The sequence below is a fragment of the Nocardia sp. NRRL WC-3656 genome, from assembly GCF_000720265.1.
Classification (GTDB): domain Bacteria; phylum Actinomycetota; class Actinomycetes; order Mycobacteriales; family Mycobacteriaceae; genus Nocardia; species Nocardia nova.
Genome location: NZ_JOJF01000018.1, coordinates 1 through 57671, shown reverse-complemented (window position 1 = coordinate 57671; position 57671 = coordinate 1). Strand labels below are relative to the sequence as shown.

Genomic DNA, 57671 nt, shown 5'->3' with positions numbered 1-57671 from the left:
ACCGGCCCCATCCGCGCCCACTCCCCCGCGCTCGCCGACCATCCGGCCGTGGTCATCGCCACCGAACGCATGGACAGCGATCCCGGCTGGCGTGATCTGCCGGTGGGCCGGTTGCTGCACGTGGGACCCGATCTGGTGACCACCCGCCACACCGTCGTCGACCACGCGCCGCGGCACCGGCTCACTCTCGCCGATCTCGGCGAGCACGCCGCGGCCTCACAACGGGCCACCACCTGAGACAAACGTCTGTAACAGGTTCTATTTCCCGTGTTACTGTCACTGCCATGAGACGGGCAGCCGGCACGACCGCACGCAGTGGTGGGGTCCGCTGATGGTGGATTCGCGTACGCCGGTCGTCGTGGGCGTCGGACAGGCCATCGACCGCATCGACAGTTCCGAGTACCGGCAGATGTCGTCGGTCGACCTCGCCGCCGCGGCCGCCCGCGCCGCCCTCGAGGACACCGAGGTCCGCTACGCCGACGCCGCCGCGAGCGTCGAACTCATCGCCGGGGTACGCCAATTCGAAATCTCGGCGCCGGTGCGCGCCCCGCTCGGCCGCTCCGACAACTACCCGCGCTCGGTGGCGCGGCGACTGGGCATCGACCCGGCTCGCGCCGTGCTCGAGGTGGTCGGCGGGCAGGGGCCGCAACATCTGCTCACCGAGTTCGCGGCCGACATCGCCGCCGGGCGACTGGAATCGGTGCTCATCACCGGATCGGACGCGATCTCGACCGAGCGCCACTACGCCGGCCGAGATGACAAACCCGACTTCACCGAAACCGCGACCGGCCAGCTCGAGGACCGCGGCTTCGGATACGAATCGTTCGTCGACGACAACCTGATCGCCCACGCCGTCATGGGCGCACCCACCCAGTACGGCCTGCTCGAGAACGCCCGCCGCGCGCGCGTGGGCGCGACACCGCAGCAGTATCGCCTGGAAATGGGAAAACTGCTGGCGCCGTTCACCTCTGTGGCCGCCAAGAACCCTCTCGCCGCCGCACCGGTCGAGCGCAGCGCCGAGGAACTGGCGACCGTCACCGACTCGAACCGGATGATCTGCGACCCGTTTCCACGCCTGATGGTGGCCCGCGATCTGGTCAACCTCGGCGCCGCGGCCGTGGTGATGTCGCTGGGCAAAGCCCGCCGGCTCGGCATCCCCGACGACAAACTGGTGTATCTGCGCGGCCACGCCGACCTCGAGGAGCAGACCCTGCTCGCCCGCCCCGACCTCGGCGCCGCGCCCACCGCGTGGACGGCGGCGCGAGAAGCGTTGCGGGTGGCCGGAATCGGGCTCGACGACCTCACCACCCTCGATCTCTACAGCTGCTTCCCCGTCGCGGTGTTCAACTTCTGCGACGGCACCGGACTGGCCACCGACGACCCGCGCGGGCTCACCGTGACCGGCGGGCTGCCGTTCTTCGGCGGCCCCGGAAACAACTACTCGATGCACGCGATCGCCGAGACCGTGGCCCGGATGCGTGACCAGCCGGGCGCTTTCGGCCTGGTGGGCGCCAACGGCGGCATCATGAGCAAATACTCGGTCGGGGTGTATTCGACCACGCCGGCGCCCTGGGAGCCCGACCGCAGCGCACACCTGCAGCGCGCCGTGGCGTCGGCTCCGCAGGTGCCCAGCCGGGCGCGCGCCGACGGGCCGGCCCGGATCGAAACCTACACCGTGCGCCACGCATTCGAGCCACGCACCGGACTGGTCGTCGGGCGCCTGCACGCCGACAACAGCCGGTTCCTGGCGATCATAGCGCCGGAAAGCCTTGCCGCGGTGGATGATCCGATCGGCCGCGACATCCTCGTCACGTCGAGCGAGAAGGGCAACACCGCGGTCATGGTGCCGTGACCGGCCGCGGACGCGGGAACGGAGAGATTGATGGGGTTCGTCCAGCCGGAACTGCCGGTCGTCGATCAACAGCAGTGGCAGAACAGCGGCCGCAGTGAGCGCATCCGGCTCATGGCGCGGCACTGGGCCGAGGTCGGCTTCGGCACACCGGTGGTGCTGCATCTGTTCTACGTCGTCAAGATCTGCCTCTACATCCTCGGTGGCTGGCTGTTCGCGCTGAGCACCAGCGGCATCGACGGATTCACCGATGTGGGCAGCTGGTGGTCGGAACCGATCGTGTTCGAAAAAGCCGTGCTCTATACGATGCTGTTCGAGGTGATCGGGCTCGGTTGCGGGTTCGGGCCGCTCAACAACCGCTACTTCCCGCCGATGGGATCGATCCTGTACTGGCTGCGGCCCGGAACGATCAGGCTCCCACCGTGGCCGCGCGTTGTCCCGCTGACCCGCGGCACCGCCCGCACCCCGGTCGACGCCGCGCTCTACGCACTGCTGCTGGTGGTGCTGCTGTGGGCGCTGCTGTCCGACGGCACCGGCCCGATCCCCGCCCTCGACACCACCGTCGGACTGTTGCCGGCCTGGCAGGTCGGCCTCGTCGTCGCCGTGCTGGCGGTGCTGGGACTGCGCGACAAGGTGATCTTCCTGGCCGCGCGCGGCGAGGTCTACGGCTCGCTGGCGGTGGCGTTCCTGTTCGGCGGCGCCGACGCGATCCTCGCCGCCAAACTCGTCTTCGTCGTCATCTGGATGGGTGCGGCGACCTCGAAACTGAACCGGCACTTCCCGTTCGTGGTCTCGACCATGATGTCCAACAGCCCGATCGTGCGCCCGCGATGGCTGAAGCGCCGCTTCTTCGCCGACTTCCCCGACGACCTGCGGCCCGGCTGGTTGTCGCGATTCGTCGCCCACAGCGGCACCGCGGTCGAGATGTGCGCGCCGATCGTGCTGTTCTTCTCCCACGGCGGCCTGCCCACCGCGGTGGCGGCGGTGATCCTGCTGTGCTTCCACCTGGCGATCCTGACCGCCATCCCGATGGGCGTACCGCTCGAGTGGAACGTGTTCATGATGTTCGGGCTCGGGGTGCTGTTCGTCGCCCACGCCGACATCGGCTTCGCCGACGCCACGCATCCCTGGCTGCCGGTGCTGCTGTTCGCGGTCCTCGTCGCGATCGTGATCACCGGCAACCTGCTGCCCTCCCGGATCTCGTTCCTGCCCGGGATGCGCTACTACGCCGGCAACTGGGACACCACGGTGTGGTGCGTCAAACCGTCGGCGGCGCAGAAGATCGACCGCAACATCGTCGCGATCGCGAGCATGCCGCAGGCGCAGATGGAGCGCTACTACGGCAAGGACCGGGCCCAGATCCCGCTGTATCTCGGCTACGCCTTCCGCGCCATGAACACCCACGGCCGCGCCCTGTTCACCCTCGTGCACCGCGCCATGCCCGCCGGCCGCGAGGACGAATACACCATCACCGACGGTGAACGCATCTGCAGCACCGCCATCGGCTGGAACTTCGGCGACGGGCACATGCACAACGAACAACTCATCGCCGCCCTGCAGCAACGCTGTCACTTCGAACCCGGCGAAGTGCGGGTCGTGCTGCTCGACGCCCAGCCCATCCACACCCAGGTCCAGGCCTACCGCCTCGTCGACGCCGCCACCGGCGAATTCGAAAGGGGCACCGTCCGAGTCGCCGACATGGTGGAAAGCCAGCCGTGGGCCGACAACCTCCCCGTCCACGTCACCAGCACCGACGGCCCGGCCGTGCCCGCCTGACACCAGCGCACACGTGGGTGGTCCTGGCGCCCGGTGGATAAGGTGAGTCATGTCTTTCCAGCCGACCCGGTGGACTCCTCCGCCGGCGCCCGCCCGGGCGCGCGCCCCGCACAGCGATCCGCCCATGCCCGACCTGCGGCTGCTCGAACTGCCCGGGGACGGTCCCGAGGATGTGGTGCTCGCACCCGACGGGCGGATCGTCACCGGCATCGCCGACGGCGCCGTCCTCGCGGTCGACCCGGCCACCGGGGCGGTCGAGCAGATCGCCCACACCGGCGGGCGGCCGCTGGGCCTGCACGCCGAGGCCGACGGATCGCTGCTGATCTGCGACGCCGAGCGCGGACTGCTGCGCCTGGACCGCCCGCACGGCACCCTGGAAACCCTGTGCGACCGGGTCGACGGCGTAGCGCTGAACTTCGCCAGCAACGTCGTCGCCGACACCGGCGGCACCGTGTACTTCTCCGAATCCAGCCGCCGCTACCCGCTCGACGACTACATGGGCGACATCCTCGAACACTCCGGCACCGGCCGGCTGTTCCGCCGCAGCCCCGACGGCCGGGTCGAAACCCTGGTCGACGGACTGCAATTCGCCAACGGGATCGTCCTGGCCCCCGACCGCTCCTGTGTGCTGGTCGCCGAAACGGGCGGCTACCGCATCGCCCGCCACCACCTCACCGGCCCCCGCGCCGGCGAGACCGACCATCTGGTGGAGAACCTGCCCGGCTGCCCCGACAATCTCGGGCTCGGCAGCGACGGCCTCGTCTGGGCCGCGCTCGTCACACCGCGAAACCCGGTGCTGGACACGCTGCTTCCGCTGCCCGGTGTGCTGCGCCGCCTCGTGCGCGCCATCCCGCCGGCCCTGCAGCCCAAACCCGCCCGCACTGTCTGGGTACAGGCCTACGACTTCGACGGCATCCTCGTCCACGACCTGCAGCGCGAACCCGACCGGTACGCGATGGTCACCGGCGTCGCCGAAACCGACGGGACCCTGTACCTGGGCAGCCTCAGCGAACCGGCGATCGCGGTGGTACGCCTGCCGTCATGAGGCGGCCGAGGCGACAACCGTTGTGCCGCAGCCGGTTTCACTGGCGCCGCAGTGTTCCCGTGATGGCCCCGATCGGGCCGGTCATCGAATAGGCGACGGTGTGGTCCGGGTTCAGAGTGAGGGTGGAGGACTGGCCGTCGTCCATGCAGGTCGCGCCCGAGACCAAGCGGGCCCGCAGCGTGATCGCGGAATCGCTCGCCGAGGTGAGGGTTTCGGCGCGCCGGCAGGTGAGACCACTGGTCCGGCCGGTATTGCTCGCCGTACCCAGTTCCGTGCCCACCGCGCCGGCGCGCAGGGTGACGACGATGTCGTAGGTGGCCAGCCCGTCGGTGGCGGTGCCCTTCCAGGTGCCCGCGTAATCGGCGGGCAGCGCCGCCAACTCGCTTCCCGCGGTTGTCGTCTCGGCGGCAGTGGCCTCCGGGGCCGACGTGTCCTCGGTCTCGACCGAGGTTTCGGTGCCGGGAGCAGACGCCGGCCGATCCGATGACGCGCTACGGAAGGCGAGCGTGGCACTGATCACCGCCGCCGCCACCAACACCACGGCCAGGCACCCGATCGTCACCATCCGGCGCCGCGACGAATTGCTTTGTGCGGGAGAGCTTTCGGCGTGTGCGCCGGCCTGGGTGTAGCTGTGGGGAGTCCATGGTGCGGACGGTTGCGACGGCGCGCCGGGCCACGGACCCGTCCGCTCGGGCATTCCGGTGTTCGGGAAGTGGCCGGGGGTGAAGGTCGATGACCGGCCCGCATCGCCTGGATGCGATCGTCGTACGGTCGGCGGTGACGCCTCGGTCGGCGGCACGGGCGTGTGCGGGTGCCCCGCGGCGCCGGAGCCGATCAGCGTCGAGGGAAGGTCGGGCGTGCTCTGCGGCGTGACCGGCGGATCGTTCGGCACCGGACCGGAATCCAGATCGAGCAGCATCACCGCCTGACGGCTGATCGCCTCCAGGATCGGTCCCGGCAACCACCCCGACCGGGCGTCACCCAATGCCACACACTGCCTTTCGACCTCGGCGGGCGTCGGGCGATTACCGGGCTGTTTGTCCAGGCATGCTCCCGCGAGGGGACGTAACGCCGCCGGCAGGCCCTCGAGGCGCGCCGGTTCCTGCATCACCCGCCACAGCATCGGGATCGAATCACCCGAACCGAACGGCCCACTGCCGCTGGCGGCATACACCAGCACCCCGCCGAGAGCGAACACATCGACCGCCGGCCCCACCGGCGCATCGCCCGAAATATGTTCCGGCGCCATATAACCCGGCGAACCGATCACCTTGCCGGTCGTGGTCAGCGTGCCGTCGTCGTCGGCGGCGCGCGCGATCCCGAAATCGATCAGCCGCGGCCCGTCGAGAGTCAGCAGCACATTGGACGGTTTCAGATCGCGGTGCACCACCCCGGCCGCGTGCACATCGGTCAGCGCCCGCGCCAGGCCCGCGGCCAGCGGAACCAGCGCCGATTCCGGTAACGGCCCGAACGAGTCCACGGCCTCGCGCAACGACAACCCCGCCACGTACCCGGTGGCCAGCCACGGCCGCTCCGCCTCCACATCGGCGTCCAGCACCGGCACCGCATGCGCGCCCGTCACCCGCCGCGCGGCGGCCACCTCCCGCCGGAACCGGGTGCGGAATTCGGGATCATCCGACAGATCCGGTCGCACCACCTTCACCGCGACGGTGCGGCCACCGGCGTTGCGGCCCAGATAGACTCGGCCCATTCCGCCGGAGCCGAGCACCCCGAGCAGCCGATAGGGGCCGATGGCCGCCGGATCACCGGACTCCAATGGGAGCATCTGGACTCGTCGTTCCTTCCGGGCCGTGCCCTGCCGCGTGCGGGCTCGCTCGATCACACACGAGCGCGGCATCCGCCGCAAGCGGTGGACCTAGGGAAGCTCCGGAGGCTCTAGCTGGGCTGCGGAACCGGTTCCTCGTCGGCCGCGTCGGGAACCTCGGTGCCGGCCAGCGAGACGCCCGCGGTCTCGCGCAGGAAGAACCATGCCACCAGGCCCACCAGGCACGCGCCCACCATGTAGTAGGCGGGGAACAGATGCCAGCCGGTGGCGTCGATGACCGACTCGTTGATCAGCGGTGCGGTACCGCCGAACGCGGCGGTGGAGATGTTGTAGCCCAACGCGAATCCCGCGTACCGCACCTGCGTCGGGAAGATCGCCGGGAAAGTCGCCGAGATCGTGGACAGCTGGGGAACGTAGAGCAGGCCCAGCACGACGAAGCCGACGACCGCCCACGCCGCGCCCTGAGCCATCAGCCAATACATGGGGATTGCCAGGATCGCCAGCCCCACCAGCGACACCAGCCACATCGGCCGCCGACCCACCCGGTCGGAGACCGCACCCGACACCGGCAGCACCAGCGCCATCACGATCTGGCCGACCAGCACCATCGCCGTGGTCTCGGAATCGCCCATGCCCAGGGTGTTGTGCAGATAGGTCGGCTGATACGCCAGCAGCGTGTAGTTGACGACGTTGAGCGCGACCACCAGTCCGGCGATGGTCAGCAGTTCGCGGCGGTAGTCGCGCAGCAGGACCCGCAGCCCGCCCTGGGCCTTCTGCTGCTCGGCGACCTCGGTGAACACCGGCGATTCGTCGAGTTTGCTGCGCAGATACCAGCCAATCAGGCCCAGCGGCACCGCCAGCAGGAACGGAATGCGCCAGCCCCACGATTGCATCGCGTCGTCGGAGAGCAGAACCTGCAGGATCAGTACCACCGTGGAGCCACCGACGAATCCGGACAGGGTGCCGAATTCGAGGAAGCTGCCGAGGAATCCGCGGCGGCGCTCATCGGTCGATTCCGCGATGTAGGTGGCCGCGCCACCGTATTCGCCGCCGGTCGAGAATCCCTGCACGACGCGCAGCAGGATCAGCAGGATCGGCGCGGCGATCCCCACCGCCGAATGGGTGGGCAGGATGCCGATGCAGCCCGTGGCCGCGGCCATCAGCAGGATCGTGGTGGCCAGCACCAGTTTGCGGCCGACCCGGTCGCCGAGCGGGCCCCACACCATGCCGCCGATCGGGCGCAGCACGAAGGAGATGGCGAAACCGAGCAGCGTGCCCAGCGTGCCCAGCGTGCCGGGGAAGAACGCGTCGGTCAGATAGGAGGCGGTCGCCGCGTAGACGCCGTAGTCGTACCACTCGGTGGCGTTGCCCATGGCCGCGGCGGCCACCGAACGTCGTTGCTGGGCGTGCGGCAGGCTGGTGCTCACGCGCGCTCCTCCTCACCTGTTTTCGGTTGCTGCGCGCCCGGCCGCGATGCCGCGACGTGGGACACGAAACACTCGGGTACCCGGTGGGTGGTCCGGCAAACCGGACGCCGGTAGCGCGGCCGGCTCGGTGGGTGGGATCCACCTGCGATGATATCGGGGTGGGTGACTCCGCTCACAGCGCGACGCGGCCGGTGAACGGGAGTCATCGGCCGGTCCTGCGCCGGATTTGCCGGATTGTGTGTCTGGTTTGCCGTTTTGTGCTGCCGCGCACGACATCCGGTATGCGTTGCTCCGGTGGCGGCCCACGTACATTGACGCGGATATCGCTGGACTCCGGGATGCCCGGACAGATGCTCCCGAGGGGGATCACGTGACCGCCACCGCCACCGGACGACCGCGTTCGGCTTTGACGGACTGTTGCTGCAGGGCGCCGACGAGGACCGCTACTCCCGCCATCCCGGCCCGATGGTGAAGCAGGCCGAAGAGCAGCATCAACGGTCGTGGTGGCAGGTGATGTGCCTGACCGGTGTCGACTACTTCTCCACCCTCGGCTATCAGCCCGGCATCGCCGCCCTGGCAGCCGGCGTGCTGTCCCCGCTGGCGACGCTGGTGCTGGTCGCGCTGACGTTGCTGGGCGCGCTGCCGGTGTATCGGCGAGTGGCCCGCGAATCCCCGCACGGCGGCGGATCGCTGGCCATGTTCGCCGATATCCTGCCCCGCTGGACCGGCAAACTGTTCATCCTCGTCCTGCTCGGATTCGCCGCCACCGACTTCGTGATCACCATGACGCTGTCGGCGGCCGACGGCGCCGCCCACATCGTCGAGAATCCGTTCGTGCCGCAGGCACTGCACGGGCACGGGCTCGCGATCACCCTCACCCTGCTGGCACTGCTGGCCGCGATCTTTCTCAAAGGATTCGCCGAAGCGATCCGGATCGCGATCGGGCTGGTCGGCGTCTATCTGGCGCTGAACCTGGTGGTCGCGGTCGTCGGGGTGTGGAAGGTCGCCACCGCCTCGCACCTGGTCGTCGACTGGGGCCACGCCATGACCGCCCAGCACGGCAGCGTCTTCGCGATGGTGGGCATCTCGCTGCTCGTCTTCCCCAAACTCGCGCTCGGACTCTCGGGTTTCGAAACGGGTGTGGCGGTGATGCCGCAGATCAAGGGCGGCCCCGGCGACACCGAGGAGCACCCGGAACGGCGGATCGTCGGCGCGCGCAAACTGCTGACCACGGCCGCGCTGATCATGAGCGCATTCCTCATCGTCACCAGCTTCATCACCGTGGTGCTGATCCCGGAACGCGAATTCGAATCCGGCGGATCCGCCAACGGCCGCGCGCTGGCCTATCTGGCCCACGAGTATCTGGGCAACGGATTCGGCACCGTCTACGACATCTCCACCATCGCCATCCTGTGGTTCGCCGGCGCCTCGGCCATGGCCGGACTGCTCAACCTGGTGCCGCGGTATCTGCCCCGCTACGGCATGGCGCCGGAATGGGCACGCGCCACCCGTCCGCTGGTGCTGGTGTTCGCGGTGATCGCTTTCGGCATCACCTGGTACTTCGACGCCGACGTCGACGCCCAGGGCGGCGCCTACGCCACCGGTGTGCTCGTGCTGATCACCTCCGCCGCCGTCGCCGTCACCCTGTCCGCGGCACGAAAACGCCAGCGCGGCAAGGTTTTCGGATTCGGCGCCGTGGCGGCCGTATTCGTCTACACCACCATCGCCAATATCGTGGAACGCCCCGAGGGCGTGCAACTGGCCTCGCTGTTCATCATCGCCATCATCGTGGTGTCGTTCGTCTCGCGGGCGCGGCGCGCGTTCGAACTGCGGGCCATCGAGGTCGACTTCGACGACAAGGCGGCCTGGCTCATCGACAAGATCGCCGCCTCGGGCACCATCCGCATCGTCACCCACGACCTCGACGACGCCGACGCCCGCCGGCCCGACGACTACCGGCAGAAGGAAGCCGAACAGCGGATCGAAAGCCACATCCCCGCCAAGGAGCCGATCCTGTTCCTCGAGGTGATCGTCAAGGACGCCTCGGAATTCTCCACCGACCTCAACGTCGGCGCGGTCGAGATCGACTGCTACAAAATCCTCTCCGTCGAAGCGGCCGCGGTGCCCAACTCGATCGCCGCGATCCTGCTCGCGATACGCGATCGCACCGGCATGAATCCGCACGTGTATTTCGAGTGGACCGAGGGCAATCCGCTGCTCAACCTGCTGAAATTCCTGTTCGTCGGTGAGGGCGAGGTGGCGCCGGTGACCCGGGAGATCCTGCGGCGCGCCGTCGCGGATCCGAATCAGCGCCCGCACGTGCACGTCGACAGCTGACCGGGCGCTCGCAGCGGGCAGTGCGTGGTCGGCGAGAGCCCGGCATATCGCGGGCGAACACGCCCGTCGCCCCCGCGAGAGCCCACGTGCGGTTGTGTTGGGACAATAGGGCGGGCCGACGGTGCGATCGCCGGGGGCTGTGGCGGCCCGGACGCGCGTGAACCGGACAGCTGGTGTTTGCGCAACGGTAACCCCAATGTGAGAGAACCGGACGTCCGATAGCCGGAACGGGAGAGGCAGGCAGCAACGTGATCGTCGGTTCGCAGTCGGGCGCGGGCGCTACCGACGCGCCACTCACCGCGCCCTCGGGCAGCGACACGAATGGTGAGCCCCCTGAACCCGCAGCCTCCGCGGACTCCCCAGTCTCGACGGACTCCGAGACCGCGACGGACCCCGACGCTCCGATGAGCTCCGAGACCGCGACGGACTCCCGAACCCGCGCAGATGCCGGCCCCTCCGCCTCGGCGGTGACCGGCGCCGACGGGAGATCGGCACCGGAGGTCGCCGACCCGGACTCCGGCCGGCGCACGGCGCAGGCTCCCTCCTCGCCGCTGCTGCGCGGGGCCGCCGCGGCGCAGCCTCGCACACTGGTCGACATCCTCGCCGAAACAGCTCACGCGCACCCCGACGCCGATGCCGTCGACGACGGCACCGAGGTACTGACCTATCGGGAGTTACTGGCGGCGATCGACGCGTCGGTAACCGAGTTGCGGGCGGCGGGAATCCGGCGCGGCGACCGGGTCGGAGTGCGGATCCCCTCGGGAACCGCGCGGCTGTACGTGACCATCCTCGCCGTCCTGCGCGCCGGGGCCGCCTACGTCCCCGTCGACGCCGACGACCCGGAGGAACGCGCCGAACTGGTCTTCGGCGAGGCCGCGGTCGCCGCCGTCGTCACCGCCGACGGCATCACCGCCGTGCGCCGAGACGACACCGCCATGCGCGCGGACGACACCGCCGTCGGCCCAGACGGCACCGCCCCGCGCGGAGACGGCAACTGCGCGCCGGCCGATCCCGACGCGCCCGGCCCCACGATCGACGACGACGCGTGGATCATCTTCACCTCCGGCTCCACCGGAACCCCCAAGGGTGTCGCGGTCACCCACCGCAACGCCGCCGCCTTCGTCGACGCCGAAGCGCGAATGTTTTTGCGGCAGGAGCCGATCGGGCCCGGCGACCGCGTGCTGGCCGGACTGTCGGTGGCCTTCGACGCGTCCTGCGAGGAGATGTGGCTGGCGTGGCGGCACGGCGCGTGCCTGGTGCCGGCGCCGCGTGCGCTGGTACGCAGCGGGATGGATCTGGGGCCGTGGCTGGTGCGCCGCGAGATCAGCATCGTGTCCACGGTGCCCACCCTGGCCGCCATGTGGCCGCCGGAAGCGCTCGACGCGGTGCGGCTGCTGATCTTCGGCGGCGAAGCGGTGCCCCCGGAACTGGCCGAGCGGCTCGCCGGCAGCGACGACCGCGAGGTGTGGAACACCTACGGCCCCACCGAGGCCACCGTGGTGGCGTGCGCGGCACAGCTCACCGGCACCCCGCCGGTGCGCATCGGATTACCGCTGGACGGCTGGGATCTGGCCGTCGTCGACGCCGACGGCACACCGGTCGCCGAAGGGGAAGCCGGTGAACTGGTGATCGGCGGCGTCGGGCTGGCCCGCTACCTCGACCCGGCCAAGGACGCCGAGAAGTACGCGCCGATGCCGACCCTCGGATGGCAGCGCGCCTACCGCTCCGGCGATATGGTGCGCAACGACCCCGCCGGGCTGATCTTCCTCGGCCGCGCCGACGACCAGGTCAAAGTCGGGGGACGGCGGATCGAACTCGGCGAACTCGACGCCGCGCTGCAACATCTGCCCGGCGTCACCGCCGCCGCGGCCGCTGTGCGTACCACTGCCACCGGCACCCCGATCCTCGTCGGCTACCTGTCCACCGGCGACGACGGCATCGACCTGTCGCACGCGCGGGAACTGCTCGCCGAACGACTGCCCGCGGCCCTCGTGCCGCGGCTGGCCGTGCTGGACGAATTGCGCACGCGCACATCGGGAAAGGTCGACCGTGACGCGCTGCCGTGGCCGCTGCCCGGCGCCGACGGCGAACCCGGCGCGGGTTTGGACGGCACCGCGTATTGGCTTGCGGGACTGTGGCATTCGGTGCTCGGCGCCGATGTCGACGACTTGGACTCGGACTTCTTCGACCTCGGCGGCGGTTCGCTGTCGGCGGCGCAACTGGTCACCGCGCTGCGCGAACGGCTGCCGCAGATCACCGTTGCCGATCTCTACGATCATCCGCGCCTGGGCGCGCTGGCCGAATTCATCGACGCCGCTGCCCCCACCGAACAGGCGCCCACCCGCCACGTCACCCCGACACCGTGGCGCGCGCAATGGTTCCAGGTGCTGGCCTCGGTGCCGTTGACCACCCTCACCGGCCTGCAATGGCTCACCTGGCTCGGCGTGGTCACCAATATCGCCTCCCGTTTCGGTGCGCTGCCGTGGATGCCGGGACTGTCGTGGTGGTGGGCGCTGGCCGGATTCGTGTTGTTCATCTCACCGCCCGGCCGGATGGCGATCTGCGTGGCCGGCGCCCGCATCCTGCTGCGCGGCGTGCGCGCCGGCAGCTACCCGCGCGGCGGCTCGGTCCATCTGCGCCTGTGGACGGCGGTGCGGATGGCTGAGGCCGCGGGCGCGGAAAACCTCTCCGGCGCACCGTGGATGGTGCCGTTCGCCCGCGCACTCGGGGCACGCATCGGGCGCGGCGTCGACCTGCACACGCTGCCGCCGGTCACCGGGATGTTCGAACTCGGCGACGGCTGCAGCGTCGAACCGGAAGTGGACCTGGCCGGATACTGGATCGACGGCGACCTCGTGCACATCGGGGAAATCCGCATCGGGCCCGGCGCGGTGGTCGGTTCCCGCTCCACGGTGATGCCCGGCGCGGTGATCGGCAAGAACGCCGTCGTGGAACCGGGCTCGGCGGTATTGGGGAAGGTGAAAGCGGGCCAGAGTTGGGCCGGATCGCCCGCGGTGAAAGTCGGTCCCGCCGAACATCGCTGGCCCGCCGGCACACCGCCGCGCGCACTGCACTGGGTGCTCGTCTTCGGCGTCACCTCGATGCTGCTGTCGGCGCTGCCGGTGATCGCCCTGGCCGCGGGCGGACTGCTGCTGGCCTGGTGGATCCGCGATGAAACAACGCTGACGGGGGCGCTGGCACACGCGATGCTGATGCTGCCGGTGGCCGCGTTGATGGTGCTCGCGGTCTTCGCCGCGGTGACCGTCGTCGCGGTCCGCGTGCTCGCGATCGGATTGACCGAGGGCTACCACCCGGTGCGCAGTCGCGTCGGCTGGCAGGCCTGGGCCACCGAACGGCTCACCGACTCCGCGCGGACCTTCCTGTTCCCGCTGTATGCCAGTCTGCTCACCCCGCTGTGGCTGCGGCTGCTCGGCGCCGACGTCGGCAAGGGCGTCGAGGCGTCGACCGTGCTGCTGCTGCCGAAATTCACCAAGGTCGCCGACGGGGCTTTCCTCGCCGACGACACCATGATCGCCGGCTACGAACTCGGCGGCGGCTGGATGCACATCGGCGGCGCGAAGGTGGGAAAGCGGGCCTTTCTGGGTAACTCCGGTATGACCGCGCCCGGACGGCGGGTGCCCAAGAACGGTTTGGTGGCGGTGTTGTCGGCGGCTCCGGAGAAGGCGAAGGCGGGTTCGTCGTGGCTGGGCAGCCCGCCGGTGCGGTTGCGCCGCACCGCCGGTGATTCCGACGCCGCGCGCACCTTCGATCCGCCGCTGCGGTTGAAACTGGCGCGCGCGCTGGTGGAGACCTGCCGGCTGATTCCGGTGATCCTCAGCTTCGGCATCGGGCTCGGTGTGTTGTTCGCCTTGGCCTGGCTGGCCTCGGGGCCCGGATACTGGCTGGCCGCACTCTGTTCCGGTGTGGTGCTGCTGATCGCCGGCGCCGTGGCCGGCGCGTGCGCGGTGGCGGCGAAATGGTTGATCGTCGGACGTATCCGGAAGGTGGAACATCCGCTCTGGAGTTCGTTCGTGTGGCGCAACGAGGTGTGCGACGCGTTCGTGGAAACCGTTGCCGCGCCGTGGTTCGCGCGCGCGGCTACCGGCACCGCGGTGATGAACATCTGGCTGCGCGGGCTCGGCGCGCGCATCGGGCGCGGAGTGTGGTGCGAATCGTACTGGCTGCCCGAGGCCGATCTGGTGAGCCTCGGCGACGGAGCGACGGTGGAACGCGGCTGTGTCGTGCAAACACATCTGTTCCATGATCGGATCATGTCCATGGACAGCGTGACCCTCGAGGCCGGAGCCACCCTCGGCCCGCACTGCGTGGCACTGCCCGCGGCCCGCATCGGCGCCGGTGCGACCGTGGGCCCGGCGTCGCTGGTGATGCGCGGGGACACCGTCCCGGCGTCGACCCGGTGGCAGGGCAATCCGATTGCGCCGTGGCCGGATACCCGGCGCGGCAAGTGAAGGCAGGTCGTCGGTGAAGCTGGGCAAAGGTGGCGCCGAGGCGCCGATCGACGACTATCTGCCGCAGAACGGCAACCACGGCTATCGGGTCTCGCGCTACGAACTGGACCTGGTGTACAAGGTCGCCGCCAACCGGCTGACCGGGCGGGCCACCATCACGGCGGTGACCACCGCGGTGCAGCCGCGGTTCGCGCTGGATCTGTCGCAAACACTGAGTGTGGCAAAGGTTTTCGTCAACGGCGCCAAACCCGTCAAATACACGCACACCCGCGGGAAGCTGACGATCACACCCGCGCGCCAGGTCCCGCCCGGCGCGGCCTTGTCGATCGTGGTGCACTACGGCGGCACCCCGAAACCCGTGCGCGGGCCGTGGGGTGAGGTCGGCTGGGAGGAACTCACCGACGGTGTGCTCGTGGCGAGCCAGCCCAACGGCGCGGCGTCCTGGTTCCCGTGCGACGATCATCCCAGCTCCAAGGCGAGCTACCGGATATCGATCACCACCGACTCCCCGTATCACGCGCTCGCCAACGGCGTGCTGACCGCTCGCACCACCAAATCCAGCCAGACCACCTGGGTGTACGAGCAGTCCGAGCCGATGGCCTCCTATCTGGCCACCATCCAGATCGGACCCTATCGCGCCCACCGCATCGACGCCGGACGCCTCACGAAGGTGCCGATGACCGCGGTGCTACCGCCGCGGCTGCGCACCGCCTTCGACCACGACTTCGCCCGGCAACCACAGATGATGGCCGAATTCGAGCGCCGGTTCGGGCCCTATCCGTTTCCCGGCTACACCGTCGTCGTCACCGACGACGAGCTCGAAATCCCCATCGAGGCACAGGGATTGTCGATCTTCGGCGCAAACCACTGCGACGGGCAGCGCGGCGCGGAACGGCTCATCGCGCACGAACTGGCCCACCAGTGGTTCGGCAACAGCCTCACCGTGCGGCAGTGGCGCGACATCTGGCTGCACGAGGGCTTCGCCTGCTACGCCGAATGGATCTGGTCCCAGGCCGGCGGCGGACCCAGCGCCGACCAGCTGGCCCGCGCCGCCCGCCAGAACCTCGCCCGGTCCGCGCAGGATCTCGTGATCGGCGATCCCGGGCCGGCATCGATGTTCGACGACCGGGTGTACAAACGCGGCGCCCTCACCCTGCACGCGCTGCGCCTGCGCCTCGGCGACGACGCCTTCTTCTCCCTGCTGCGCGACTGGACCGCCCGGCACCGCTACGGCACGGTCGCCGCCGAGGACTTCACCGACCTCGCCGGCCACTACAGCCCCGCCCCGCTGCGCGAGTTGTGGGACAGCTGGCTCTACCGCGCGGCGTTGCCCGAGCTACCGCAGCACGGGCTGGGCGCGGTCGGCAGCTGACTCAGGCGTCGAATCCGACGTCGGCCAATTGCCGTGCCGCGTCGGCGGATTGGCGCAATCCCGCTTCGTAGGCGGGGGTCAGCGCGGCCGGGTTGAACACGTCGATGCCGAATACGGCCACCGCCTCGGCATCAGGGGTGACGGAGATCTCGGTCTCCGCGCCGTGCGCGCGATCGGTGCGGGTGCGGGGGAACATGTGCGCCAGCGGTTCCATGATCACCACGATCTGCGCGCCGGCGGCCAGGTCGGCATTGAGGGCCGAGCGCACACCGCCGTCGAAATAGCGGGATTCACCGATCGGGATCGGCGGGAAGACGCCCGGGACCGAGGTGCTCGCGGCCAATGCCTGCGGCAACGTCGCCGCGGTGTCGCGAGTCCACACCTGCAGTTCGCCGGTGCCGATATCGACCGTGGTGACGCGCAGGTCGGCCGCCGGCCATTCGGTGACACCGGCCAGCCGGGCGATGCGTTCGACGTGGGCGTCGGGATCTCCGGCCTCGGCGGCCAGCGCCAATTCGCCCATGCGGCGGCGGATTTCGCGCGCGTCGCCGGGTGTGGTTCGCAATGAGAAGATCTCGGCGAGTCGGCGCGGATCCGGTGCGAACGATTCGCCGCCCGACGACCGGGTGGCCCCCAGGTGTTCCAGATCCCCGCCCGCCGCGAGCACCGCGCCGACCACCGACCCCGCCGACGTGCCCACGATCCGGTCCGCGCGCGCGGGATCGATCCCGGCGGCACGCAATCCGACCATCACCCCCGCCATCCACGCGATCCCGAGGGGACCGCCACCGCCCAGTACCAACGCGGTGCGGAATCGGTCGGGCGAGAGTGCGGCACACATGAGCGCGACACTACCGGCGCGCTCTCCGCCGCGCATGTGGCGCACACCATCGAGTAATAGAGCAACTGCTCTGTTATGGTGAGGTCGTGCCCCGCCCCCGCATCCACGACCTCGATGTCGTTCTCGACCATGCCGAAGCGCTCGCCGTGGCCGCGGGTGTGCCTGCCGTGACGATTCGCGCGGTCGCGGCTGCCAGCGGCATGTCGAACGGGGCGATCTACCACAGTTTCGGCTCGCGCGCGGAACTGGTGGCGCGCATGTGGATTCGCGCCGCGCGCCGGTTTCTGGACGTGCAGAACGAACTCGTCGGCGAGGCGCTGGCGGACGGGTCCGGCAGCGAGGCCGCCGTGCAGGCGGTGGTGCGCGCGGCCGAGGCGCCCGCGGAGTTCGCCGCACGGTATCCGGCCTCGTCCCGCTTGGTCACGATGCTGCGGCACGACGAGGTCCTCGCCGCGGAGCTGCCCGAGAGTGTGGCCGCCGAGGTGCGCGCGCAGCACCGCGGGCTCGTCGCGGTGATGCGGCGGTTGTCGGCGCACCTGTGGCAGCGGGAGGACCGGCGCGCGGTCGAGGTGATCACCGCCTGCATCGTCGATCTGCCCACCGCGCTGCTGCTGTCGCGCGACCGCCTCGCCGACCCCGACACTCGCATGCGGTTGCGGGCCGCCGTCCGTGCCGCCGTCAGCGCCGGACCACCACCGAAACACTGACCACGCCACAACTCCGGCTACACCGAAACACCGAAGGAGATCCGATGTTCCCCGCTCTCACCTACCGTGACACCGTCGCCGTCCTCGACCTCGGCGCCGGCGAGAACCGCTTCTCACCCGAGTTCCTCGCCGCCGTGAACGCTCACCTCGACACCGTGCTCGCCGATGGCGCCACCGGATTGATCACCACCGCGAGCGGCAAGTTCTACTCGAACGGACTCGACCTGGAGTGGCTGGGCGCCCACGGCGAGCGCGCCCCGTGGTACGTCGAACAGGTGCAGGGGCTGCTGGCGCAGGTGCTCACGCTGCCGGTGCCGAGTGTGGCGGCCCTGCCCGGTCATGCCTTCGGCGCCGGCGCGATGCTCGCCCTCGCGCACGACCAGCGGGTCATGCGCGCCGATCGTGGCTACTTCTGCTTCCCCGAGGTCGACATCCGCGTGCCGTTCACCCCGGCGCTGGCCGCGCTCGTGCAGGCCAAGCTGTCGGCCGAAGCCGTCACCGCCGCGGTGCTCACCGGACGACGATTCGGCGGGGCCGAAGCCCACGAATACGGCCTGGTCGACGCCACCGCCGCCGCGGGCACGGAGGTCGAGACCGCCACCGCGCTGCTGGCCCCGCTCGGCGCCAAGGACCAAGGCACGTTGGGATCGATCAAATCGGTGTTCTACGCCGGCGCCTACACCGCGTTGACCGCCTGATCGCGCTGCTCAGCGGCCCTTCCACTCGGGCGTGCGCTTCTGCGCGAACGCCAGCACACCCTCGGCCGCATCCTCCGACGACAGCGCACTGCCCGACACCTCGAGCTGGCGCGTGAACGCGATATCGGTAGACCAGTCCGGTGATTCGTCGATGATGCGTTTACTCGCCGCCAGACTCAGCGGCGCGTTCACCGCGATCCGCTGCGCCAGCTCCAGTGCGGCGTCGAGGGCCTTCCCCGATTCGGTCACCTGATTGACCAGTCCCAGTGCCGCCGCGCGTTCGGCGGAGATGGGATCACCGGTCAGCGCCAGCTCCATCGCCACCGCCCGCGGTAACCGCTGCGCCAGCCGCAAGACGCCACCGCCGACGGCCACCAGTCCGCGTTTGACCTCGGGGATCCCGAACGTCGAATCCTGTGCTGCCACTACGAGATCGGCGGCCAGCGCCAGTTCGCAGCCACCGGCCAGGGCCGGTCCCTCGACCGCCGCGATCAACGGCTTCACCGGTGGTTTCGCGGTGATACCGAGCGGGCCGCGCTTCTCGGTCATCGGCGTCTCGCCGCGCGAGGCGGCCTTGAGATCCATTCCGGCGCAGAAGTATCCACCCGCGCCGGTGATGATCGCGACCTGCGCCGACGGATCGGCCTCGTAGGCGTCCAGGGCCCGTTCCAGCCCGAGGGCGGTGGCCAGATTGACGGCATTGCGCACCTGCGGGCGGTTCAAGGTGATGATCGTGACCGGGCCGCGGCGCTCCACCAGCACCGGCGGGGCGGGCGGGGCCGGCAACTCCACCCGCTCGCGACCCTCGACGCTGATGTCGTGCCCGGACACCGTCACCGGCAGGCCGAGCAGATCGCCGTCGACCAATTGCGCGATCAGCTCGGAATCGGTGTTGCGCAGCAGAATCCGGCCGCCCGCGGGTTCGATCAAGCTCAGAATCGCCGCTTCCGGCTGCCCGTCGCGCGCGTAGGCGACGGTGTAGGCCTCCACCACCGCGGGCCCGTCGTGGGTGCTGCGGGCCGGGCGCGCCGGCGGATTCTCGATGATCGGTCGCAGATGCCGGTACAGCTGGGCGGGCGGCAGCGACGAGTACACGCCCAGAGCGTGTTTGGTTACGTACCAGCCCAGCGAACTCGCCAGGCCGAAGGTGCCCGGTTCCGCGCGCAACCGCGCCACCATCGTCGCCACCGCGTGGCCGCCGTAGTTGTTACCCGGACCGCCGCCGAAGGTCAGTCCGCCGGTCACCGACAGCGGACGGGCCGGATCGTCGATCGCCAGCCCCAATTCGCGCGCGGCGATCTGCACCGCCACCGGGAAGCAGGCGTAGAGGTCCACGTGGGTCAGCGCCTCGACGCCGATGCCGCTGTGCTCGAGCACCGCCCGGCCCAGCGTCGCGATCGCCGGTGAGGCCGCCAGTTCGGCGCGTTCACTGGTGAACCACTCGTCGTGCCCGGACGCGCCGGCGTGGATGAAAACCCACTTGTCCTGCGCGATCCCGGCCTCCTGCGCGGCCGCGGCACTGCACACCACGATGCCGCTGGCCATATCGACGGTCAGATTCGCGCATTCCAGTTTGGTGTAGGGCGTGGACACCATGCGATTGTCCGGACCGGGGGTGGCGATCCGGTCGGCGTCGAATTCCTCGGGCTGCCAGGCGTATTCGTTGCGCGCCGCCACCGCCGAAAGCCGCGACCAGAGTTCGGCCACGGCCTCGGCGTGATCGCCGGGGCTGCGGCCCAGCCGATGCCGGTTCGCCGACTCCAGCAGGGCGTACATGTTGATCGGCGCGATCAGGCCCGCCGCGGTCTCGGCCGGATTGTTGGCCGGTTTGTCGATGCCGATCGAGCGGGTCGGCGCGACCTCGGAACCCTGCTGCGGCCACGACAGCTCCACACCGGCGCGCTGCGCGGCGGCCTGCGTGGCTCCGGCCTCCGCGCCGGTGACCAGCACCATGTCGTACTCACCGGCCGCGATCGCCGCCGCGGCCTCGTTGATCATCAGCTGACCGCCGTCGCCGCCGAAGGGACTCGACTGCGCGGTGTCGACACCGCCCACGCCCAGGCGCTGCGCGATCACCGCCCCCATATCCCGGTACTGCCACGACGTGCACGCCACCGCGAACACCGCGTCCGCGCGGCGCAACAGCTCCTCTCCGGCGCCGGTATCGGCCGCGGCGCGCCGCAACGCGGTCACCGCGAGCGCGGCCGGATCGCCGTAACCGGAATCCGGTGTGCGCTGGGTGATCTGCCCGACGCCCACCAGAACGGGGGTCCGGGGATCGATCTCGGTGCCCGAGGCGCGATGCCGAATGGGCTGTGCCGCACGCTTTTTCACCGGTCCGGCCGCGGCGATCGCGTCGGGTAGCCGGGCCAGGGACTGCTCCATCGCCTCACCGAGGCTGCGGGCCACCGACGCGCCCAGCGGGCCCTCGACGGGCGGGCCGCCCAGCCCGGCATCGAAATACACCGTCGCCTCGTCGCCGGAACCGGCGACGGTCAGCCAGTACCCCAGCCGCACTCCCTGCGGACCCTCGCCGCGCAGCGCGAAACCGCGCTCGCCGGCCTCGACGACCGTCCAGCGCAACTCGGCGGGGATGCCCATCACCAGCGCCTGCTGCGTGAACGTCAGGCCCTCGCGCACCGCGCCCGGTGCCTCACCCCGCCAGCCGGCGTGCAGGGTGAACCAGTCGGCCAGCCGGTTCAGATCCGAGAGATAGGCCGCCACGGCATCGGGTGCCACCCGAATGCCGCGGCGGGCATGTGCGGACCGGGCGTAGTCGCTCACACCGGCGGGCGTGAGATAACCGTCTGCCTCTTCGGCCGGTGTGGCCGCCGGGGCGGAGTGCGATCGAGCGGCGCCGATCAGGCCGGTGATCAGGTCACGCGCGATGCGCGGATCCTTGCGCACCGCCGCGAACAGGGCATTACCCGCCTCGAGCTTGGTGCGTGCGGCGCGGATTCGATCCGATCCCGACAATGGCGACACCGACAACCTCCTTGTTGCGTCCCGAGACAATTAATCACCCGCTCTTTCGGGGCGTCAAAGACTTGTGACCTGCGTTACGTAAGTCTAGACTTACGGTTCGTGGGGACTTACCAAGATGGTGCGCTCGACGCTCTCGGGGATCCGACCCGGCGAGCGATCTTCGAACGACTCGGGCGCGGACCCTGCGCCGTCGGTGAGCTGGCCGCCGAACTCCCGGTCAGCCGTCCAGCGGTCTCTCAGCACCTGAAAGTGCTCAAACAAGCGGGGCTGGTGGTCGACGAGGCGATCGGCACCCGCCGGATCTACCGGCTCGATCCGAACGGCATCGACGCCCTGCGCGGCTACTTCACCCGGTTCTGGACGACGGCGATGTCGTCGTTTCGCGACCGGGCCGAGGCCGCCGCACGCGCTCAATCGATCGAAACAAGCAGCGGGACAACCATATTCGAGGAGCAGTCATGACACAGCAAACCAGCGAGACCCAGGTCCGCGTCGAACTCACCGTCGAGGCGCCCATCGACACCGCCTTCGACGTCTTCACCACCGGCATCGACAGCTGGTGGCCCCGCGAACACCACATCGGCGCGGGACCGCTGGCCGAAGTGGTGGTCGAACCCCGCGTCGGCGGACGGTTGTTCGGCCGCGAGGCCGACGGCACCGAATGCCCGTGGGGTCGCGTCCTCGTATGGGACCGTCCCGGCCACTTCGCGTTCTCCTGGGACATCTCCCTGGACTGGAAATACCAGCCCGACCCGGCCCTGACCAGCCGCGTCGATGTCACCTTCACCCCTGTCGATTCCACCCACACCGCCGTCACTCTCGTGCACGGCGACTTCGCCAACCACGGCGAGGGGTGGGAATCCATGCGCGACGCGGTCGGCTCGCCGGGCGGCTGGCCCGGCCTGGCGGACACCTACGCACGCGCCGCCGCGGCCGCTGCCTGAGCTGCTGCGCGCACTTCCGCGCCCCCATCGCGAGGCGACGGCAGTGGTGAATCGGTTCAGCGCTGAGGTAGACGGAGACCCGGCCGTGAGGCACAAGCGGGCGCGGCGCGGAAACACCGTGCGGAGGCATGGCTTCGGTGCAGTCCGTGCCGGCGCGCATCGGCTGCCTCCGGCCGGTCTGGGGCGCGGTGAACAATGGGGCGTGGCCGGATTCGCGCCCTGTGGTGCATTCGTCCGGTCGCTGTCCCGATTCGGTTGATGTGTGGTGGAGGTTTGTGAGTATGGCCGGAATTTCTTCGGTGCCGACGTCGGCGCTCGCCGCCGGTGGGTTGCTCGGCGGGTTCGCGCTCGCGCAGGCGACCAAGCAGCGGCAGCTCGGTGGTGTGGTCTTCGCCGCGGCTACCGCGGCCGCGGTCCCGCGCTGGCGTGCGGCCCTGGGCATTCCCGGGGCGGCCGCGCTGACCGGGCTCTCGGTGGGCGCGATGGGCGCCTCGCATCCGCTGGCCAAGAAGATCGGCGCGTGGCCGTCGGTGGCGGTGGTCTCCGGCGCGGTGGCGCTCACCTCGTGGGCGCTCGCCGACCGCCGCGCCTGAACGATCACAGCTGATCTGCGGGTGCGACACCCGCGGATCAGCTGTCCGGCCTCCACCCGCGGCGGCCTACCGCGTGCAGTCGTTGCGCATGTGCAGCCAGTGCACCGCGCACACTGTGTTCAGAGAGTAACGCCCAGCAGGGCATCGACGGCCGTGCGAACCAGGCCCGGCGCCGCGGTGTCCGGCCCGCCGTAAGTCAGGGCCTGCTGCACCCAGCTGTCCACGGCGGCAAGGGCTTTCGGGGTGTCCAGATCATCGGCCAGATGCTGACGCAACCGCGCGACCGTCTCCTCGGCCCCCGGACCCGACTCCAGCGCCGCCGCCTGCCGCCAGCGCGCGAGCCGCTGCTGCGCCTGCTCGAGCACCGCATCCGACCACTGCCGATCGGTGCGGTAGTGGTCGGCGAACAGGCCCAGCCGGATCGCCGACGGATCCACGCCCGCGCCCCGCAACTTCGACACGAACACCAGATTGCCCCGCGACTTGGACATCTTCTCGCCGTCCAAGCCGATCAACCCGGCATGCACGTAGTGCCGGGCGAAGCGCCGATGCGACACCAGCGCCTCGGCGTGCGCGGCCGAATACTCGTGATGCGGATAGATCAGATCGCTGCCGCCACCCTGAATGTCGAATTCGGGGCCGAGCCGGTTCAACGCGATCGCCGCACACTCGATATGCCAGCCCGGGCGGCCCTCGCCGAACGGCGCCGGCCACGACGGCTCACCCGGCCGCGCCGCCCGCCACAGCAGCGCGTCGATCGGGTCGCGCTTACCCGGGCGCTCCGGATCGCCACCACGTTCGGCGAACAGCCGATCCATCGTGGCCCGGTCGTAGCCGGATTCGTAGCCGAACTGCTCGGTGGCGTCGTGGCGGAAGTAGATGTCGCGGTATTCGGCGTCGTCGACGACATACGCCGCCCCGGCGGCCAGCAGTTTGTCCACCAGTTCGACGACCTCGCCGACCGATTCGATCGCACCGATGTAGTCGCGCGGCGGCAGCACCCGCAGCTGCGCCATATCCTCGCGGAACAACTCGATCTCGCCGGTGCCGAGTTCGCGCCAGTCCACCCCGTCGCGTTCGGCCCGCTCGAACAGCGGATCGTCGACGTCGGTGATGTTCTGCACGTAGTGCACCTCGTGGCCGCCGTCGCGCAGGATCCGATTGACCAGATCGAAGGCCAGATAGGTCGCCGCGTGCCCCAGATGCGTGGCGTCGTAGGGTGTGATGCCGCAGACGTACATGGTGGCGGTCGCGCCGGGCGACACCGGGCGCACCTGCCGGTCGGCGGTATCGAACAACCGCAACGGCGGTCCGGATCCGGGGACGGCGGGAACGGAGATTTCGGACCAGGACTGCATGATTCGAGGGTAAGGGTCCGGGCGGGCACCTCGCCCGCCGCCCCCGGCTACCGGGCCCGTCGCGGGGTGTTCGCCACCACATCCGACCTCGGCCGGGGTCAGCGGTGTGGCGAAGTCAACCGTTGTACGCCGCGCGCACCGAATGCGGCGCGCACGTCGGCGGATCGGCGCGCCCGGATTCGCGCCGGCTCAGAACGCGGGCCAGGGAATAGGGCGAGAGCTGATCGGTTGCGGCAGCACCGGATCGTTCAGCAGCTCGCGGGCCCGCGCCTCCAGGGCCTCGATCTCGTCGTCGGTGATGTGCTCGGCCAGCGCCGAACCGATCGGACCCGAAATCCGGTCGGCGAACGCGGCGATGTCACCGAGCAGTTCCTCCCCCACCGGCTCACCCGCCCAGCCCCACAGCACCGTGCGCAATTTCCGTTCGCTGTGCAGGCAGATCCCGTGGTCGACCCCATAGACACCGCCGTCGACGCCTTCGAGGGCGTGCCCGCCCTTGCGGTCGGCGTTGTTGAGCAATACGTCCAGCACCGCCATCCGGCGCAGTCGCGGATCGTCGGCATGGACCAGTGACACGCGCGCACCCGTGCCGTCCACCGCCCGCAGTACCTCCCGGAACCCGGCGGGCACCGCACCGGCGGGCACCAGATCCACCAGATCCAGGCGCTCCGGCGCCGCCTCACCCGGGTCGACGGTCTCGATCCAGCGCTGCACCATGCCAGGGCCCAGCGGACCCTCCCGCAGAATCGTCTCCGGAATCACCGACCACCCCAGCGCCGCCGACACCAGATACGAGGCCACCTCGCGCCCGGCCAGCGTGCCGTCGGGGAAATCCCACAGCGGGCGCTCCCCGCGCACCGGCTTGTACACCACCCGCAGCGCCTGCGCGCCCCCGCCGACCGGCGGGCCGATCTCACAGACCAGGGTGAGGTTGCTGGCGGTGGTCACCCGCCCGATGATCGACAACTCACCGCTGTAAAGGCCGTCGCGGGCCGCGCCCTCGTCTGCGGTCGCCGCGCGCGTGGTCACCGGTCCTCAGTCCTCCAGATCGGTCGCGCCGAAGATGTCGCCGCGCTTGTAACCATTGGTGCGCACACACATGTGCCCCTTGGGCGAGAGCGGTTCCCCGCACAGCGGGCACGGCGGCCGCCCGGCCGCGATCACCTTCGCCGACCGCAACGCGAATTCGCGGGCCTGCTCCGGGGTCAAGAACACCCGCACCGCGTCGGGGCCCTCCTCGGTGTCGTCGAGGACCACCGATTCGTCGACCTCGGTCTCGGTGATGGCCAGCAGTTCCACCACCACCGCGCCGGCATCGGCGTCCCAGCCCAAACCCATTGTCCCGACCCGGAATTCGGTGTCGATCGGCATCTGGAGCGGAGCCGTGTCGGAGACGTCCTCGGCCTGCGGCGGCACCGTGGCGCCGAACCGCCGCGCCACCTCGTCCAGCAGCAGACCCATCCGGTCGGCGAGCACCTTCACCTGCTGCTTCTCCAGCAGCACGCTCACCACGCGGGGTTCCTGCACGGCCTGTAGATAGAAGGAGCGATCCCCTGGCTCACCGACGGTTCCGGCGACGAAACGGTCGGGGGTGCGAAACACATGGATTGCTCGGGCCATCTGCACCTCCTGAAACCGACTGCATCACTGATTACGCTCGTTCCCCGGATCGGGGGGATCCGCAATATTCCCATTATCCGCCCGCGGCGCGGCGCCCACCTCACCGCCGGGGACGGGCCCGGCCCGCTGCTCGGACGGTTGTGCGACCGCGGCCAGCGCCGACAGGTCGGAGCCGGTGTCGTTGACCCGCCACACGTAGGGGGCGGCCGGGGTGTAGCGGACGACGCTGATGGAGGCCGGTTCCACCACGATGCGCTGGAACCCGTCGAGATGGATGCCGAACGCGTCGGCCAGCAGCGACTTGATCACGTCACCGTGTGTGCAGGCCACCCACAGCACATCGCGGCCGTGGCGTTCGGCGAGTTCGGTGTCGATCGCGCGCACCGCGGCCACCGCCCGGTACTGCACCTGGGCCAGGCCCTCACCACCGGGAAACACCGCACCCGAGGCGTGCTGCTGCACGACCTTCCACAGCGGTTCCTTGACCAGCTCCGAGAGCAGCCGGCCGGTCCATTCGCCGTAATCCACCTCGAGCAGGCGCTCGTCGGGTTCGGGTTCGAGGCCGAGTTTGTCGGCCAGTGGCGATACCGTGCGCGTGCAGCGCAGCAGCGGGGAATGCGCGATGTGCTCGATCGGTAACGGTGCCAGGCGTTCTGCCACCGCCAGCGCCTGCTCGGTGCCGCGCTCGGTGAGCTCGACCCCGGGACTGCGGCCGGCCAGCGTGCGCGCGGTGTTGGAGGTCGACACCCCGTGCCGCAGCAGGATCACCGTCATGGGACCAGACTAGGCGATCACCACCGCCGGGCTCGCGCCGTCACCGGCCCGCGACCTCGGCCGCACGCCCCGGCGATGCGGAACCCGTTGGTATGCAACCTGTTTCGCTGTCGGAGGAATCGGCGACCGGGCCGGTGACCCGGCCTCCCCGCACCGGCGGGCGCTGTGGTGCTCCTCGCATCTTCCGGCGGTTCGCGAGTGGTATCCGTTTCCGGGACCGGTTGTGGCCCTAGGCTCGGACACTGTGACGAGAGCTGGGGCGGTGTGGTGATGGAACAGCGGGCGGTGGGCCGCAGTGGCCTGCGGGTATCGCGGATGGGGCTGGCCACCCACACCTGGGGCCGGGAAACCGATGCCGAGGACGCGGCGGCGCAGCTGGTCGCCTTCGTGGAGGCCGGCGGAACGCTGGTCGACACCTCGCCGGTGTATCAGGGCGGCGCCGCGCAACGCATGCTCGGCGAGCTCGTGGGTGAGCTGGTGCCGCGCGACGATCTGGTGATCAGCGGGTGTGCGGGCCTGGTGCCGGTGCCCGGGGTCACCGATCCCGACGGCGGACCCACGGCCGGCATCCACTGGAGTGTGGACGCGTCGCGGCGCACCCTGATGCGTCAACTCGACCGCACCCTCGCCGAACTGGGCACCGACTATCTCGACATCTGGAGTGTGGCCGCCTGGGACCGGCACACCCCGCTCGACGAGATCGCGGCCACCCTCGACCACGCCGTGCGCTCGGGCAAGGTGCGCTACGCGGGGGCGCGCGGCCTGAACGCCTGGCAGCTGGCCACCCTGGCCTCGGCGGCCCCGATCGTGGCCGCGCAGTCGCCCTATTCGCTGCTGGCACGCGGTGCCGAAACCGAACTGCTACCGGCGGCCGGGCACCACGGGGTCGGGTTGATCGCGGCCTCACCGCTGGCCGGTGGCATCCTCACCGGCAAATATCGCGACGGCGTGCCCGCCGACTCCCGTGGCGCCGACGAGGCGACCGCCGCCGAAATCCGCGAACGTCTCGACGAACACGCCACCCGGGTGGTGGACGCGGTGGTCACCGCGGCCGACGGGCTGGGCACCTCGCCCCTGGCGGTGGCGGCGGCCTGGCTGCGCGACCGGCCGGGCGTCGCGTCGATGATCGTCGGCGCCCGCGATATCGGTCAGCTCACCGGCGTCCTCGCCGCGGAAACGCTGGAACTTCCGCGGGCGATCGCGGCCGCTCTCGACGACGTCAGCGGTATCTGAGCGGCCGGGCCGGCGGGACGTGCGCGCACAGGGCGGTGACAACCGGTCCGCGCGACCACTTAGGCTTGCCTACATGAGGTGTCTCGACGTCCGATCGGCCCGCATCGCCTCCGCCGCACCGGCGGCGCCCACCGAGCCGGGCGCTGCGGCAACGTCGGCGCTCAGGTTCGCGACGACCGCACGAAACCGTTCGGCATCGACCGAGCCGGGTGGGCGGCAGCGGGCGGCCCGGGGCGGCACCCGGTGGCTGCTCGCGGTGCTCGGGGTCGTGCTGCTCGCCGGAGTCACCACCGCGTGCGGGGGCAGCGGCGCCTCGGGCGAGCAACAGGGCGCGACCACCGCGACGCTGGCGAATCCGGATCCGACGCCGATCGGCCCCGAGCCGGTACCCGCGCTACCGGTCACCGTGCACTCGTTCGACGGCGCCGAGGTCACCGTCACCTCCGCGGACCGGATCGTGGCCGTGGACCGCTACGGCACCCTGGCCCAGACCGTATGGGCGCTGGGCCTGGGTTCCAAACTGGTGGGCCGCTCGACCTCGGCGGCCTTCCCCGCGGTGCGCGACGTGCCCAACGTGGCGGGCGGCAACGGCAGCATCAACATCGAAGCCGTTGCCGCGCAACGGCCCACGGTATTCCTCACCGACACCACCAGCGCCACCCCCACCATGCGTGATCAGCTGCGCGCGCTCGGTATCACGGTCGTGTACTTCGACCCGCAGCGCACCATCGACGGTGTCGGCCCGCAGATCCGGTCGGTCGCCGACGCCCTGGGCGTCCACGACCAAGGGGTGAAGCTGGCCGACCGCACGCACGCCGAGATCGCCGCGGCCACCGCCGCGATGCCGAAACGCCAGCCGCCGTTGAAGATCGGATTCGTCTACCTGCGCAGCACCGCGATCACCATGCTCGCCGGGCCCGGCTCGGGCGCCGATTCGCTGGTGACCGCACTGGGCGGCGTCGACGCCGGAACCGCGGCGGGACTGACCGAACCGTTCACCACCATCACCAGCGAGGCGATGATCAGCGCCGCACCGGATGTGCTGCTGGTGATGTCGGACGGGCTGAAATCGGTCGGCGGCGTCGACGGCCTGGAGAAGGTGCCCGGGGTCGCCCAGACGCCGGCCGGGCGCGATCACCGCGTCGTCGACATGTCCGATGCGGTGCTGCTCAGCTTCGGACCCGAGACCGGGCATGTGCTCGAAGCGCTGTCGAAGGCCGTCTACGGCACCCAGCCCGCATGAGCCCCGGCGATTCGCCCGGTGAGGACTCGGCCGCCGATCCCGGTCTGCGACCGTCCGGACCGAATGTGGCACCTTCTGCGGGATCCGTTGCGGCGCAACATATCTCGGGCCAGTCAGGTGCCGAGTCGAGCGCGAACGGCGCATCCGAACCGGAGAACGGTGCGGGCGCAGGCACTTCCGGGCCCGATGCGCTCAGCGGCCGGAGTGCCGAACGGTCGACGGTCGCACCTTCGGCCGGGACCGGCGGCGGTGCGGCTTCCGGCACGCAGCGGGCAGAACCGCATCCGAGGTCGAACTCGGACCCTTCCGGTCCGGGCGACGCCGTCGTCGGTCCGCGCACACCGCGCCGCTGGTCCCGCATCACCGTCGTCTTTGCGGTGTCGATCGCACTGCTGGTGATCCTGGCGCTGATCTCGGCCGCTGTCGGGCAGGTCCCCACGACCCCGCTCGAGGTGGCCGGCAGTGTGCTGCACCGGATCGGGCTCGACTGGGGGCCGATGCCACACCACCCCGCCGGTGAGGTCACGCTGTGGGAGGTCCGGTTCCCGCGGGTGGTGCTGGCGATGCTGGTCGGGGCGGCGCTGGCGACCGCCGGTGCGCTGCTGCAGGGTGTGTTCGCCAATCCTCTGGCCGAACCCGGCGTGATCGGTGTGTCCGCGGGCGCGGCCGTCGGGGCGGGTGTGGTGATCGTGGTCGGTGGCGCGTTCGTGGCGGCCTGGTCGGTCGCTGGAGGCGCGTTCGTCGCCGGACTCGGAACCACACTCGCGGTGTATCTGCTGTCGCGTTCGGGCGGGCGCACCGAAACCGTCACGCTGGTGCTGACCGGTGTCGCGGTCAACGCCTTCGCCGGCGGTCTGATGTCGTTTCTGCTGTTCACCGCCTCCCCCGCGGCGCGCGATCAGATCGTGTTCTGGCAGATGGGCAGCCTGAACGGCGCCACCTGGCAGGCGGTGGCCGTGGTGGCGCCGCTGGCCGCGCTGGGCGTGGCGGCGGCGGTCGCGATGGCGCCGCGCCTGGATCTGCTCGCCCTCGGCGAATCGGCGGCGCGGCACCTCGGCGTCGACGTGGAACGCTTGCGGCGCAACGTGATCGTCGTCGTCGCGATCCTCGCCACCGCCGGGGTGGCCTTCACCGGCATCATCCTGTTCGTCGGATTGATCGTCCCGCACGTGGTGCGCATGCTCGTCGGTCCCGCGCACCGGGTGCTGATCCCGCTGTCGGCGATCCTCGGCGCGGTGGTGCTGCTGGCCGCCGACATCGGGGCCCGGACCCTGGTCCACAACGCCGATCTCCCCCTGGGCATGCTGACCTCGCTGGTCGGCGGGCCGTTCTTCTTCTGGCTGCTGCGGCGCACTCGCGCCCGATCGGGAGGCTGGGCATGAGCGGCGCCGGAACGGCACGCGTGCGCGCACTGATCCGCACACTTCGCCCTGCCCACGGTCTTCCGCAACCGACACCGCGCGGTGCGGTGACCCTGCGAGCGCGCGGCATCGATATCGCGCGCGGCGGGCGGCCGGTGCTCGAATCGGTCGACATCGACGTCGTCGCCGGGCAGATCCTGGCACTGGTGGGTCCCAACGGGGCGGGCAAATCGACGCTGCTGGCCGCGCTGTCCGGCGAACTCGAACCGGCAAGCGGCACAGTCGAACTCGACGGCCGGCCGGTCACGGATTGGACTCCCACCGATATGGCGCGCCGCCGCGCGGTGCTGCCGCAGAACCACACCGTCGGATTCCCGTTCACGGTGCGCGAGGTCGTCGCCATGGGCCGCTCTCCCTGGGCGCGAACACCGCGCCAGGAATTCGACGACCGGGTGATCGCCGCCGCGCTGGCCGCCACCGATATGGAACATCTCGCCGCACGGCCGTTCCCGGCGCTCTCCGGTGGTGAGCGTGCCCGCGCGGCACTGGCGCGGGTGCTGGCTCAGGACACCGAGACGTTGCTGCTCGACGAGCCCACCGCCGCATTGGATCTCGGCCATCAGGAACAGGTGCTGCGTCTGGCCGCGGCACGCGCCGCCGAGGGCGCGGCGGTCGTGGTCGTGCTGCACGATCTGGGCCTGGCCGCCGCCTACGCCGACCGCGTGGCCGTGCTCGACGCGGGCCGCCTCGCCGCTGTCGGCCACCCCCGCGAGATCCTCACCACCGACCTGCTGACCCGCGTCTACCGTCACCCCGTCGAGGTCATCGACCACCCCGTCACCGGCGCCCAGCTGGTCCTGCCCGTGCGACGCTGAACCCCCGTTCAGCCCGCGAGCACGTTCGGATGCCCGAACAGTGCGACCAGCGCCGGATCGTGGAACTTCACCACCCGCGATACTCCGGTGGCGGTCGCCGCCAGCACCACGATCCCGTCCGCGCGCAGCAGGCCGTCCGCGGCCCGGTGATAGACGACGGCGGCGGGCTGTCCGTTGGCGGTGGTGGCGACCATCCGCCACTGGCCGGGCACACCCAGCACGTAGGTGTCGAGCATGCGGAGGCAGTGCGCCCGACCGGCCTGCCAGTCGCGGAACGGGGTCGCCTCCAGTGTGGCATCGGTGCGCAACACCTGTTCCAGCAGCGCGGCGTCGGACCGCTCGAAGGCCGCGATGTAGCCGTCGAGCAGCGCCCGCGCGCGCCGGTCGGTGGGTTCCAGTAGTTTCTCGGGTGCCGGGTCGAGTTCGTCGAGGCGGGCGCGGGCGCGTTGCAGGCCGCTTTTCACCGCCGCTGTCGTGGTTCCGAGAATCTCTGCGGTCTCGGCCGCGGAAAAGGCCAGCACCTCGCGCAGCAGGAGGATGGCGCGCTGGCGTGCGGGCAGGTGCTGCAGACTCGCGACCAGCGCCAGCCGCAGCGATTCGCGCGCGACTACCACAGCCTCCGGGTCGCCGGCAGTCGCGATCCAGCCGTCCGGAAGCGGTTCCAGCCATGAAACCTCTCCTGCCGCAACATATCTCGGTGGGCTGCCCGACTCGTTGTCCGGACCGCCGAGTCCCGAGGGCAGTACCCGCGTGTGACGCGAAGTCCTCGCGGTGAGGCAGACATTCGTGGCGATCGTGTACAGCCACGACCGCACGGACGCCCGGCCCTCGAACCCGGCGTAGGAACGCCAGGCCCGAAGGTACGTCTCCTGCACCAGATCCTCGGCATCCTGTGCCGAACCGGCCATGCGATAGCAGTGCGCCAGCAACTCCCGGCGGTAGCGCTCGGAGTCGGCGGCGAACCGGTCCCGGTCGGCCGTGCGCGCATGCGCGGTCATATCGCCGAGTGTAGGAGCCGTGATCACGGCCGCAGCGCCAGTTTGCCGACGGTCGCGCGAGCCTCCAGTTCGGCCAGCACCTTCGGGCCCTCGGCCAAGTCGTAGACCGTGGGCCGGGCCGGTTCGACCACGTCGGCGGCGACGAGGGCGAACAACTCCGCCATGACCGCGCCGAAGATTTCGGGTGCCGCCTGGATCAGTACGCCGATGTTGAGGCCGATGAGCTGAATCTGGTGTTCGTAGATCAGCTGCCGATTGCTGATCGTGGCGTCGCCACCCGCCGCGCCGAAGACGACCACCCGGCCGGTGACCCGTTTGGTCGCGGCCAGGGTGTCCGCGAAACCCGCACCGCCCGTCGATTCGAGCACGAGATCGGCGCCGGCGCCGCCGGTCAGCTCCCGCACCTCGGCGGCAAGCCTCTCGCCGCGCGAGTCCAGAACGTGGTCGGCGCCCAGCTCGCGCACGAGGTGGTGTTTGCCGGGTGCCGCGGCGGCGATGACCGTCGCCCCGAAGTGTTTGGCGAGAGTCACCGCGGCCTGTCCGGTCGCGCCCGCCGAGGCCTGGATCAGCACGGTCTCACCGGCCACGAGGCGGCCCAGTGGTTTCAGCGCGGCGAGCGCGGTAGGGAGGTTGACGGTCAGGCCCAGGGCTTGTTCGGCGGTCCAGCCCTCCGGCACCGGCACGGCCGCCGCGGCCGGGAGGACCAGGTATTCGGCGAACGCGCCTTCCCCCACGCCGGCCACGCGTGCTCCCGGCCGCGGTTCGGTCACGCCCTCGCCCGTTGCCACCACCTCGCCGGCGGCTTCGAAACCGGCCGGGTACGGCGGCTGCGGGCCGCCGAGGAACGTCCCCCGGCTTTTCGAGATGTCGGCGAAGTTGACCCCGGCCGCGGTCACCCGGATCAGGATCTCGCCGCGGCCCGGGTGCGGCACCGGCGCGTCGGTGATCAGGCACGTGTCCTGCGGGCCCCGCAGGGACGTCTGGTGCAGGGCTCGCATGGTCGCGGGAACGCTCACGGCACTCAACTCTCTTTCTCGGCTCGTCGCGGCCCACCGGTTCGGCGCCGCCGACCATGTAGACCTCGGGTGCCGTGAAAAGGAATCGGTGGGCCGGCGCGAGTTCGCGGAGCGAACGACCTTGGCGAAGCGGGCCGGTCTCTGGTTCTCGCCGCGGTGACCGCACCCGCCTGACCGTCCCGGCGACACCGTTCTGCTGAAATCGGTTGGTGCCGAGCGATTTCGGCTTAGAGTGGTCGACGGAGGCGGGGGGTCGTAGGCCGACTTCGGGAGTCGCCTCCGCGAGGGGAGATGTGCGATGACGACGCCGAAGACGCCTCAGAAGTCCTCCGGTTCGAGATCCTGGCTGCGGCGGCATTGGCCCGGGTGGACGAAGGTGGCGGCCATGGCAACAGCTGCCGGGACGCTCGGCGCCACGCTCACCGCTGCCGTCGCCCTGTGGTTCACCGCCCAATCGCTGCGCGCGACGAACAATCAGTACGCGCTGTCCGAGCAGGTCGCGGTGACCGACCGTTTCCGGCTGGCCGCAGAACAATTGGCATCCGACAAGATCAACGTCCGGATCTCCGGTATCTATCTACTGGAACGGCTCGCGAAGGACTCGACGGCAGATCACGCGACCGTGTTCTCCGTGCTCGAGGCGTTCGTGCGGACCCAGACGGGCGCAGCCGGGTGTGACGACTCCGAGGCGCGGCCGGACCCCGCTGTCGAGCCGCCCTCCGACATCCAAACCGCGCTCACGGTCATCGGCCGCCGTGACGCCGCTCGGGACGGCGACCATCGAGTCGATCTCAGCCGCACCTGCCTGAACGGCGCGACCCTCACCGGTGCACGACTGGCGGGCGCGGATCTGACCGGCGTGCGCCTGATCGGCGCGACCCTCGGCCATGTGGACCTCACCGGCGCGAAGCTCAGCGGCACACGTTTCGCCTTCGCCGACCTCACCGAGGCGAATCTCGGCAACGACGACCTCACCGGCACCGACCTGCACCGAGCGAACCTCACCCGCGCGCGCCTCGGCGGCGCGAATTTGACCGACGTCCACCTGACCAGCACGAAGCTCAACGACGCCGACCTCGTCGGCGCGAAACTGACCGGCGCACTGCTCACCGGCGCCGACCTGACGGATGTGAAATACGACGACGGCACCGAATGGCCGGACGGGTTCGCTCCCCCGCCCCGGTGACCCGCCGCTACCGGGTCAGCGCCGCCCGCGGAAGGTGCGGCGCAGGTCGTCGATCCACAGATCCGGGATCTCCCATGGGATGAAGTGGCCGCCGCGGTCGTGGACGGTGAGATCGACGTGGTTGTACCACTGGGCGCGGTCGCCGGTGCGGAAGTTCTCGACGCGGCCCTCGGTGTCGACGCCGGGCGGGTTCTCGTAGCCGACGAAGGTGATGCCGGTGGGTGCCTGCACGACCGGGAGGCGGTCGTGTGAAGGCGTCCAGGGATAGCGATTGTTGTTGGCGTAGAGGCGGATCGAGGTGCCGATGGTGTTGGTGGCCCAATAGATCGTGGCGTGGGTGAGCAGATCGTCTCTGCTGAACACGGTTTCGACGTCACCGCCGTTGTCGCTCCACTTGCTCCACCGCTCCAGGATCCACGCCAGCATGCCCGCCGGAGAATCCGACAGGGCGTGGGCGAGGGTGCTGGGGGCGAGCAGGTGCGCGGCCAGGTGGACGGCGAAACGTCTGTCCAGCTCCACGAATCGTGCGTGCACCGCCGCGGGCAGGTCGTCGGGAATCGGCCGCCCACCGCTGAAGTCCCAGGCTCGATCGCCGTTGAACAGGGTCAGTTTCAGCCCGGATCCGATGTGGATGGCATACAACTCCTCGGCGTACTTGTGGCCGAGCTGCGCGGTGACCAGCGCGCCGACGTCGCAACCCGCGGCGGCGTATTTCTCGTACCCCAGCACCTCGGTCATCAGTGTGTGCCAGAGGTCGGCGACCTTCCAGAAGTTCAGATCGGGGCGGTCGAGCAGCGGACTGGAGAATCCGAAGCCCGGAAACGACGGCACGATCACGTCGAACGCCTCGGCCGGATCGCCGCCGTGCGCACCCGGATCGGACAAGGGCCCGGCGACCTTGGACCAATGCCAGAACGTCCAGGGCCACCCGTGCGTCAGGATCAGCGGCGTCGGATTCGGGCCGACTCCGGGCTTGCGCATGATATGGATCGGCACCCCGTCGATGTCCACCTTGTAATGCTGAAAGGTGTTGATCTCGGCTTCGGCTGCGCGCCAGTCGTATCCGCTGCGCCAGTAGTCGACGAGCTCCCGCAGATAACCGGCGGGCACGCCGTAATACCCGTCGTCGTTGCCGACGTCGTCGGGCAGGCGGGTCCGTTCCAGGCGCTGCCGCAGGTCGGCGAGCACACTGTCGGGGACGTGAATCGTCGTGGGAGTCAAGGGGAACGGTCGGGCATCGTCGGTGGTGTCGTTCATATGGCCTCCTGCGCCGTGTGGACGCCACAATTACATAAGCAACTTATTTAAGCAACTTGTATAAGTTTCGGATATAATTGCCCGTGTGGACGACATCGATGATTTCGACGTGGACGGGTTCGCCGCGGTGATCGAGGACTTCAACCGCGTCTACATCCGCATTCCGGTCCGGGAGAAGCTGCCGTTCACCACGCTGTCGGTGCTCGATACCCTGGCGCAGCGGGGCCCGATGCGACTGACGGAGCTGACCGATACCGAACAGATGACCCAGCCGGGAATCACGCAACTCGTCGCGCGCCTGGAGCGCGACGGCCTGGTACTGCGCCGCCGCGATCCCGGTGACGGGCGGGCCGTGCTCGTGCACCTCACCGAGGCCGGCCGGCAGATCCGGCGCAGCCGCCACGACGACCGGGTGCGCTATCTGGTTCCGCTGATCGGCGAACTGAGCCTCGCGCAGCGCCGGGCCTTGGCGGCCGCCCTACCCGCGCTCACCCGGCTGGCGCAGCTGGAACGGGAGCGCTGACACCGCGCATCCGTCCCGCCCCGCTGTTGCCTGCGGAAGACTCACCGCCACACCAATTTCAGCACCGCAGGGGTCAGCAGCATGCGGATCACCGTGGCATCCAGGATCAGGGCCGCGATCATGCCGTAGGCGATGTATTTCATCAGCACCAGATCGGAGAAGCCGAACGCACCGGTCACGACGATGAGAATCGCCGCCGCCGAGGTGATCACCCCGCCGGTGTGGGCGATGCCGTAGCGAATCGCCTCCGCCGGCGGCGCCCCACCCGCCCGCGCCTCGGCCATGCGCGATTGCAGGAACACTTCGTAATCGGTGGACAATCCGAACAGCACCGTCACGATCAGCACCAGCACCGCGAACATCAGCGGCCCCGGGGTGAAGCCGAGCAGGCCAGCGCCGTGCCCTTCGACGAACAACCACGTCAGAATGCCCAGTGCGGCACCGAGACTCAGCGCGCTCATCAGCACGGCCTTCAACGCCAGCACGATCGAGCGGAAGGCGATGTACATCAGCACCAGGGCCGCGGTCGCCAGAATCGTTGCCAGCAAGGGTAATCCGTCGATGAGGCCGTGAATGGCGTCGCGTTCCAGGGCCGGCACCCCGGCCACCATCACCTGCACCCCGGACGGATGCGGAATCGCACGCAGCGCCGCGATGGCGGCGTCCGCGTCGGTCTTGTGCACCAGACCGGTGGACAGCACATTGATCCCGTTGGTCGTCGGCGCCGCCGCCTCGAACGGTCCCGTCAGCCCCGGTGCGAAATTGGCTTGGAACCGGATATCGGACAACTGCTGCGGATCCGCCCCCACGACCACCAATTTCAATGGCTCCGTGCGGAATTCGGGAAACAGCGTGTCGAATTTCTCCTGTGCCACGCGGGCCGGGTTGTCGGCCGCCAGGTATCGCTCCGACAGGCCGCCGAATTCGATGTTGCGGAACGGGATCAGCAGGAAGAGCAGTCCGGCCACCACCGGCACGATCACCCGCGCGGGATGGCGCATCGCGAACAGGGCCAGCTTGGAGAAGAACCCGTGGTCGATCTCCTGGGCGCTGCGGATTCCGGCGAACCGGTGCCAGCCCCACAGATCGATGCGCCGCCCGACGATACTCAGCGCCGCCGGCAGCGCGGTCACCGACAGCAGCGCCGCCAGCAGTACCGAACTGATGCCGCCGTAGGGCACCGAGCGCAGCACCCCATTCGGGTAGATGAACAGCGCCGCCAGGCTCACCGCGATGATCGCGGCGGAGAACAGCACCGTGCGCCCGGCCGTGGCGACCGTGCGCGCGGTCGCCTCCTCCACACTGCGCCCGGCCGCCAGCTCCTCCCGGAACCGGGTCACCGCGAACAGGCCGTAGTCGATCGCCAGCCCCAGGCTCACCAGGGTGACCACGGCGCTGGCGAAGACGTTGACGTCGATGTGGTCGGTGAGCAGGCGCATCATGCCCTGACTGCCCAGGATCGTCATCCCGCCGACGAGCACCGGCAGCAGCGCGCCGACCACGCCGCCGAACACGAAATACAGCAGCACGGCCACCACCGGCAGCGCGATCAGCTCGGCGCGGTGGATATCGTCCTGCATCCCGATGTTGATCCCCTCGACCACCGGTTGCAGACCCGCCAGCTGTACCGTCGTGCCGCCCGGTCCGCGCCCGGAACCGCCTGCGCCCAAATCCTTTTGGATGGCGAGGTAGTTGTCGACGGTGGCGGTGTCGGAGCCGTGCAGGCCGATGCTGGCGAAGGCGTGGGTGCGGGAGGCGTCGGCGAACTGCCCCATCATCGAGCCGTCGAAATAGCTGTCGATCTTCTTGATCCGGTCCGGATACCGGTCGTGCAGATCCTTCAGCGCCGAGGCGATCGCCGTGCGGATCGGCGGATCGTCGACGGTGTGGCCGGGTGGTGCGGTGTAGAGCACGATCACGTCGGCATCGGTGTCGCGGCCGAAGGTCTGGTCGGCGAGTTTGGAGGCGACCACCGATTCGCTGTGTTCGTCGAACCATCCGCCCTGGGTCAGCCGGGAGCCCAGATCACGGCCGTAGAACCCCGAGACGGCCACGATCAGCACGAAGATCGCGAACACCAGGTAGCGATGGCGATGAACGAATCGACCCCAGCGCAGGAGAAACCCCTCGAGCATGCCGGGGGTCAGCCGCAGGCCGCGGTGCGATAGTCGGCCGAACGCAGGATCCCGCACAGATCGTTGCGCGAGATCTTCCACTTCCCATCGATATCGACGAAATGCACGATGGTGGTGCGCACGTTCTCGCCGCTGCCGTCCTTGTCCAGCCGCATCGTGGCGGTGAGGGTGCCGTCGTGGTTGTCGAATACCGGATCGACGACGCCGTAGACGGCGCGCGGGTTGTCGTGCAGCGCCTTGTACATGTCGGGAATGGCGTCCTTGAACGCGGCGCCGTCCTCGATCAGGTCGGTGCGTTCACTGTCGGGCAGCGAGGGATCCAGTGCGCGTTTGATCTGTGAATCCAGCTGTGCGGCGGTCGGCAACGGCGGCCGGTTGGCGCTGCTGACGGCGGCCGCCTCCGAGGAGGAGGTGAGCGCGGCGTAGGCCGACGAGCGCGCCGCCGCCACCGAAGCCTCGTCGGGACCGCTGTCGCAGGCGGCGATCACCAGCGCGAGCATCGTGATTCCGAATGCGCCGTGGACCGTGCGTCGCAATGCCATTACGTCCTCGAATGTGTCGAAAGTAACCGGTGGTTCCTACAGTCTGGCACGTGTGATCAGCGGCCCTCGATGACCGCGCTCAACCGGTTCAGCAACGCGCGCACCGTCGTGGTCGCCCCGCGCTGCGCCGGGACCGGCACGGCGGTCGGCACCAGATCACGCACCAGGGCACGCACGCTGCGGGCGTCGTCGAGGTCGATATCGGTGACGGCGGCCTCGACCACGGCCACCACATCCTCGGGGCCGGGCACGTCGGTGGGGGTGTCGGCGCGGTAGATCTCGAGGGTGAGGGTGGAACGCACCGTGCGGAAGGCGAACGGCTGCCCCTCGGCCGTTCGGCCGAACCCGTGCGCGAACGGACCAACGGTTAAATCTTCAAGTGTGAATTCAGACGTGCGGTCTGTTTCCAACCGAGACTCCCCTGGTTCGACGTCCGACATGAGGTATCCACGGTAACGGGTGAGGCGCGTGCCACGCCGGAACCACCCCGGTGACCGGGCCGCGTGTCCGATCATGGTCAGATGAAACAGTACGCATGAGTCACACGAAGGAGTTCGGAGCATGCGGGGTTATCGGTCGGCACTGGGTGCCGTCCTCGCGGCCGCCGGCGCCGTCGTGCTCGTCGCGGGCTGTTCCTCCCATAGCGACGACACCACTGCCCCCGCGGCCGGTGCTCCCGGACGCGCCGCCGCCGCGCCGGCGGCGACCGCCACGCCCGCCGGAGCCGTCACCGCCTTCGGGCCGGTCGGGGCACTGCTCGCCGAACCCGCCACCGGCCGGGTGGTCGCCCTGGACCCCAACGGCCTCGGGTTACGCCTGGTCGACCCCGTGAATCCGTCGGCCGCGCGGGCGATCACCCTGCCCGCGCACGCCACCGGCCTCGCCCTCGGCGCCCCGGGCGAGGTGCTCGTCGCGGCCGGGCGGGAGGTTTTGCGCGTCGATATCGCCACCGCCGCGATCCGCCCGGTGCCCGTCGACGGCGACGTGCGCGCGATCGCGCGGCGCGGGGACGGCAGTCTGGTGGCCGGGCTCGACGGTGGCCGCGTGCAGATCCTCGACGCGGACGGACATCCGAACAAGACCGTCAGCGGCCTGGGCACCGTCGACGCGGTGGCCGCCACGGCCAACGCCGTCGCCACGCTGGATCTGGACCAGACCACTCTCACCGAACTCGACCTCGATCGCGACCGCCCGGGTCTGGCCCTGCGCGCGGGCCTGGGCGCCACCCATGTCATCAGCGACCACTACGGCCGCCTGCTGGCCACCGACACCTCCGGCGGCGCCCTGCTGGTCTACACGACCGATCCGCTGCTGCTGCGCCAGCGCTTCCCGGTCGGGCCCTCCCCCTACACACTGGCCTACGATGAACGGTCCGACACCGTGTGGCTCACGCTCAGCGGAAGCAACGAAGTGGTCGGTTTCGATCTGTCGACCGGTATACCGGAAGAAGTGGGTCGCTTCGCGACAGTGCGCCAGCCCAATTCGCTGACGATCGACAGCCGCACCGGCGACATGTTCATCGGGTCGGCAACCGGAGACGGTCTGCAACGCATCGGCGCGGACCAGAGGAAGAGAGGTCAGTGATGGCTCGAGCGCCTCGATACGAGTCGGCGTCCGGCGCCGCACACCACGACCGGCGCAGACGGTCGATTCCCGCGGGATGGGAGGAGACCAGCGAAGAAGGAGAATACGAGTACGTGCCGCTACGACTACCCCCGGACGTGAATCGGGTCACCGCGTCCATGCGCCTGGCCATCCAGGCCGAATTCGGCGGCTGGGAGCTCTCGCGAGTGCGCGCCTACACCGACGGCAGCCGGCGAGTGTTGTTGCGGCGGCGCAAAACCAGCTTCCCCGTGACCGAAACGGGGATGTGAGGGATGTATTCCTTATTCCTGCGGTTGCTGTTCCTGGTGCCGCCCGAGCGTATCCATCACCTCGTGTTCACCGTCATCCGGCTCACGACCGCTTTCCCGCCCACGCGATGGCTGGCCCGTAAACTCACCGCGGCCGGCGATCCGATCCTCTCCACCACGGTCTTCGGCGTCCACTTCCCGGCGCCGCTCGGGTTGGCGGCCGGGTTCGACAAGAACGCCGCCGGTGTGAACGCTTGGGGCGCACTGGGTTTCGGGTTCGCCGAGATCGGCACCGTCACCGCGCAGGCGCAGCCGGGTAATCCGGCGCCGCGACTGTTCCGGTTGCCGGCCGACCACGCGCTGATCAACCGGATGGGCTTCAACAACCACGGGGCGGCCGCGGCCGCCGGACGGCTGGCCGCACGCCGGAGCGGTGGCGTGCCGATCGGCGCCAACATCGGCAAGACCAAGGTCGTGGAGCCCGAACACGCCGCCGAGGACTACGCGCTCAGCGCGCGGCTGCTGGGCCCGCTCGCGGACTTCGTCGTGGTCAACGTCAGCTCACCCAACACCCCCGGGCTGCGCGATCTGCAGGCCGTGGAATCGCTGCGCCCGCTGTTGCGCGCGGTGCTCGACAGCGTCGCGTCCGGCGCCGAACCCAAACCGGTCCTGGTGAAGATCGCCCCCGACCTGTCCGACGAGGACATCGACGCGGTCGCCGACCTGGCCGTCGAACTCGGGCTCGCCGGAATCGTGGCCACCAACACCACCATTCGCCGCGACGGACTGGCCACTCCGGCCGCCGAGGTCGCCGCGATGGGCGCGGGCGGGCTGTCCGGACCGCCGGTCGCCGACCGCTCGCTCGAGGTGCTGCGCCGCCTCTACGCCCGCGTCGGAGACCGGCTGGTGCTGATCTCGGTCGGCGGCATCGAGAACGCCGATCAGGCCTACGAGCGCATTCTCGCGGGAGCCTCGCTGCTGCAGGGCTACACCGGGTTCATCTACGGCGGGCCGTTCTGGACGCGCTCGGTGCACCGCGGCATCGCCGCCCGCCTGCGCGCGGACGGATACCGCAGCCTCGCCGAGGCCGTGGGCGCCGCCCACACCGCCCGCGCCTGAGCGCGGCCGGCCCCACCCGCTCGCCGATCCCCTGCTGCGGCCGGTTTCCGGTGCGCGGAGCCGGTTGCTACCGGCCGGAACAGCCCCCCGAATGTCCGATTTCACGTTTAGGATGGGTGATCCGCATCACGTCCCCGACGTGATGTTCGTGCACCGACCGGGAACAAGGGATATGACCACAGCAGAGATCGGCTACACCCACCACACCGGCGCCACGGTCCGCACCGTGCCCGAGGCCTTCCAGCAGACGGCGACGCTACGCCCGAACCAGGTCGCGTTGCGGACCGTCGGCGGTACCCAGCAGATCACCTGGGCCGACTACGCGCGCCGCGTGCGCGCGATCGCGGCCGGGCTGGCGAAACTCGGTGTCGCGCACGGTGACACGGTCGGGATCATGCTCACCAACCGGCCGGAGTTCAATCTGGTCGACACCGCGATCCTGCATCTGGGCGCCACCCCGTTCTCGGTGTACAACACCAGCTCTCCCGAACAGATCGCGCACGTGTTCGGCAACGCCGAGAACGGCGTGGTCGTCACCGAACAGGCGTTCCTGACGCCGATCACCGCCTCCGGGGTGAAACTCGAGCATGTGATCGTCGTCGACGGCGCCGCACCCGAGGGCGAGCTGACCCTCGATCAGGTCGAGAACGATCCGGCCGAGGATTTCGATTTCGACGCCGCCTGGCAGGCGGTGCGGCCCGACGATCTGGCCACCCTGATCTACACCTCCGGCACCACCGGGCCGTCGAAGGGCGTGGAGATCACCCACGCCAATGTAGTCGCCCAGATCGTCGCGCTCACCAACGGCGCCCTCGTCGCCGATATCGAAGCTCGGGCGGTGTCGTACCTGCCTGCCGCCCATGTCGCCGACCGTATCTCCGGGCACTGCCTGAATCTGTTCACCGGCGTCACCATCACCTGCGTGCCGGATCCGCGCGAGATCGCCGCCGCCCTGCCCGATGCCCGGCCGACCTTCTTCTTCGGCGTGCCGCGGGTGTGGCAGAAGATCAAGGCCGGTGTCGACGCGGCGATCGCCACCGAATCCAGCGCGGTCAAGAAGGCGCTGGCGCAGTGGGCGATCGGCGTCGGCGTGGCCACCGCCCGGGCGCGACTGGCCGGCGGCAACGGCGGCCCGCTGCTGGCCGTCCAGCACAAACTCGCCGATGCGCTGGTGTTGTCGAAGCTGCGCGCCACCCTCGGCCTGGACGAGTTGAAGGTCGCCTCCTCGGGCGCTGCCGCGATCCCGCCCGAGACGCTGGAATTCCTGCTCGGGCTGGGCTTCACGGTCAGCGAGGTGTGGGGCATGTCGGAGACCACCGGCGTCGGCACCTTCACCGAACTCGAGAAGCCGCGCCCCGGATCGGTGGGCCGGGCCGTCGACGGGGTGGAGATCCGCCTCGACAGCGACGGCGAACTGCTCATCCGCGGCGGCATCGTCAGCCACGGCTACCGCAAGATGCCCGAGAAGACCAGTGAGGCCATCGATTCCGACGGCTGGCTGCACACCGGCGATATCGCGACCATCGACGGCGACGGCTACGTCACCATCGTGGACCGCAAGAAGGAATTGATCATCACCGAGGCGGGCAAGAACATCTCCCCCACCAACATCGAGAATTCGGTGAAGGCCGCCTCGTCGCTGATCGGCCAGATCGTCGCCATCGGCGACTCCCGCCCGTACATCGCCGCGCTGGTCGTGCTCGACCCCGACACCGCCGCCGTGCGCGCGAAGGCGCTGGGCATCCCCGACGCCGATCTCGACGCCCTCGCCGCCCATCCGCAGATCCTCGAGGAGGTGCGCGCCGCGATCGTCGCCGGTAACGCCAAACTGTCGCGGGTGGAGCAGATCAAGCGTTTCCGCATCCTGGCGCGGGCCTGGGAACCCGGCGGCGTGGAACTCACTCCCACGCTGAAGTTGAAGCGCTCGCCGATCGCCGCCGAATACGCGGCCGACATCGCCGAGCTCTACACCGATCCGGTCCCCGAGGGAGTGCACAACCTCTAGTCGAATCGGTTCGGACACAGTCTGTTCGCGTCGGCGGGGTCTTCGGCAGCTACCGGCGACCCCGCCGACACGTCGGGACTACTTCTGTTCGTAGGTGCCGACGAGCGTCGCACGCGCGATGGCGTGGGAGAACAGGTTGAAACCCAGATAGGCCGGGGTCGCGTCCGCGCCGACGCCCAGCGATTCGACGTCCACGGCGTGCACCACGATGAAGTAGCGGTGGTAGCCGTGTCCGGGCGGCGGACCGGCGCCGACGAATCCGGCGAAGCCGCCGTCGTTGCGCAACTGGATCGCCCCGCTCGGCAGGGCGCCGCCTTCGCTGCCCTCTCCGGCACTGCCCGCACCCGATTCCAGCGAGGTCACCGACGCCGGGATGTCGGCGACGGCCCAGTGCCAGAAGCCGGAGCCGGTCGGTGCGTCCGGGTCGTACACGGTGACCGCGAAACTCTTGGTCTCTGCAGGGAACCCGCTCCACGACAACTGCGGGGAGATATCTCTGCCGCCCGCCCCGAACACCCCGCTGACCTGTTCGTTACCCAGCGGCTGTCCGTCGGTGACATCGGTGGAGGTGAGGGTGAACTCGGGCAGCTGCGGCAACGCCGCATAGGGATTGTAGGAATAGTCGGGCACGAGGACCGTCCTTTCTGCTAGTCGAGCGGATCGTCAGCTGTGCAACAGGAAATGCTCCATGACGCGAGCGCCGAATTCCAGCGCCGACTCCGGCACCCGTTCGTCCACGCCGTGGAACAGTGCGGAGAAATCCAGTTCCGGCGGCAATTGCAGCGGCGCGAAGCCGAAACACCGAATTCCCAAGCGCGCGAACGCTTTCGCGTCCGTGCCGCCGGACAGCATGTAGGGCACGGTGCGGCCGTTCGGGTCGTGGGCCAGGATCGCGTCGTTCATCGCGTCGACCAGATGCCCGTCGAACGTTGTCTCATAGGAGTCGAGTCTGGTGATCCACTCGCGCTCCACGTCCGGGCCGATCAGCTCGTCGACCTCTCGTTCGAAGGCCGCCTGCCGGCCCGGTACCACCCGGCAGTCCACCGTCGCCTCGGCGGTCTGCGGAATCACATTCGCCTTGTACCCGGCGCGCAGCATGGTCGGGTTGGCGGTATCGCGCAAGGTCGCGCCGATGATGCGCGAGATGGTGCCCAGTTTTGCGAGCTGACCTTCGATATCCGGGCTGTCCGGATCGAAGTCGATGCCGGTCTCCTCGCTGACCGCGGCCAGGAATTCGGCCACCGAATCCGACAGCACCAGCGGGAACGTGTGCTTACCCAGCCGCGCCACCGCCTCGGCCAGAATCGTGACGGCGTTGTCGTCGTGCAGGAACGAACCGTGGCCCGCGCGGGCCTTGGCGCGCAATCGCATCCAGCCCAGGCCCTTTTCGGCGGTCTCCACCAGATACAGCCGCCGCTCGGTGCCGTCGCGGCGCGGCACGGTCAGTGAGAAGCCGCCGACCTCGCCGACCGCCTCGGTGACCCCCTCGAACAGATCCGGCCGGTTGTCGGCCAGCCACTGCGAACCCCACTTGCCGCCGTTCTCCTCGTCGGCGAGGAAGGCGAACACCAGATCGCGCGGCGGCACCGTGCCTTCGATCTTGAACTGGCGGGCCACCGCCAGCATCATGCCGACCATATCCTTCATATCGATCGCGCCGCGGCCCCACACGTAGCCGTCGCGGATCGCGCCCGAGAACGGATGCACACTCCAGTCCGCGGCCTCGGCCGGCACCACGTCCAGATGGCCGTGGATCATCAGCGCGCCACGACCGGGATCTGCTCCGGGCAAGCGCGCGAACACATTTCCGCGTCCCGGTGCTCCCGACTCCACGTATTCGGTGGTGTATCCGGCCTGCTGCAACTGGTCGGCCACCCACTGCGCACATTCGCGTTCACCCTTGGTGGTTTCCAGCACCCCGGTATTGGAGGTGTCGAAGCGAATCAGCGTGCTGACCAATTCGACCACTTCGGCTTCCGCCCGGGAGCGGGACTCGCGCTGTACACCTGTCACGCCCCTTTCCTACCACGCGCCGCGCCGGGGCGAATGACGCCCGACTCGGCCGGGCCCGCGGAACCCCGCATCGACGTGCGCCTCGGCACCCTCACATCGCAGCGGCCTCCCCGCGCCTGCTCGGGCAACGTCGACCGCGTTGTGATCTCCCTGATCGAATTGTCCGGCCGGGGCGTCGCCGGAGATCGGCGGCGTGCCCCGACGGTGCCGTCGGCTCGGCGAGATTCTTCACATATCGGGCGCACGGATTCCGGTAGTGACACTTATCATTCCGGCATGCGCCGTCGTAGGTGGCTTCGGGCCGCGGTGTGCCCGATCGTGTTGATCGCCTGTGGCTGCGTCGGCGCGGTGGAACGCGACGCCTTCGAGCAGCAGATCCGCGCTCGCGGGGGTGGCCTGGTGAACGGCCTGCCCGCCGCGGCATTCGAGGCGGTGCGAAACCGGCTGGGCACCGGCGACATTCAGGCCGGCGTCGTGATGTTCGTCGCTCCCGAGTCGACGCAGTTCCGCCTGGTCCTGGCCGATCAGCCCGAGCAGGTGACCCGATTCCTGGCCGACCACGACGATCTGAGCACCCGCGAACCGGCGGTCCACCTGCGCGTCCGAAGTCCGCAGCGCCCACGCGAACTCGACGACTACTCCTATCGCCTCGGCGCCGTGAGCGCCCCGCGGCCGGTGCGCGTCTCGGCCTTCGACGACCTGGACGGCGAATGCTTCTCCCTCGGCGACGTACCCGGCCTCACCCGGCTCGAGTCGATCGTCGAGACCGCCCGCGCCCGCAGTGGCCTCGCCGACGGTGTCGTGCCGGTGATCGTCGTGAGCCGATTCGGGCGCGACATCCGTATCGTTGCCGACGTGACCTCCGCGCGGTCGGACATGATCGCCGAATTCGATTCCGCCGGTTCGTTTCTCCGTATCCGGCAGGTGTGAACAGTGGCCAGAGCGATCGTTTCCGCACTCGGCGCCGGCGTCAGCGCCGGAAGTCTCGTCAGCTTCGTCCTGCCGCTGGCGATCTGGCCCGGGGAGGCCCGGCTCACGGCGCCGCTGTTCTGCCGGGCCCCCTACTTGGATCCGATGGTGGTGTCGGACACGGTCCAGGATTCCGAGGGCACGTCGGTGAACTACACGCTCTACTGCGTGAGCGAGCGCGGCGCTCTGACCGACGAAGGTTTCGCGCTGCCGTTCCTCACGCTGTTCGCGGCGCATATCGTCCTGGTCACCGCCGTCGTCCTGGTGGCGGTGCTGTGGACGCGCAAGCCGTCGGCGGACACTCCGGCGGCGACCGGCGCCGTGGAGCTGTGACGCCCAGCGGCGCGGTCCACGCCGATGCGCTAACCCGTCGTAACGGCGGCGCCGGCCGGTTCGGGCAGCTGTCCGATCGGTGTCTCCGTCGCGTTCTCCCGCCAGCCCGGCGGGCCGAAGACATAGCCCAGTCGCCCCCGCCAGGTGCGGGCGTGGCGCACGTCGCGCAGGAGCGCCGCGAATTCGTGGTAGTTGACCTTCAGCGGATTCCCGGTGCCGATGTCGTGGGTGAGCCCGTAACGGATGGGTTCGGATTCGGCGGCGAAACTACCGAACATGCGATCCCACACGATGAACACACCGCCGTAGTTGGTATCGAGGTAGGGCTGGTTGGAACCGTGGTGCACGCGGTGATGGGCCGGGGTGTTGAAGACGAATTCGACCGGCCGCCACAGGGTTCGGACGCGCTGGGTGTGGATCGGGAATTGATAGAGCAGCCCGAGGGTGTTGAGCAGGAAGATCATCCACGCGGGGAAGCCCAGCAGTGCGGCCGGCACCCAAGCCAGGCTGCGCGTCATCGAGGCGATCGGGTTGAGCCAGGGCAACCGGATAGCGGTCGTGAGATTGAAGTGGGTGCTGGAGTGGTGCACCGAATGAGCCGTCCACAGCAACCGGATTCGATGATCGGCCCGGTGCGCCCAGTAGTAGCAGAAATCGGTGACCACCAGTCCCAGCAGCCACACCCACCAGTCGCGCGGTGACAGGTGCAGGGGTGTCCACGAGGCCGCCAGCACGATGGTGGAGAACGGCAACACGTATTGCAGCAGCGGCTTGGTGAGCTGGCCGATCGCATAGGTGGCCCAGTTGGTGGCCGCCTCGCGTCCGTATCGCCCGCTGGGTGCGCGGTCGGGATCGCGGCGCGCGTCCCACCACTCCACGACCATCATGGCGATGAAGGCGGGCACCGCGTACAGCGCCAGGTCCGCATTGTTCATCCGAACTCCTGTCCGATCCGTGATCCGGCCGCCCGCGGGAACCGAGGTGTCCTCGCGCGCGGCGTGCCACAGCGACGGTAATGCCGCCGACCAGCCGGAACATCGGGCCCGAGAGGGATTGCCGATCCCCCGGCCGAGGGACTCGCCGTCCCGGTCCGCGCCGGTATCGTCGCGGTGTGTTGTGGGAGCGAGCGGTGTCGCCGAGCCCGTGGGCGCTGCTGCGGCGCACTCCACGGCGGCCGGGGACAGAGAGCGCGGCGGAGCCGCCGGGCGGTGAACTGCGTGCGGTTCGCCGGTCGCTGACCAGGCAGTCGGTGGCGGTCGCGGTGGTCGCGGCCATGGTGGACGCGGTCGTCTTCACGCTCTCCGGCATCTTCGCCGTAGCGCCCGGCCCGGCCGCCGCGGTCCTGGTGGCCATCGTGGCGGCCGACCTGGCCTTCGCGGCGCCACCGGCGACGGCTGCGGTCGTCGCGGTTGTCCAGGTCGGGATCCGGCTGGCGGTCACCGTGTTGTTGCACCGGCACGGGCTGCCCGTCCGGGTGGCCGACGTCGGCTTCCTCGTGGCCGGCTATCGGGCGGGTGCCTGGTTGTCGGGCCGGGCCTCGCTGGTCACGGTGCCCGTCCTGGTGCTGGGTGCGTGCGGTGCGCCGCTGATCGCGGGCGGTGCGCCGGGGGCGGACTGGCGGCTGCTGCTCACATCGTCGATCTCCGGTGGCGTCGTGCCGTGGCTGGTCGGCCGCTACACCGCAGGTCGCGGCGCCTATATCGCGGAACTGGAGCAGCGTGAACGGCTCGCGCGCCAGCAGCAGCGGACCGCGCTGGAACGGGCGCTCACCGACGAACGCGAAGCGATCGCCCGCGACCTGCACGACGTCATCTCCCATCACGTGAGCGCGATCGGCATCCATGCGGGCGCGGCGCGTCTGGCGCTGCACGGAAGCGGCGCCGCCACCGCCGCGGCGATGCGCTCGCTGTCGGCGGTGGAATCGGAGAGTCGGGCCGCGATGGTGGATCTGCGCCGTCAGCTGGATCTGCTGCACGGCCGCGAGGACGCCGCCCGCCAGCCCGGTATGGCCGATATCGACGATCTGGTCGACCGCGTGCGCGGCGCCGGCCTGGATCTGACCGTCACCACCACCGGCGCCGAACTACCCCGTTCGCTCGACATCACCGTTTACCGGATCGTCCAGGAACTGCTCACCAACGCCCTGCGCCACGGCGCCGGCAGCGCGCGGCTGACGGTCCGCAACGACGGTACCGGGGTCGAGATCGAACAGTCCAATCCGCTTGCCGGCGAAGAGGATTCGAACGTATCCGTACCTTGCGCACCGGCGGGACCACTCGGTTCGGCAGCGACTCCGCACGGGCCCGATGCGGTCCGCTTCCCGGCAGCTGAGCGTGCGACCGTCCGCGCCACCGCACCGGCCGGGGCCAGGTTCCGTTCCGGCCGGCGAACGCCGTCGCGAGAACGCGCGACCGTCGTCCAGCCGGGCGGTGCCGCGCCGGAAGCGACCACGGGCGTGCACCGGGGACTCGACGGCATCCGCCGGCGCGCGGAGCTGTTCGGCGGCAGCGTGGACCACGACGTCGCCGACGGTCACTGGCGGGTTCTCGTCCGGCTCCCGGGCGGGCGGTCGTGACGGGCACGGTCCGGGTCCTCATCGCCGACGACCACGCGATGTTCCGATCCGGACTGCGCGCCGTCCTCGATGCGGCCCCGGACCTCGAATGCGTCGGCGAGGCGGGCGACGGTCGCACCGCCGTCGCCGATACCGCACGGCTGCGGCCCGATGTGGCGATCCTCGACATCCGGATGCCGAAACTCGACGGTCTGGCAGCCACGGAGGCCATCGTGGCCGCCGGCGGTACCCGGGTGCTGGTCCTGACCACCTACGACAGCGAGGCGAGCCTCGCGCGGGCCTTGCAGGCCGGTGCCAGCGGCTTCCTGCTCAAGACGCTGCCGCCGGAGGAGCTGATCGCGGCGATCCGCGTGGCGGTGCGCGGTGACGCGATCATCGACCCGTCGATGACCCGCCGGCTGGCCGCTCGGCTGGCCGACACGCTGGCCCCGGCGCCACCGCCCGATCACGCCCTGACCGCCCGGGAACAGCAGGTTCTCCTCCTGCTGGCCGACGCCCGCAGCAACAGCGAAATCGCCGCCGCCCTGGGGGTCGGCGAGGAGACCGTGAAGACCCACGTCTCCCGGATTCTGGCGAAACTGCAAGTGCGCGACCGCATTCAGGCCGTCGTGTACGCCTACCGGCACGGCCTGGTGCGATCGCCCGGCCGCTAGCCGTCAGCCGGGCACCCCAGACGACGTGGGCGAATCGTGGCAAATTTCCCGCATCTCGGGTATCCGAACCCCCGCCACCACCGCCGAACCGGGATTATCCTCGCGGTGTGTCGACCCATCACCGGGCTGCCGGTGATGTTCAATCGGTGCCGTTGAGGTTCCAGCGAACGAGTGAAAGGTTAGAGACATGGCACTTCCCACCATGACCGCCGAGCAACGCTCCGAAGCGCTGGCCAAGGCGGCCGCGGTCCGTAAGGCGCGGTCGGAACTGATCGAGCAGATTCGCAAGGGCTCGGTCTCGTTGGCCCAGGTGCTCGAGCGTGCCGACAAAGAGGACCTGGTCAAGAAGACGAAGGTCGCCGCGGTCATCAAGGCTCTGCCCGGCATCGGGCCGGTCAAGGCGGCAAAGCTGATGGACGAAGCCGATATTCCGGTTGACCGCCGTATCGGCGGCCTAGGGTCCCGTCAGCGTGCCGCACTGCTCGAGGCGTTGACGAACTAGCCCTCCCGAAGGCGGCGCTCAGCAGTCACCCGCGAGTCCGGGACCTGCACGGACACCCGTGATTTGGACCTCGCGGAGAGATCCGTTAACCTTGCTGAGCACCACCGGTCCGGGTGGCGGAATGGCAGACGCGCTAGCTTGAGGTGCTAGTGCCCTATTAACGGGCGTGGGGGTTCAAGTCCCCCTCCGGACACTGTGTGTAACTCGGAGTTACAGATAACCCCCGGCTTCGGCCGGGGTTTACTTGTTTCCCGGAATTCTATCGCGTCGGCTCGGCGCCGTCGGAGTGTTCGCCCATATGGGCCTGATTCGGCAGGCTCAGCCGGCTCCCGGTGTGGCCTGGTCGTGGTCTCGGAGTAGCCGCTGTCCCGCGCCTGTCCGGGCCGACTATCCCGCGCGGCCGGAAAACGGCGTGAGGCCACCGATACAACTGCGCCGAGTGCGCGACGCTCGTCCGCGACTCTCGAGGCTAGCGGTTTGTCTCCGGCTAGTGCAGTTCTCCGATGGGGTAGTCGGGCACTGTAACCCCCGCGCTGTTGAAACAGAACCAATACCAGTCGCCACTGAGGTGATGGGATGCGCCTGCCGCGGGCCGGTGGCCAGAATGACTGGCGAAGCCACTCCCCATCGAGCAATAGTTCGCCATAGGGCCAGTCCTGAAGTAGATCCCGTCGTCGCGGCGTTCCACACCGCGTATGCGATAAAGGCCGAGGCGGCCACCTTCGAACGTCCGTGGATCGACCCCAGCAGTCACCTGCTGTGCCGCATCGTCGAAGGCGTGCGCCGAGAGGTACCAGCGTGCAGCCATTGGCAGGTGTGCGCTCCATGAAATGGCCGTGAGCGCGATTATCAGAACGGGAGCAGCCAGGGGGCCGAGCTCAGGTACCCGAAGCCGCCGGGATCGGATTGCCAGGATCGGGTAGGCGATGACCACGGTCCACACCACAACCGCCACGAATGCCCCGCCGAGGATCTTCGACGGGGACAAAGACATAATCTCGGTGCCGGCCGGCTCGCTCGCCGGGACGAGTATCCCAAGGCAGGCCACGACAGTGCAGACGAGCAGAAGATGCCTGCGAAGCAGTGATCGGTATCGTCGGTTCCCTGGTCGGCTTTGCTTGGTCGGGGCCGTACTCATGCCAGGAGCCTAGATGCCGGCCCGAGGTCGTGAGTGTCGGTGTGTTGCCGCCGATGAAAGGCTGCCGCCGCGCCGTCACTCCCGTCGAATTTGTCTGTAATACAACCAAATTCGCCGTGGCCATCGCGCACAGCCTCGCGGGTGATCGGTGACAGGCCGGTTCGGAGGACTGGCGGGTTCTCGGCTTGGGGTTGCCGGACAAGAACTGCCCCGCTATCTCATCACAGTCGTCGTCGCGCGGGGAGATGCTCCAATTGGCTGTTGTCAGCTCCGGATTCGAGTTCGGTCACCGACCACACCGACACCGGCTCTCGCACCAGCCATTACATCCACCGCGTCCCTGACATCAGCGGTTACGCCACAGAACGTAGAACTGTCCGCGACGGCCTCTATCGCGGCGATTCGGCGCCGTCGGAGTGTTCGCCCACATCGGGCAGATCCGCGACCGCCGCTGTCACGGTCGGGTACAGACCGACCGGCGTCGCGCCTGCTTCGGCGGTGCCCAACGCGTCACCGAACTGGCCGATCGAGCGGGCGATCCGATCACCGACCGTCGTTGCCGCTCGGCAGCGACGCTAACGGCGGTGGCGGCGGGCGCGCGTCACACGTTGCGGGTGAATTCGTGGTCGGCGCTCACACCTTCTTGCCGACCGCGCCGTAGAGCGAGACCTTCTTGTCGTGGTCGGCGGGATGTTCGATGCCCACCTGCCGCCACCGGTGAATGACCTCCACACCCGGCTCGACGAGTTCGAGGCCGTCGAAGAAGCGGGCGACCTCGTCACGGCTGCGCGGGCGCACCGGAATGCCCTGATCCGAATACACCTGCAGCAGGCGGCCCATTCCGTCGGGATCGTTGGCGCCGTTGTCGAAATCCGTGGTGACATGGCTCATCGCGAGATACGAACCGGGGGCCAGCGCATCCATCAGCGTGTTCACCATGGCGTAGACGTCACCGGGCACGAAGTGGACCACCGCCATCAGCGAAATCGCCACCGGCTGCGACAGGTCCAGCGTGTCGCGCAGCTCGCGGGAGCCGAGGATCGCCTCGGGATCCGCGGCGTCGGCCTGCACATACGTGGTGCGGCCTTCGGGGGCGCTCACCAGCAACGCCCGTGCGTGCGCGAGCACGATCGGATCGTTGTCGACGTACACCACCCGCGCCTCGCACGCGTGTTCCTGCGCGACCTGGTGCAGATTGGGTTCGGTCGGAATCCCGGTGCCGATGTCGAGGAACTGGCGCACGCCCCGCTCGGCGAGATAGCGCGTCGCGGTGCGCATGAATTCGCGGTTGGTGCGCGCGGTCAGGCGGACCGCCGGAAAGTTCGCGAGAGCGGTCTCGGCGGCGCGGCGGTCGGCCTCGTAGTGGTCCTTGCCGCCGAGAAAGTAGTCGTACATGCGGGCTGGGTGTGCCACATCGGTGCGCAGGTCGACCGGATGATCGGACACGGGAAGGCTCCTCGCGGGTTGGGAACGTATCGCCGATATATAGCGCATACGGTCCAATTCGGCAGCGGGACGGCACAATTCGTGCCGCGATCAGGCCGGGGCGGAGTCGTCGGGCGGCAGCCGGGGCGACCGGGGATCGGGCGCGGCGTCGTGCGCGGGGCCGATACGCGGATCGGCGAAGATCTCGGCCGCATCCGAGACCGCCGCCGCCCGCGTCGCGGCCGCATCGCTCACCCGCAGGGCATACAGGTGTTGGTCCGGGTCCACCGCGACGAGGCCGTAATCGAGGTCGACTTCGGCCTCGGTGAGGTGCAATTCGCGCAGCGCCGCCGCCAGGGTGGCGTCGCTGGAGAGCCGGACGGTGAGCAGCGGCATGGTTCCACGCTACGCGCGGATCTCGGTGTTCTTCAGCTCCGCCAGCAGCGCGGCGGCGTTCACCACACCGAATCCGTAGTCGTAGTCGAACCCGCCGGGCTGCGCGGTTGCGGTGCGCCGCAACAGGTCTCGCAGCTGGGCCGGTGCCAGCTTGCTCGCCGGATAGACCGTGCGGATCGCCGCGACCAGTCCGGCGGCGACCGGGCAGGCCGCCGACGTTCCGGTATCGGGCTCTTTCGCGCCGAATACCGTCGACCCGAGGAAGTGGGTGTAGCTGCAGATGTCGGGTTTGCGGTCGGACAACCGGCCCGGCCCCTGCGAGGAGTAGCCGACGCGCTGTCCCTTGGTGTCGACTCCGCCGATGCTCAGCACGCTCGGATGCGAATTGGCGCCGCCGATGGGCCGATCCTGGTACGCGCACCGCGAATCGGGACAGTCGCGGCCGCAATTGCCCGCGGCGAACAGGATGTCGGCGCCGGCCGCTTCCAGCGAACCGACGATCACGTTGAACGGATGCGACGGGTTGTCGGAGTAGTTGCCCGGTTGCCCCGCCGGGAAGTCCCAGTCCGGTGAGAACGCGCCCCAGCTGTTGCTGATCACCAGTGTGCGGGTGGCCTCCGGCTGGTCGGTGAGTACGGTGCGCAGATGGGCGTAGGCGGCCAGCGCGTCCGACAGCAGCCCGTCCATCGTGGAGCCGCCGCGAGTCTTGCTCTGCAGCACCGGAATATCGAGCAGCGTGGCGTTCGGCGCGCCGATCAGGGTGTCGAACGCGCACATCGATCCGTGGTCGACCGGGAACTGTCCGGCCGTGCCGCTCACCCCCGGCGGATTCCAGCTGCGCGCGGTGTCGACGGTCACCGGGCCGCCGCGGGTCTGCTCGACGCGGGCGGCGTTGATTCCGGTGTCGACGATCGCGACGGCGACGGATTTTCCGTCCATCCCACCGGCGGCCAGATCGCCGGTGTGCAACAGGGTTTGCACGTCGTGCCAGGTGCCGACCGCGGGATCGCCGCCGCAGGTGAGGTTCGTCTCGATCCGCGGGTCGGCGAAAACGCCTGCCACGCCGCGGGTTCCGGTCAGTCGTGCCACCGTGGCGTCGAGGTCGTCGTCGGGAATCTGCCCGCGTACTACCACCGAACCAGCGCCGGCTCGGTCGGCGGCGACGGTATCCGGGACGGACAGCGGGGCGAAGTCGTGGTCGAGGTCGAACCCGGGCAAATCGCCGGCGACATCCGCCGGGGCCACCGAGACGGCCGGATCGGCAACTGCGGCAATCAGATCGGCGGAGGGACGGAGTTGGATGAGTGCGCGCATATCTGCCATCCTGCCGCCAATTGCCGCGAATTTCCCCCTATTGCACGAACGGAGTGCTCACCCGGTCAGTGCGCGGCCGACACCACGTCCACGAGGGCTTGGACGGCGCGGCTGCAGTCGTCGCGGCTGTAGCCCAGCAGGCGCACTTCGTCGGGATCCGGTTCGTAGGCCAGGGTGTTGCCGCGGCCCTGGATGATCGAGGCATCCGGCTGCAACCGGTGCTGCTCGTCGCGCTCGGTGATGGTCCGCCCACCGCCCGCGGCGTCGACGAGCATCTGGAAGAACTCCCGATACGACAGGTTCTGGTCGCCGACGAGGTAGGCCGCACCGGGCTCACCCCGCACCAGTGCGCCCCGAATCGCCTGTGCGAGTGAGGCAGCGGACATGTAGTTGGTGCCGCCGGCGGGTGCGAAGTCGGGGATGCCGGGTTCGTTCCCCGCCGCCCAGGAGATCATCCGACGATAGCGGCGAGCCGACGTTCCCGGTACCGCACCGATGATCGACGGTGGATTGAGGGTGCACGCGGCGAACGAATCGTCGGCGAGCGCGCGGGCGCCCTCGTCGGCGGCTTTGCGGGCCGCGATATAGGGGTTGTGCTCGGCGAAGTCCGGGCGCAGCTGGTGGTAGTAGCTGCCGACCTGCACGAAGCGCGGCACGCCGGCCTGCTTGGCCAGTGCCGCGAAGCGGGGTACGCCGACGCTCTGGGTGGTCTCCCAGAATCGCCGGGTGTCGTCCTCGGGAGTCATGTGCCGCACGTCCTGCCCTGCGGCGAACACGATGCCGTCGAAGCGTTCCAGTTGTGCCGGGGTGAAGGTGGGCACCGTGTAATCGCCCACCAGCAGCGGAAAATCGGCGACCGGTGAATCGGCCGATATCGGGCCGCGGCCCGCGACGGTGACCTCGTCACCGTGCTCGCGCAGGTGCAGCGCGGCGTGCACGCCGATCATGCCGGTGCCACCGACGATCAGAATCTTCATCTGCGGACCTCTCTCGCTGAGTGGGAACAGGGGCGTGGCCGATCGGTTCCGGCCGCTCGTCAGCGCGGGCGGGGAACCCGTTTGTCGATGAACAGACCCTCCACCGACACGCAGAGGGAGCCGTCGGCGGTGTGGATCGCGCCGGCCGAGTTGATCTTGCGGCCGTCCTCCGACGCCATCCGGCCGCCGACCGTGAGCGGCTCGAACAAGGGGGTCGGACGGTGATACCGCACATTCAGTTGCGCCGTCGCGCCGCTGCGGCCCGACCAGGCGTTCGCCACCCCGAGTGTGTGGTCGAGCAGCAGCGCGGCCACTCCCCCGTGCACATGTCCCGGCGGTCCCTGATACGGAAGCGTCAGGGTCACGACACCGTCCACCGACCCGTCCGCACGGCCGGTGAGTGCGAGGGGCGGTGCGATCGCGTTCTCCGGACCGGTGACCGGATCGTGCCGGGTCACACCCTCACCGCGCCACATGTCGATCAGCCGTTCCGCGACCACCGGGGCATGCTGCTCGAGGTGGTCGGCGATGTTGTCGAGCTCCTCGGCCACCCGGTCCAGATTCGCGTTGGTCCGGTCGGTGCGCAGCAGGGCGTCGATCACCCGCCGCGCCGCGGCTGTCGCGCGGTCGACCGGGACGTCCTGCAGTTGCGAGGTCAGGACGATGTCGGCAGGTGAATTGCTCACCGTGGGAACGCTTTCCGGTTCCGGATCGGCCGACGTCATCGCATCCATCGTGGTTTCTCCTCTGCCGTTCGCGGTTGTCGCGATACGTCGTTCGCACGTTAGCGGTGTCGACCGGTCGGATGTCCGGCGAGGTCCCACCCACCGGAAAGCTCTGTTCCCGCGTAGGGCCGAGCGGCGAGGATGGGACCGTGGAACCCGCGGACCGACTTGCCATCACCACACTCCCGGCGAGATATGCGCGCGCCGCCGACCGCCGGGACAGTGCCGCGCTCACAGCGCTGTTCACTCCGGATGCGGTCCTCGTATTACCACCCGTGCTGAACGGGACGGAGCAAGCCGTGGAGCTGATGGGAAGGCAGCGCGTGGTCTCCTCGGTGGTGGACGCGGTGTCACGGTTCGTGCTCACCCGCCACGTCGTGGAACAGCATGTGCTCGAGCCGGTTTCGCGCGACCGCGTGCACGGTGAGGTCTACTGCACGGCACACCACATCTCGCGGCGCGCGGACGGCTACCGGGACCGGCGGGTCGCCATCCGCTATCAGGACACCTTCGCCCGGATCGGCGAGAGCTGGTTGTTCTGCCGTCGGGAACTGGTGGTCGACTTCATCGAGGACGTCGCGGTTCGCGTTCCGGGCGTCTCCGGCGCCGAGAACGCGGGTCCGGTCTAGGTTCTGTCTCGAAGTGAGTGATGGGGTGGCACCGCTCAGCGGTGCCTCCCCATCAGCATGTTTGTGGAAGATGTTGCTCGCGTTGGCATATGGGT

Annotated in this window: 51 protein-coding genes and 1 tRNA gene (1 of these 52 running past the window's edge); 29 read left to right on the top strand and 23 right to left on the bottom strand. The window is 69.6% G+C overall.

The window, feature by feature from the left end; translation table 11 throughout:
• From IG65_RS0122550 to IG65_RS0122535, 4 genes are all read left to right on the top strand, one after another.
• Window positions 1–237: the final stretch of a class II glutamine amidotransferase gene (locus IG65_RS0122550; protein WP_030516937.1), read on the top strand. Its footprint begins 633 nt before the window's first position; 237 of the gene's 870 nt are visible here — the last part of the coding sequence; the start codon falls outside the window, past its left edge; the stop codon is at window positions 235–237.
• 91 nt (window positions 238–328) lie between these two features.
• A complete protein-coding gene (locus IG65_RS0122545) occupies window positions 329–1852 on the top strand; it encodes an acetyl-CoA acetyltransferase (protein WP_030516936.1) in 1524 nt (507 codons plus the stop codon).
• 30 nt (window positions 1853–1882) lie between these two features.
• Window positions 1883–3625 (top strand): DUF3556 domain-containing protein, encoded by a 1743-nt coding sequence (locus tag IG65_RS0122540; RefSeq protein ID WP_030516935.1) that lies wholly within the window; start codon window positions 1883–1885, stop codon window positions 3623–3625.
• Between the two features lie 49 nt (window positions 3626–3674).
• Window positions 3675–4670 (top strand): SMP-30/gluconolactonase/LRE family protein, encoded by a 996-nt coding sequence (locus IG65_RS0122535; RefSeq protein WP_231509354.1) that lies wholly within the window; start codon window positions 3675–3677, stop codon window positions 4668–4670.
• 37 nt (window positions 4671–4707) lie between these two features.
• Here the strand turns inward: IG65_RS0122535 and IG65_RS0122530 are convergent, their stop codons facing one another.
• The gene (locus IG65_RS0122530) at window positions 4708–6456 is read right to left on the bottom strand and encodes a serine/threonine-protein kinase (RefSeq protein WP_030516933.1); all 1749 of its coding nucleotides are present in this window, start codon (window positions 6454–6456) and stop codon (window positions 4708–4710) included.
• Window positions 6457–6566: 110 nt separating this feature from the next.
• Window positions 6567–7829: an MFS transporter gene (locus IG65_RS0122525; RefSeq protein ID WP_051756710.1), complete on the bottom strand. Its 1263-nt coding sequence runs from the start codon at window positions 7827–7829 to the stop codon at window positions 6567–6569.
• A 519-nt stretch (window positions 7830–8348) separates the two neighbouring features.
• Here IG65_RS0122525 and IG65_RS0122520 point away from each other — a divergent pair.
• From IG65_RS0122520 to IG65_RS0122510, 3 genes are all read left to right on the top strand, one after another.
• Window positions 8349–10220 carry an amino acid transporter gene (locus tag IG65_RS0122520; protein WP_231509372.1) on the top strand — a complete coding sequence of 624 codons (1872 nt, stop codon included), beginning with the start codon at window positions 8349–8351 and terminating at the stop codon, window positions 10218–10220.
• Window positions 10221–10624: 404 nt separating this feature from the next.
• A complete protein-coding gene (locus IG65_RS0122515) occupies window positions 10625–14689 on the top strand; it encodes a Pls/PosA family non-ribosomal peptide synthetase (protein ID WP_081879675.1) in 4065 nt (1354 codons plus the stop codon).
• 13 nt (window positions 14690–14702) lie between these two features.
• Window positions 14703–16061: a M1 family metallopeptidase gene (locus tag IG65_RS0122510; protein ID WP_030516929.1), complete on the top strand. Its 1359-nt coding sequence runs from the start codon at window positions 14703–14705 to the stop codon at window positions 16059–16061.
• 1 nt (window position 16062) lies between these two features.
• On the opposite strand, the gene IG65_RS0122505 is transcribed toward IG65_RS0122510, so the two are convergent.
• Window positions 16063–16902 (bottom strand): patatin-like phospholipase family protein, encoded by an 840-nt coding sequence (locus IG65_RS0122505; protein WP_030516928.1) that lies wholly within the window; start codon window positions 16900–16902, stop codon window positions 16063–16065.
• Window positions 16903–16988: 86 nt separating this feature from the next.
• On the opposite strand from IG65_RS0122505, the gene IG65_RS0122500 reads away from it, so the two are divergent.
• Both IG65_RS0122500 and IG65_RS0122495 read left to right on the top strand, forming a co-directional pair.
• Window positions 16989–17609 (top strand): helix-turn-helix domain-containing protein, encoded by a 621-nt coding sequence (locus IG65_RS0122500; protein WP_030516927.1) that lies wholly within the window; start codon window positions 16989–16991, stop codon window positions 17607–17609.
• 44 nt (window positions 17610–17653) lie between these two features.
• Window positions 17654–18307, top strand: coding sequence for an enoyl-CoA hydratase-related protein (locus IG65_RS0122495; protein ID WP_030516926.1), 654 nt, complete (start codon window positions 17654–17656; stop codon window positions 18305–18307).
• Window positions 18308–18316: 9 nt separating this feature from the next.
• Here the strand turns inward: IG65_RS0122495 and IG65_RS0122490 are convergent, their stop codons facing one another.
• Complete coding sequence (locus IG65_RS0122490) at window positions 18317–21292, bottom strand: crotonase/enoyl-CoA hydratase family protein (protein ID WP_231509353.1); 2976 nt, start codon at window positions 21290–21292, stop codon at window positions 18317–18319.
• A gap of 99 nt (window positions 21293–21391) precedes the next feature.
• Here IG65_RS0122490 and IG65_RS0122485 point away from each other — a divergent pair, with 99 nt between their 5' ends.
• From IG65_RS0122485 to IG65_RS0122475, 3 genes are all read left to right on the top strand, one after another.
• On the top strand, window positions 21392–21754 hold the full coding sequence (locus tag IG65_RS0122485; RefSeq protein WP_051756663.1) for a helix-turn-helix transcriptional regulator: 363 nt from the start codon (window positions 21392–21394) through the stop codon (window positions 21752–21754).
• Entirely contained in the window at window positions 21751–22236 is a 486-nt protein-coding gene (locus tag IG65_RS0122480) for an SRPBCC family protein (RefSeq protein WP_030516923.1), read from the top strand. Before IG65_RS0122485 ends, IG65_RS0122480 begins: the two co-directional genes overlap by 4 nt.
• A gap of 281 nt (window positions 22237–22517) precedes the next feature.
• Window positions 22518–22829 carry a hypothetical protein gene (locus IG65_RS0122475; protein ID WP_197039887.1) on the top strand — a complete coding sequence of 104 codons (312 nt, stop codon included), beginning with the start codon at window positions 22518–22520 and terminating at the stop codon, window positions 22827–22829.
• A 119-nt stretch (window positions 22830–22948) separates the two neighbouring features.
• On the opposite strand, the gene mshC is transcribed toward IG65_RS0122475, so the two are convergent.
• The 4 genes from mshC to IG65_RS0122455 all read right to left on the bottom strand — a co-directional run bounded on the left by mshC (window position 22949) and on the right by IG65_RS0122455 (window position 26581).
• Window positions 22949–24187, bottom strand: a complete 1239-nt coding sequence (gene mshC / locus IG65_RS0122470; protein ID WP_030516921.1) for a cysteine--1-D-myo-inosityl 2-amino-2-deoxy-alpha-D-glucopyranoside ligase — start codon at window positions 24185–24187, stop codon at window positions 22949–22951.
• A gap of 189 nt (window positions 24188–24376) precedes the next feature.
• Window positions 24377–25216: an SCO1664 family protein gene (locus IG65_RS0122465; RefSeq protein WP_030516920.1), complete on the bottom strand. Its 840-nt coding sequence runs from the start codon at window positions 25214–25216 to the stop codon at window positions 24377–24379.
• A 6-nt stretch (window positions 25217–25222) separates the two neighbouring features.
• Window positions 25223–25807, bottom strand: a complete 585-nt coding sequence (locus IG65_RS0122460; RefSeq protein ID WP_030516919.1) for a DUF3090 domain-containing protein — start codon at window positions 25805–25807, stop codon at window positions 25223–25225.
• Window positions 25808–25831: 24 nt separating this feature from the next.
• Window positions 25832–26581 (bottom strand): histidine phosphatase family protein, encoded by a 750-nt coding sequence (locus tag IG65_RS0122455; protein WP_030516918.1) that lies wholly within the window; start codon window positions 26579–26581, stop codon window positions 25832–25834.
• Between the two features lie 270 nt (window positions 26582–26851).
• Here IG65_RS0122455 and IG65_RS0122450 point away from each other — a divergent pair, with 270 nt between their 5' ends.
• From IG65_RS0122450 to IG65_RS0122435, 4 genes are all read left to right on the top strand, one after another.
• A complete protein-coding gene (locus tag IG65_RS0122450; protein ID WP_030516917.1) occupies window positions 26852–27814 on the top strand; it encodes an aldo/keto reductase in 963 nt (320 codons plus the stop codon).
• Between the two features lie 73 nt (window positions 27815–27887).
• On the top strand, window positions 27888–29057 hold the full coding sequence (locus IG65_RS0122445; protein ID WP_081879674.1) for a hemin ABC transporter substrate-binding protein: 1170 nt from the start codon (window positions 27888–27890) through the stop codon (window positions 29055–29057).
• Window positions 29058–29434: 377 nt separating this feature from the next.
• Window positions 29435–30439, top strand: coding sequence for an iron ABC transporter permease (locus IG65_RS0122440; RefSeq protein ID WP_104365421.1), 1005 nt, complete (start codon window positions 29435–29437; stop codon window positions 30437–30439).
• Window positions 30436–31293 carry a heme ABC transporter ATP-binding protein gene (locus tag IG65_RS0122435; RefSeq protein WP_030516914.1) on the top strand — a complete coding sequence of 286 codons (858 nt, stop codon included), beginning with the start codon at window positions 30436–30438 and terminating at the stop codon, window positions 31291–31293. Before IG65_RS0122440 ends, IG65_RS0122435 begins: the two co-directional genes overlap by 4 nt.
• 8 nt (window positions 31294–31301) lie before the next feature.
• Here the strand turns inward: IG65_RS0122435 and IG65_RS0122430 are convergent, their stop codons facing one another.
• Both IG65_RS0122430 and IG65_RS0122425 read right to left on the bottom strand, forming a co-directional pair.
• On the bottom strand, window positions 31302–32291 hold the full coding sequence (locus IG65_RS0122430; protein WP_030516913.1) for an RNA polymerase subunit sigma-70: 990 nt from the start codon (window positions 32289–32291) through the stop codon (window positions 31302–31304).
• 23 nt (window positions 32292–32314) lie between these two features.
• Window positions 32315–33307 carry an NADPH:quinone oxidoreductase family protein gene (locus tag IG65_RS0122425; protein WP_030516912.1) on the bottom strand — a complete coding sequence of 331 codons (993 nt, stop codon included), beginning with the start codon at window positions 33305–33307 and terminating at the stop codon, window positions 32315–32317.
• A 385-nt stretch (window positions 33308–33692) separates the two neighbouring features.
• Between IG65_RS0122425 and IG65_RS36040 the strand changes: the two genes are divergently transcribed.
• On the top strand, window positions 33693–34493 hold the full coding sequence (locus tag IG65_RS36040) for a pentapeptide repeat-containing protein (RefSeq protein WP_051756662.1): 801 nt from the start codon (window positions 33693–33695) through the stop codon (window positions 34491–34493).
• A gap of 15 nt (window positions 34494–34508) precedes the next feature.
• Here IG65_RS36040 and IG65_RS0122415 read toward each other — a convergent pair whose 3' ends face one another.
• Window positions 34509–35750 carry an epoxide hydrolase family protein gene (locus tag IG65_RS0122415; RefSeq protein ID WP_030516910.1) on the bottom strand — a complete coding sequence of 414 codons (1242 nt, stop codon included), beginning with the start codon at window positions 35748–35750 and terminating at the stop codon, window positions 34509–34511.
• Window positions 35751–35835: 85 nt separating this feature from the next.
• Between IG65_RS0122415 and IG65_RS0122410 the strand changes: the two genes are divergently transcribed.
• Entirely contained in the window at window positions 35836–36273 is a 438-nt protein-coding gene (locus IG65_RS0122410) for a MarR family winged helix-turn-helix transcriptional regulator (RefSeq protein ID WP_063016793.1), read from the top strand.
• Between the two features lie 41 nt (window positions 36274–36314).
• Here IG65_RS0122410 and IG65_RS0122405 read toward each other — a convergent pair whose 3' ends face one another.
• From IG65_RS0122405 to IG65_RS39230, 3 genes are read right to left on the bottom strand one after another with little or no spacing between them, the layout of a single operon-like run.
• On the bottom strand, window positions 36315–38465 hold the full coding sequence (locus tag IG65_RS0122405; protein ID WP_231509352.1) for an MMPL family transporter: 2151 nt from the start codon (window positions 38463–38465) through the stop codon (window positions 36315–36317).
• Entirely contained in the window at window positions 38417–38950 is a 534-nt protein-coding gene (locus tag IG65_RS0122400; RefSeq protein WP_030516907.1) for a hypothetical protein, read from the bottom strand. The genes IG65_RS0122405 and IG65_RS0122400 overlap by 49 nt, the downstream gene beginning before the upstream one ends.
• A gap of 56 nt (window positions 38951–39006) precedes the next feature.
• Window positions 39007–39252 (bottom strand): hypothetical protein, encoded by a 246-nt coding sequence (locus IG65_RS39230; RefSeq protein WP_227463155.1) that lies wholly within the window; start codon window positions 39250–39252, stop codon window positions 39007–39009.
• 259 nt (window positions 39253–39511) lie between these two features.
• Here IG65_RS39230 and IG65_RS0122390 point away from each other — a divergent pair, with 259 nt between their 5' ends.
• The 4 genes from IG65_RS0122390 (at window position 39512) to IG65_RS0122375 (ending at window position 43927) form a co-directional block, all read left to right on the top strand.
• On the top strand, window positions 39512–40534 hold the full coding sequence (locus IG65_RS0122390) for a YncE family protein (RefSeq protein WP_030516905.1): 1023 nt from the start codon (window positions 39512–39514) through the stop codon (window positions 40532–40534).
• Window positions 40534–40824, top strand: a complete 291-nt coding sequence (locus IG65_RS0122385) for a DUF5703 family protein (protein ID WP_051024622.1) — start codon at window positions 40534–40536, stop codon at window positions 40822–40824. Before IG65_RS0122390 ends, IG65_RS0122385 begins: the two co-directional genes overlap by 1 nt.
• Before the next feature lie 3 nt (window positions 40825–40827).
• Window positions 40828–41922, top strand: a complete 1095-nt coding sequence (locus IG65_RS0122380; RefSeq protein ID WP_030516903.1) for a quinone-dependent dihydroorotate dehydrogenase — start codon at window positions 40828–40830, stop codon at window positions 41920–41922.
• 172 nt (window positions 41923–42094) lie between these two features.
• Window positions 42095–43927 carry a long-chain fatty acid--CoA ligase gene (locus IG65_RS0122375; protein WP_030516902.1) on the top strand — a complete coding sequence of 611 codons (1833 nt, stop codon included), beginning with the start codon at window positions 42095–42097 and terminating at the stop codon, window positions 43925–43927.
• A 78-nt stretch (window positions 43928–44005) separates the two neighbouring features.
• On the opposite strand, the gene IG65_RS0122370 is transcribed toward IG65_RS0122375, so the two are convergent.
• On the bottom strand, window positions 44006–44557 hold the full coding sequence (locus IG65_RS0122370; protein ID WP_030516901.1) for a YbhB/YbcL family Raf kinase inhibitor-like protein: 552 nt from the start codon (window positions 44555–44557) through the stop codon (window positions 44006–44008).
• Between the two features lie 33 nt (window positions 44558–44590).
• Window positions 44591–45940, bottom strand: a complete 1350-nt coding sequence (locus IG65_RS0122365; RefSeq protein ID WP_030516900.1) for a M20/M25/M40 family metallo-hydrolase — start codon at window positions 45938–45940, stop codon at window positions 44591–44593.
• A gap of 276 nt (window positions 45941–46216) precedes the next feature.
• On the opposite strand from IG65_RS0122365, the gene IG65_RS37000 reads away from it, so the two are divergent.
• Together IG65_RS37000 and IG65_RS34995 are read left to right on the top strand one after the other, a co-directional pair.
• Entirely contained in the window at window positions 46217–46870 is a 654-nt protein-coding gene (locus tag IG65_RS37000; RefSeq protein ID WP_156055726.1) for a hypothetical protein, read from the top strand.
• 3 nt (window positions 46871–46873) lie between these two features.
• Complete coding sequence (locus IG65_RS34995) at window positions 46874–47242, top strand: hypothetical protein (RefSeq protein ID WP_051756659.1); 369 nt, start codon at window positions 46874–46876, stop codon at window positions 47240–47242.
• 29 nt (window positions 47243–47271) lie between these two features.
• Here IG65_RS34995 and IG65_RS0122350 read toward each other — a convergent pair whose 3' ends face one another.
• Window positions 47272–48177 carry a sterol desaturase family protein gene (locus IG65_RS0122350; protein ID WP_036525442.1) on the bottom strand — a complete coding sequence of 302 codons (906 nt, stop codon included), beginning with the start codon at window positions 48175–48177 and terminating at the stop codon, window positions 47272–47274.
• A gap of 176 nt (window positions 48178–48353) precedes the next feature.
• Between IG65_RS0122350 and IG65_RS0122345 the strand changes: the two genes are divergently transcribed.
• The 4 genes from IG65_RS0122345 (at window position 48354) to IG65_RS0122330 (ending at window position 51165) form a co-directional block, all read left to right on the top strand.
• Complete coding sequence (locus tag IG65_RS0122345; protein ID WP_231509350.1) at window positions 48354–49817, top strand: sensor histidine kinase; 1464 nt, start codon at window positions 48354–48356, stop codon at window positions 49815–49817.
• Window positions 49814–50470, top strand: a complete 657-nt coding sequence (locus IG65_RS0122340) for a response regulator transcription factor (RefSeq protein WP_081879672.1) — start codon at window positions 49814–49816, stop codon at window positions 50468–50470. The genes IG65_RS0122345 and IG65_RS0122340 overlap by 4 nt, the downstream gene beginning before the upstream one ends.
• Before the next feature lie 187 nt (window positions 50471–50657).
• Window positions 50658–50972 carry an integration host factor, actinobacterial type gene (gene mihF, locus IG65_RS0122335; RefSeq protein WP_030516894.1) on the top strand — a complete coding sequence of 105 codons (315 nt, stop codon included), beginning with the start codon at window positions 50658–50660 and terminating at the stop codon, window positions 50970–50972.
• Between the two features lie 107 nt (window positions 50973–51079).
• Window positions 51080–51165: transfer RNA gene (locus tag IG65_RS0122330), tRNA-Leu, on the top strand.
• Between the two features lie 294 nt (window positions 51166–51459).
• Here the strand turns inward: IG65_RS0122330 and IG65_RS0122325 are convergent.
• The 6 genes from IG65_RS0122325 to IG65_RS0122295 all read right to left on the bottom strand — a co-directional run bounded on the left by IG65_RS0122325 (window position 51460) and on the right by IG65_RS0122295 (window position 56947).
• Complete coding sequence (locus tag IG65_RS0122325) at window positions 51460–52110, bottom strand: hypothetical protein (protein ID WP_156055725.1); 651 nt, start codon at window positions 52108–52110, stop codon at window positions 51460–51462.
• A 633-nt stretch (window positions 52111–52743) separates the two neighbouring features.
• Window positions 52744–53556 (bottom strand): SAM-dependent methyltransferase, encoded by an 813-nt coding sequence (locus IG65_RS0122315; RefSeq protein WP_231509348.1) that lies wholly within the window; start codon window positions 53554–53556, stop codon window positions 52744–52746.
• Between the two features lie 90 nt (window positions 53557–53646).
• Window positions 53647–53931: a hypothetical protein gene (locus tag IG65_RS0122310; protein WP_063833715.1), complete on the bottom strand. Its 285-nt coding sequence runs from the start codon at window positions 53929–53931 to the stop codon at window positions 53647–53649.
• A gap of 9 nt (window positions 53932–53940) precedes the next feature.
• On the bottom strand, window positions 53941–55245 hold the full coding sequence (locus tag IG65_RS0122305) for a S8 family serine peptidase (RefSeq protein ID WP_030516890.1): 1305 nt from the start codon (window positions 55243–55245) through the stop codon (window positions 53941–53943).
• 65 nt (window positions 55246–55310) lie between these two features.
• Window positions 55311–56222 carry an NAD(P)-dependent oxidoreductase gene (locus tag IG65_RS0122300; RefSeq protein WP_030516889.1) on the bottom strand — a complete coding sequence of 304 codons (912 nt, stop codon included), beginning with the start codon at window positions 56220–56222 and terminating at the stop codon, window positions 55311–55313.
• Window positions 56223–56281: 59 nt separating this feature from the next.
• Window positions 56282–56947 (bottom strand): PaaI family thioesterase, encoded by a 666-nt coding sequence (locus tag IG65_RS0122295; protein ID WP_030516888.1) that lies wholly within the window; start codon window positions 56945–56947, stop codon window positions 56282–56284.
• A gap of 149 nt (window positions 56948–57096) precedes the next feature.
• On the opposite strand from IG65_RS0122295, the gene IG65_RS0122290 reads away from it, so the two are divergent.
• Window positions 57097–57576: a nuclear transport factor 2 family protein gene (locus IG65_RS0122290; RefSeq protein ID WP_030516887.1), complete on the top strand. Its 480-nt coding sequence runs from the start codon at window positions 57097–57099 to the stop codon at window positions 57574–57576.
• Window positions 57577–57671 lie beyond the last annotated feature (95 nt).

What these genes read in the sequence shown, in the direction of transcription:
- IG65_RS0122540 (WP_030516935.1), top strand. Translation starts at nt 1,883, where the DNA reads ATGGGGTTCGTCCAGCCGGAACTGCCGGTCGTCGATCAACAGCAGTGG.
- IG65_RS0122535 (WP_231509354.1), top strand. Translation starts at nt 3,675, where the DNA reads ATGTCTTTCCAGCCGACCCGGTGGACTCCTCCGCCGGCGCCCGCCCGG.
- IG65_RS0122530 (WP_030516933.1), bottom strand. Translation starts at nt 6,456, where the DNA reads ATGCTCCCATTGGAGTCCGGTGATCCGGCGGCCATCGGCCCCTATCGG.
- IG65_RS0122525 (WP_051756710.1), bottom strand. Translation starts at nt 7,829, where the DNA reads ATGGGCAACGCCACCGAGTGGTACGACTACGGCGTCTACGCGGCGACC.
- IG65_RS0122520 (WP_231509372.1), top strand. Translation starts at nt 8,349, where the DNA reads ATGGTGAAGCAGGCCGAAGAGCAGCATCAACGGTCGTGGTGGCAGGTG.
- IG65_RS0122515 (WP_081879675.1), top strand. Translation starts at nt 10,625, where the DNA reads ATGAGCTCCGAGACCGCGACGGACTCCCGAACCCGCGCAGATGCCGGC.
- IG65_RS0122505 (WP_030516928.1), bottom strand. Translation starts at nt 16,902, where the DNA reads ATGTGTGCCGCACTCTCGCCCGACCGATTCCGCACCGCGTTGGTACTG.
- IG65_RS0122495 (WP_030516926.1), top strand. Translation starts at nt 17,654, where the DNA reads ATGTTCCCCGCTCTCACCTACCGTGACACCGTCGCCGTCCTCGACCTC.
- IG65_RS0122480 (WP_030516923.1), top strand. Translation starts at nt 21,751, where the DNA reads ATGACACAGCAAACCAGCGAGACCCAGGTCCGCGTCGAACTCACCGTC.
- IG65_RS0122475 (WP_197039887.1), top strand. Translation starts at nt 22,518, where the DNA reads ATGGCCGGAATTTCTTCGGTGCCGACGTCGGCGCTCGCCGCCGGTGGG.
- mshC (WP_030516921.1), bottom strand. Translation starts at nt 24,187, where the DNA reads ATGCAGTCCTGGTCCGAAATCTCCGTTCCCGCCGTCCCCGGATCCGGA.
- IG65_RS0122460 (WP_030516919.1), bottom strand. Translation starts at nt 25,807, where the DNA reads ATGGCCCGAGCAATCCATGTGTTTCGCACCCCCGACCGTTTCGTCGCC.
- IG65_RS0122455 (WP_030516918.1), bottom strand. Translation starts at nt 26,581, where the DNA reads ATGACGGTGATCCTGCTGCGGCACGGGGTGTCGACCTCCAACACCGCG.
- IG65_RS0122450 (WP_030516917.1), top strand. Translation starts at nt 26,852, where the DNA reads ATGGAACAGCGGGCGGTGGGCCGCAGTGGCCTGCGGGTATCGCGGATG.
- IG65_RS0122445 (WP_081879674.1), top strand. Translation starts at nt 27,888, where the DNA reads ATGAGGTGTCTCGACGTCCGATCGGCCCGCATCGCCTCCGCCGCACCG.
- IG65_RS0122435 (WP_030516914.1), top strand. Translation starts at nt 30,436, where the DNA reads ATGAGCGGCGCCGGAACGGCACGCGTGCGCGCACTGATCCGCACACTT.
- IG65_RS0122430 (WP_030516913.1), bottom strand. Translation starts at nt 32,291, where the DNA reads ATGACCGCGCATGCGCGCACGGCCGACCGGGACCGGTTCGCCGCCGAC.
- IG65_RS36040 (WP_051756662.1), top strand. Translation starts at nt 33,693, where the DNA reads ATGGCAACAGCTGCCGGGACGCTCGGCGCCACGCTCACCGCTGCCGTC.
- IG65_RS0122415 (WP_030516910.1), bottom strand. Translation starts at nt 35,750, where the DNA reads ATGAACGACACCACCGACGATGCCCGACCGTTCCCCTTGACTCCCACG.
- IG65_RS0122400 (WP_030516907.1), bottom strand. Translation starts at nt 38,950, where the DNA reads ATGGCATTGCGACGCACGGTCCACGGCGCATTCGGAATCACGATGCTC.
- IG65_RS0122390 (WP_030516905.1), top strand. Translation starts at nt 39,512, where the DNA reads ATGCGGGGTTATCGGTCGGCACTGGGTGCCGTCCTCGCGGCCGCCGGC.
- IG65_RS0122385 (WP_051024622.1), top strand. Translation starts at nt 40,534, where the DNA reads ATGGCTCGAGCGCCTCGATACGAGTCGGCGTCCGGCGCCGCACACCAC.
- IG65_RS0122380 (WP_030516903.1), top strand. Translation starts at nt 40,828, where the DNA reads ATGTATTCCTTATTCCTGCGGTTGCTGTTCCTGGTGCCGCCCGAGCGT.
- IG65_RS0122375 (WP_030516902.1), top strand. Translation starts at nt 42,095, where the DNA reads ATGACCACAGCAGAGATCGGCTACACCCACCACACCGGCGCCACGGTC.
- IG65_RS37000 (WP_156055726.1), top strand. Translation starts at nt 46,217, where the DNA reads ATGCGCCGTCGTAGGTGGCTTCGGGCCGCGGTGTGCCCGATCGTGTTG.
- IG65_RS0122350 (WP_036525442.1), bottom strand. Translation starts at nt 48,177, where the DNA reads ATGAACAATGCGGACCTGGCGCTGTACGCGGTGCCCGCCTTCATCGCC.
- mihF (WP_030516894.1), top strand. Translation starts at nt 50,658, where the DNA reads ATGGCACTTCCCACCATGACCGCCGAGCAACGCTCCGAAGCGCTGGCC.
- IG65_RS0122325 (WP_156055725.1), bottom strand. Translation starts at nt 52,110, where the DNA reads ATGAGTACGGCCCCGACCAAGCAAAGCCGACCAGGGAACCGACGATAC.
- IG65_RS0122310 (WP_063833715.1), bottom strand. Translation starts at nt 53,931, where the DNA reads ATGCCGCTGCTCACCGTCCGGCTCTCCAGCGACGCCACCCTGGCGGCG.
- IG65_RS0122305 (WP_030516890.1), bottom strand. Translation starts at nt 55,245, where the DNA reads ATGCGCGCACTCATCCAACTCCGTCCCTCCGCCGATCTGATTGCCGCA.
- IG65_RS0122300 (WP_030516889.1), bottom strand. Translation starts at nt 56,222, where the DNA reads ATGAAGATTCTGATCGTCGGTGGCACCGGCATGATCGGCGTGCACGCC.
- IG65_RS0122295 (WP_030516888.1), bottom strand. Translation starts at nt 56,947, where the DNA reads ATGACGTCGGCCGATCCGGAACCGGAAAGCGTTCCCACGGTGAGCAAT.